Raw genomic sequence first — 42,275 nt, 5'->3', positions numbered from 1 at the left:
CCGGCAGCGTGCCCAAGCAGGAGAAGGGCGCCCGGCCCACCCGGCCGCTGCGCTACGCGCCCTTCGTCGACGGTGCCGCCGATACGGCCACCGGCAAGTACCGCCTCACCTTCAGCGGTGGCGCCGCCGCCGGGGCCCAGTTCCTGGTGACCTCCGCCAACCGCACCGACGGGCCGTGGACGTACACCACCGAAGCGGGCAAGTCCCTCGCGGACAGCTGGAACACGGCCTACTCCAAGGCGGTGACCGACCTCACCGTCCATGGCCCCAACGGCTTCCTGCGCACCTTCCGGGCCGCGGGGAAGGTCGCGGGGCCGGAAGTGACGGCTCGTCATGTCGCTGCCGGCGGGGGGCTTGAACTCACCTTCGCCAATGGCGGCTCCGCCACCGTCCGTCTGACCGTACGCAGCGCCGCCGGGTACGCGGGCGGCGTGCAGACCTTCGAGGTCCGTGCGGGCGCCACCGTCAAGCACGTGCTCGACCTGCGGGGAAGCAGGAACTGGTACGACTTCACCGTCGTCTCCGACGTGGACGCCACGTTCCTGCGGCGCTTCGCCGGACACGTCGAAACCGGCGTGGCCGGTACGAGCGACCCGGGTCTCGTCACCGGCTGAGTGGCAGCGCCTGAGGGGTGGTCGGGGGCGGGCGGTGTGCGTCTGCGGGCGTCCGCCGGCTCCTGACCGCCCGTCGGCTTGGGTGGTTCGCGTGCGTTAGAGTCTTGTACGGGTCATGAGTTCCAGTGCACAGCCCCGGCTTGCTGGACGGCACCCCGCTCCGCTGCGGGTGCTCCGGGTGACGACCTGCCCCGTGCGAAAGGCACGGGGAACAGCGGACCGCGGTGCAGGTGCTCGGGGTCCTTGTCCCGGAAGGCGAACCTCACCATGCTGCGTCATCTCACCCGGAACGACTCCGTGCGGAGCGACGACTGCTCGCGTTACGCCGCGGGCCACCGCGTGCACTGGATCCACGCGAAGAAGTGCCGGCAGGAGCCGGGGCAGGCCGTCGAGATCCTGCTCACCTCCGGGGATGTCCGCGACGACGGATGGGTCGAACTGCGGGCCGCCTTCGACTACGCGGGCGACCTCCCCGCGGTGTGGACGCATGCTCCCGCCGCACTGCGGGAGACCCTCGCCGGTCACCGCGGGCGGGTGTACTGGCTGGCGCGCTGGCATGCGCTGAAGCTGGAGTACGGCGATGGCGAGGGCGCGGTGACCGGGGGTGCCGGAGCCGGGAATGCCGGCGCGGGGGGTGCCGTCGGGCTGGTCAACGTCGCTTACGAGGGCGGGGAGTTGTGCGAGGCGGAGGCCGGGGGAGACCGTGCCGGGGGCCGTGCGCTCCTGGCGTAGGACCGTCCCGTCGTGATGCGCGGAAGGTCCGAGCGGTACATCGCGATGCTCATCAATTGTGCCGAGTTGTCGACCCGTTGTTCCGTTCAGGGTGTGGGATTGATCGCTGTTGACCGTTCCGAGGTCACACGAAATCCTTATAGTGAACATGCGTTGATCGCATGATCATGACGCGTGCAGCTGTCGCCACAGGAGTCAGGACTCATGACGCGCCCTTCTTCCACAGAGCCCGCGCCGACCTCCGCTCCTGCGCCCCCCGGCTGTCCGGCACACAGCGGAGCCGTGCCGCTCGGCGGGCCCGGGTTCCAGACCGAGCCGCAGGCCGTGTACCGCACCATGCGACGTGACCACGGTCCCGTCGTTCCCGTGGAGCTGCCGGGCGGGTTCCCCGCATGGCTGGTCATCGGGTACCGCGAAATCCATCAAGTAACCAGCGACGGTGAGCTGTTCCCGCGCGATGTCGGCCTGTGGAACCAGTGGCCCCACATCCCCGACGACTGGCCGCTGCTGCCGATGGTGGGGCGCCCCCTGCCGTCCATCTACTTCAGCGCAGGGGAAGAACACCGGCGGCACGCCCGGATGGTCGGGCCTGCCCTCGAAGGCGCCGACCCCTTCCAGATCCGCACCCACTGCGAGCAGTTGGCCGACCGGCTGATCGACGACGTGTGCAGCCGCGGCACGGCCGACCTCGTCGCCGACTTCTGCGAGCCCCTTCCCGTACTCGTCCTCGCCCGTCTGGTCGGGTTCCCCGACGACGAAGGCGCCGACATCGCCCAGGTGTTGAAGGACCTGGCCGACGGAGGGCCGGACGCGCAGAGCGCCCACCTGCGGTTCGGGGAACACATGGCCCGGCTGGTGGCCGCGAAACGGGCCGTGCCGGGGGACGACGTGACCTCACGGATGCTCGCCTTCCCCGAGGCGTTCACCGACGAGGAGTACATGCTCGACCTGATGGCCATCACGGCCGCCGGGCACCTCACCACCGCCGACTGGGTCAGTAACTCCCTGCGGCTGATGCTCACCGAGGACACGTTCGCCGACTCCATGGCCCGCGGCCGTCGCAGCATCGGCGAGGCCATGAACGAGGTGCTCTGGGAGGACACGCCCACCCAGATCCTCGCCGGGCGCTGGGCCGTGCGGGACACCCAGCTCGGCGGTCAGCGGATCAAGGCCGGGGACATGCTGCTGCTCGGGCTCGGCGCCGCCAACACCGACCCGCTGATCCGGCAGGGCATGTCCGGCGCCGGAGCACCCGCGCAGGGCGGCAACGGCGCCCATCTCGCCTTCAGCCACGGCGAGTACCGGTGTCCGTTCCCCGCCCAGGAGATCGCCGAGATCATCGCCCGTACCGGCATCGAGGTCCTGCTCGACCGGCTGCCCGATCTCCAGCTGGCCGTCCCGGTCGACGACCTCGTACGACGGCCCTCCGCGTTCCTGCGCGGCACCACCTCGCTCCCCGTTCGGTTCACCCCCGTTCGTACGACAGGAGACTTCTCGTGAACTGCCCCCATGCCGCCGCCCAGGCAGCAGCCCCGAACGGCGGGACCGTCGTCATCGACCCGATGGTCCAGGACCTGGACGGGGAGACTGCGCGGCTGCGCGACGCCGGACCGCTGGCCCGCATCGAGCTGCTCGGCGTCCCGGCCTGGGCCCTCACCCGGCACGCCGACGCCCGGCAGCTCCTGCTCGACCCGCGACTGGTGAAGGACCTCGACGCCTGGGGCCTGTGGCAGAGCGGCGAGGTGACGCACGCGTGGCCGCTCATCGGCATGATCGACGCGGGCCGGTCCATGTTCACCGTCGACGGCGACGAGCACCGCCGGCTGCGGACCAAGACCTCCCAGGCGCTCACGCCCCGCCGCCTGGAGGCGATACGCCCCGACATCGAGAAGTTCACCGAGGAGCTGCTCGACGCCCTCGCCGAGGGCGGCAGGGACGGGGCCGTCGTCGACCTCAAGTCCGTGTTCGCGCAGCCGCTGCCCATGCGGGTCGTCGGCATGCTGATGGGCGTCGACCCCGCCGAGAACGCCATGCTGACCCGTCAGTACAAGGCCTTCTTCTCGATGCTCACCCCGCAGGACGAACGCCTGGCCCTCCTCGCCGATCTCGACGTCTTCTACGCCGGGCTCGTACGCGAGAAGACCGCGCAGCCGACCGACGACCTGACCTCCGCGCTGATCCTCGCCGACGAGGGCGGCGAGCCGCTCACCGAGGAAGAGGTGGTCGGCAACCTCAAGGCGATGGTCGCCGCCGGGCACGAGACCACGATCGGGCTCATCCTCAACGCCGTACGCGCCCTGCTGGCCCACCCCGACCAGCTGCGCATGGTCCTTGACGGGGAGGTCTCCTGGGAGACCGTGATCGAGGAGACCCTGCGATGGGACACCCCGACCACCCATCTGCTGATGCGGTTCGCGACCGAGGACATCCAGGTCGGTGAGGGGGTCATCGCCAAGGGCGAGGGCGTGGTCATCTCCTACCGTGTGATCGGCCGCGACCCCGCGCAGCACGGCCCCGACGCCGACGCGTTCGACATCACCCGCGCCACCCCCATCCGGCACATGACCTTCGGCCACGGCCCGCACATCTGCCCCGGTGCGGCGCTCTCCCGCGTCGAGGCGGGCATCGCCCTGCCGGCGCTCTTCGGGCGGTTCCCGGAGCTGCGGCTCGCGGTGCCGGACGCGGACATCCGCAAACTGCCCGTGATGACACAGAACGACATGGAGGCCTTTCCCGTTCTGCTCAACGCCTGAGCCGGACCGGCAGGGGCGCGCGTAGGGTGGTCGTCATGAAGATCCGCTTCGGAGTCGGGCTCGGCGCAGGTTCGGCGCTGTCGGACTTCAGCCGGATCGTCGACCGCCTCGAAGGCGACGGTGTGGATTCGCTCTGGCTCTCCGAGCACATCTACTCGGAGGCCGTCGACCCCTTCGTCGGCATGGCCCACGCCCTGTCGAGGACGAGCAGGCTCAAGGTCGGAACCTCCGTCGCGGTGCTCCCGGGGCGGCACCCGGTCCTGGTCGCCAAACAGCTGGCGTCCCTGGCCGGGCTCTCGCCCCGGCGCGTGCTCCCGGTCTTCGGGCTCCAGCCGGCACGGCCCGGCGAACGGGAACTGTTCCCCGCGCCGGAAGGGCGGCGCGGGGCGCTGTTCGACGAGTCCCTGGAGCTGCTGCGGGCCTCCCTCGACGGGGAAGCCGCAGGTTTTGACGGGGAGTTCCTGAAGGTCGGGGGCGGGCTGATCGCGCCGCTGCCCGCGAAGCCCCTGGACGTCTGGCTCGGCGGAAGCGCCCCCGCCGGGCTCCGCAGGGTCGGGCGGTATGGGGACGGCTGGCTGGGGTCCTTCCTCACGCCCGATGCGGCGGGACGGGCCCGCGAGACGATTCTGGCCGCGGCCGAGCAGGCGGGACGGGAGATCGAGCCCGACCACTTCGGGATCAGTCTCACGGTGGCGGAGAACGGAATCCCGCAGGAGCTGGCCGGGGCCATTCACCGGCGCGCTCCGCAGAGCGACCCGCGGGATCTCGTCGCCGACGGATGGCCGGAGCTCCACCGGCTGCTGGACGGCTATGTCGAGGCCGGTCTCAGCAAGTTCGTGGTCTACTCCGCGGGCGGCCGGTCCTTCGGCGCGTTCGTGGACCGCTTCGAGGCGGAACTGCTGCCCCGGCAGAACTGAGAAGGTCCCTGGGGGAGATTCCTTCCCGGGGGTGCGCGCCCCGTTGACGCGCGAGCCGTTCGACCCTACGGCCCCGTTCGAAGTTACGAGCGTCATTCGATATATCGAACGACTTCTCTGCTGGCATGTGCATGGCAACCATCCGCCTTCCGGCGGCGACTGCTGTACGAGCCCACGCTCCTCCCGTAACCGAACGCAGGAGGTCCCCTCATGAGCCGCACCACCCGCAGAAGGACCCTCGCGGTCCTCCCCGCCGCCCTGCTCCTGGCCCTCGTGCCGGGCAGCGCGTCCGCCTACCCGAACCCCGGCACGGTCACCGGCGACATCGTCGTCCACGACCCCTCGATGGTCCGGACGTCCTCGGGGCAGTACCTGCTCTACTCGACCGGCGACAACCTCCAGCTGCGCACCTCCACCGACCGCACCGCCTTCGGCCGCTCCGGATCGGCTTTCGGTACCCCGCCGAGCTGGTGGAAGAACTACTCCCCGGCGTCCGACCCCTGGGCGCCGGACATCTCGTTCCGCGGCGGCAAGTACCTGATGTACTACGCCGTCTCCTCGTTCGGGTCGAACACCTCGGCCATCGGGCTCGCCGGTTCCACCACCGGGCAGCCGGGCAGCTGGACCGACTACGGCACCGTGTACACCTCGAACGCGTCGAGCGACTACAACGCCATCGACCCCAACCTCTTCGTCGACGACGACGGTAAGTGGTGGCTGTCCTTCGGCTCCTGGTGGACCGGGATCAAGATGATCAGGATCGATCCCTCGACCGGAAAGCAGTACGCCGGTGACACGGCACGCCGCTCGCTGGCCTCCCGCCCCACCGGGACCAAGGCGGTCGAGGCGCCGACCGTGGTGAAGCGGAACGGCTACTACTACCTCTTCGCCTCGTACGACACCTGCTGTGCGGGCACGAGCTCCACGTACAAGGTCAAGGTGGGCCGGGCGACGAGCGTGACGGGGCCGTACAAGGACCGCAACGGCGTGAGCATGCTCAGCAACGGCGGGACGCCGGTGCTGGAGTCGCACGGGCGCTACATCGGGCCCGGCGGGCAGTCGGTGCTCGCCGACTCCGACGGCGACCTGCTCGTCTACCACTACTACGACGGCCAGGACAACGGGACCCCGAAGCTCGGCGTCAACCTTCTGAACTGGAGCAGCGGATGGCCCGTCGCCTACTGACCCTGCTGAGCGCCCTCCTCCTCGCCCTGGTCCTCGCGCAGCCGGCACCCGCGTCGGCGGCCGAGGGGCGCCCGTACACCAACCCGGTCAAGGCGCAGAAGGGCGCCGACCCCTGGATCTCGTACCACGACGGCAACTACTACCTGGTGTCGACGAGCTGGACCGATGTCATCACCATGCGCAGGTCGCCCACGCTGGCCGGGCTCGCCGCCGCCCCGAGTGCGCAGGTCTGGCAGGGCGACGCGGCCTCCCGCTGCTGCAACATCTGGGCGCCCGAACTGCACTACTCGGGCGGCCGCTGGTACCTGTACTACGTCGCAGGGCAGAACATCGCCGACTACAACCCGACCCAGCGGGTCCATGTCCTGGAGAGCGCCGGTTCGGACCCGATGGGGCCGTACACGTACAAGGGCCGGCTGGGCGGCGACTGGATGCTCGACCCGAGCGTGCTCACCGTGAACGGCAAGCTGTACCTGCTCGGCAGCGCGAGCGGCGGCGGCACCCAGAACCTGGTGATCGCGCCGATGTCGAACCCGTACACGCTGAGCGGGTCCTTCTCGACGATCTCGACGCCCGGGTACGGCTGGGAGAAGTCCGGGGCCGCCGTCAACGAGGGACCGGAGGTGCTGCAGCGGGGCGGGAGGACGTACCTCGTCTACTCCGCCAGCGGCTGCTGGACCCCCGACTACAAGCTCGGGCTGCTCACGCTCACCGGTTCCGATCCGCTGTCCGCTTCCTCGTGGACGAAGAAGGCGGAACCCGTCTTCCGGCGCAAGGACTCGGCGGGGGTCTACGGGCCGGGACACAACGGGTTCTTCACCTCGCCCGACGGAACGGAGAGCTGGATCGTCTACCACGCCAACGACGCCGCCTCGGACGGCTGCGACAACGGCCGGACGGCCCGGGCGCAGAAGTTCTCCTGGAACGCCGACGGCACACCGAACCTCGGCACCCCCGTCGCGCTCGGCGCATCGGCGGCCGGGCCCGCCGGGGAGACGGCGGCCACCCCCACCGCCTACACCGTCGTCAACCGCGCAACCGGCAAGTGCATGGGCGTGGTCGACGGTTCGGACGGTGACGGGGCGGGCGTCCTCCAGGGCACCTGCGACGGCGGCAGCCGGCAGCGGTGGCGCATCGAGGACCGGGGCGACGACACCAGCCGGCTCGTCAACGCGGCAACCGGGAAGGTCCTGGACACCGCGGACTGCTCCGCGGCCGACGGAGCCGACCTGCGGCTGTGGTCCTGGCTGGACAACACCTGCCAGAGGTTCAGGTTCCTGGTCACGGACACGGGCGGCTGGGTGCGCATCGTCAACCAGGCGTCGGGGAAGGTCGCCGATGTGGCCGACTGCTCGACCGCCGACGGAGCGGACATCCGGCAGTGGTCCTGGCTGGACAACCACTGCCAGCAATGGCAGTTGAAACCCGTCTGAACAGGAGCGGGCAGCAACCTTTCGGCCGGGCGGCGGCAACCAGTACCTGAACGTCATCCTTCCTCGACGGAATGGTTCAGGTCATGACAGCGGAACGCCGAACGGCGCAGCACACCCCCCACATGCCCGCAGGCAGCAGCCACCGCAGTCGCAGAACTCGGCTGGGTGTGGCGATTGCGGTCAGCACGGCCCTGGCGGCCGGATTCGCCGCCACCACGGCGAACGGTGCGACGGAGCCGCGGAACACCCCCTACCCCGCCTCGTCGGCCGCCTCCCCGGTCCGGGCCGACGAGGCGGCCGACGGCTTCGCCTCGGTCGACGCCCTGGGGCAGGACGGAACGTACGGCGGACGGGGCGGCGAGACCGTGACCGTGCGCACCCTCGCCGACCTGGAGAAGTACGCGACGGCGACGCAGCCCTACGTCATCGTGGTCGCGGCGGCCATCACCATGGATCCCAAGGGCAAGGAGATCAAGGTCGCCTCCGACAAGACGATCATCGGCTCCGGCACCTCCGGGCACATCGTCGGCGGCGGCTTCTTCCTCGGCCAGGGCGTGCACAACGTCATCATCCGCAATCTGACGATCAGGGACTCCTACGCCGGGACCTGGAACGACAAGGAGCACGACTGGGACGCCATCCAGATGGACGGTGCCCACCACGTGTGGATCGACCACAACGACCTGCGGAACATGGCCGACGGGCTGATCGACAGCCGCAAGGACACCACCTACCTCACGGTGTCGTGGAACCGGCTCCAGCACGACAACAAGGCGTTCGGAATCGGCTGGACCGAGAACACCACCGCCGACATCACGATCCATCACAACTGGTTCCACGAGACCGAACAGCGCAACCCCTCGACCGACAACGTGGCCCACGCCCACCTCTACAACAACTTCCTCCAGGACGACCCGGGTACCGACATCACCAGCAGTTACGGCAACTACGCCCGCGGCCACACGAACATGGTCCTGGAGAACAGCTACTTCGACGGGCTGAACAACCCCGTCACCCGGGACAGCACCGCCACCCTCGTCCAGCGCGGCAGCGTCTTCGCGGGTACGAGCGGACGCAACGAGAGCGGCGGCGGGACGTCGTTCGACCCGCGCAGCTATTACGCCTACACGCTCGACGCCGCCGCGGACGTGCCCGCGCTGGTGAAGGCCGGCGCGGGGCCGCGTTCCTCCATCGCGGCGGCGACCACCACCGCCGCCGCGACCACGCTCACCGTGGCCAAGGACGGCAGCGGCCAGTACGGCAGCGTGCAGGCCGCCGTGAACGCGGTGCCCGCGGGCAACACGGCCCGGACCGTCATCGCCATCGCGCCCGGCACGTACCGGGAGCTGGTGAAGATCCCGTCGACCAAGCAGAACGTCACCCTCCAGGGCACCGGGCCCAGCCGCAAGAGCACGGTCATCGTCTACGACAACGCCTCCGGCACCCAGAAGCCGGATGGATCGGGGCCGTACGGGACGGGCGGCAGCGCGACCGTCGCCGCCGAGGGGGACGGCTTCCAGGCCCGCAACCTCACCATCGCCAACGACTTCGACGAAGCCGCCCACCAGGACATGAGCGGTCTCCAGGCAGTCGCCCTGCGCACCGCGGCGGACAAGGTGTTCCTCGACTCGATCATCACCGAGGGTGATCAGGACACCCTGCTGCTCGACACCGCCGCCAAGGACAGGCTCGGCCGTGTCTACATGAAGAACTCCTATGTCGTCGGCAACGTCGACTTCATCTTCGGCCGGGCGAGCGCCGTCATCGACGCCTCGATCATCACCCTGAAGAAGCGGTGGAACGGCAGCTCCGCCGGCTACGTCACCGCTCCGAGCACGGCGGCCGGCCGCAAGGGCTTCCTCATCAACAACTCCACGGTCAACGGCGACGTCTCCGCTGCCACCTTCTACCTCGGGCGCCCCTGGCACGCCGGCGGCGACGCCACGCTCGACCCGATGACGACCGTCCGCGACAGCACCCTGAGTGCGGCGATCCGGCCCGCGCCGTGGACCGACATGAGCGGCTTCTCCTGGAAGGACGACCGGTTCGCGGAGTACCGCAACGACGGGCCGGGCGCCGGAACGGCGAGCGGCGACCGGCCCCAGCTCAGCGACACCGGGGCGGCAGGGCAGGAGGTGGCCGACTGGCTGGAGGGGTGGACCCCGTCGGCGTCCTGATCCGGCGGCACTCCCGGTCCCCCTGATGTTCCGTTCCGGGGCCGGGCATATCGTGGCGGTAGCCGACCCGGCTGCCGCCACGCTCCGTTCCGGGCCGGGCCACTGGAATCAGCGAGTCGAAGCGCTTCGACAGGGCTATGGACACGCTGTGCGGGCAGGTCTAGGCTCGCATCATCCGGGCATGTCGCAGGCGGAGCAGGCGAAGTCGAAGCGCTTCGCCTCATCCGGCCGAAGCTGCCGGTGCAGGCCGGTCTCCGTGCCGGTGTCCGACGACGTTCCTTGATGGAGAGCTGAATGGTCACCCTTGCCGAGGTCGCGCAGCACGCCGGAGTCTCCGCGAGCACGGTGAGTTACGTCCTCAGCGGGAAGCGGTCCATCTCGGTGTCCACCCGGGAGCGGGTGGAGCTGAGCATCCAGCAGCTCGGCTACCACCCCAACGCCGGAGCGCGGGCTCTCGCCAGCAGCCGGTCGAACATCATCGCGCTCATGGTGCCGCTGCGCACCGACATGTACGTCCCCGTCATGATGGAGATCGCCATCGCGGTCGCCACCACGGCCCGCACCCACGGTTACGACGTCCTTCTCCTCACCGGGGAGGAGGGGCCCGCAGCGGTGCGGCGCATCGCCGGGAGTTCGCTCGCCGACGCGATGATCCTCATGGACGTCGAACTCCACGACGAGCGGCTGCCGTTGCTCCGCGAAACCGACCGGGCCGCCGTCCTCATCGGGCTGCCGGCCGACGCGGACGGGCTGACCTGTGTGGACCTCGACTTCGAGGCGACGGGAGCGCTCTGCGTGGAACACCTGGCCGGCCTCGGCCACCGTGAGGTCGCCGTGATCGGTGAGGCGGCCGCGGTGTACGAACGGCACACCGGATTCGCGGAGCGCACGGTCGACGGCATACGCGCCAAGGCGCAGGAGGCCGGCGTGCGTGTGCTGCACCGCCCCTGCGAGGGCGGATATCCGGCGATGGCGCAGACCCTGTCGCGGATCTTCGACGAGCGCCCCGGCACCACCGGATTCATCGTGCAGAACGAGTCGGCGGTGGAGCCGCTGCTCAACCTCCTGCGGCAGCAGGGCAGAGCGGTGCCCGAGGACGTGTCGGTGGTCGCGATCTGCCCCGAGCAGGTGGCCTCCCAGGCCTCGGTGCGGCTCACGTCCGTGGCCATTCCCGCGCAGGAGATGGGGCGCCGCTCGGTCGAGCAGGTCGTCGCCAAGCTCACCGGCCGCGGCACGGACGAAGTGGAACTGCTCGCACCCGAGTTGACGGTACGGGAGAGCACCGGGCCCGCCCCGAGGTAGCGACCGGCACGGAAGCGCGCACGAGCCGGCCCCCGCGCGGGGGCCGGCTCCTTGTGCGTACGGACCAGCCGGACGAGGCACGGATCAGCTGGACGAGACGCCGAATCCGTTCGTCGTGAAGTCCAGTCCGCCCGCCGACGAGGTGACCTCGTAGCCGAACTGGACGTCACCGATGGTCTCGTTGCCCCACCAGCCCTTGGTGTCCTTGATCCACTTCAGGATCGGCAGGATGTTCACCGTGCCTGCCGAGGAGTCCGAGGTGCGCAGGAACGAGAAGACCTGGTTGGCCCCGTTGTCGCCCTTGTAGACGGTCCAGGTGTGGCCGCCGAGCGTCACGTTTCCCTGCGAGGTGCCCAGCGGGCCCACGGCGCCGGTGTAGTTGACCCAGAGCATGACCTCGTAGTCGTAGTCGCTGTCCCAGATGTCGTACGAGGTGTTGTACGCCCCCGACGACGGGACGGTGACGTTGTAGGTGCTGGTGAGCGACTGCAGCGAGGTGATCGACTTGTTGACGACCTTCTTCGCGTTCGGGTACGACTTGATGCCGCCCGTGTTCGGGTGGTCGGCCCGGACGCCCCAGTTGCTGGAGGAGTTGGCCCAGATGGACTGCGAACCTGCGCCGGATCCCCAGATGTTGTTGTAGAGGATGTATCCGTCGGAGGTGGTGTAGTTGCCCCACTGGTCCGATGAGGACCAGATCGCGGCCTGGGCGGGGGCTGCGGCGAAGCCGATGAGGGCTGCCACTGCCGTGGCCGGGGCCAGTACGAACCTGCTGAGGGTGCGGGTGCGTGGTGCCATGGTTGTCCTTCCATGGTGGGGGGATGGGGTGGGGGGAGCGCTACCGCGGCCCCAGTTCGAGGACGCGGTCCACGCCGGCCTTCAGCCCCAGCGGGGCCGAGGGGATTCCGGCGGAGGAATGGGTGAGGGTGCTGCCGTGGCCCGTACGGACGTCGATCCGGGCGTCACGGGTGGGATGGAGTACCGCGGTCGCGGTGCCGTCGGCGGACCAGCGCAGATCCAGACCCGCGCCGAACCTGGTTCGCACACCGCGCAGTTCGCCGCTCGGGCAGCCTGCCAGGGGTGCGGGCAGCAGGACCAGCCGGTCGGGAGTCGACTGGACGAGCGACTCGATGACCGCTGCCGGCAGCGCATGGGCGGCATCCGCGTTGTACACGTTGCGGGACGGATAGTGGGCGCTCATCAGCGAGTCGTGGAAGAAGTCGCCCGCCAGTACTGCCTCCAGAGCCGCTGAGACCCGCACCCCGTCCCGCAGCCGTGCGGCGATCAGCGCATGGTGCAGATGCCCGTGCGCGGAGTCGTTCTCCGATCCGCGCAGCTCCAGTGCGCGGTGTGCGGCAGTCGCGAGCTCGGGGGTGTCGTACGGATTGATCGCGTCCAGCGGCCACACCGGATAGAGGTGGCTGAGGTGGCGGTGGTCGTACGTCTCCTCCAGCCCCGGCCACGCCCACTCGGCGAGCGCGCCGTCCTCGTTGACCCGGTACGCGGGAAGCCGGTCCGCGAGCGCCCGCCGCCGGGCGGAGGACGGAGCGGTGGGGGAGCGGTCGGCCGACGCGGTGAGGGCGTGGCGGGCCGCCGCGAGGTCCATCGTCGCGTTCACCGTGCCCCAGCTCGCGTTGGCCGGACGGTTCTCCGGGGAGTACGAGGGCACGACCGCAAGCGTGCCGTCGGGGGCGGTGCGGGTCAGGAAGTCCTCGTAGAAAAGCGCGACTTCGTGGAGCGCGTCGACCAGCCGGGGATCCGTCGCCCCGCTCGTCTCGGCGTGCTCGATCAGCGGTTCCAGGAGCCAGTCGGCGCCGGCCGTCCACAGATGCAACGGGTAGGCACGCTGGTAGTGGCGGGTGAGTCCGGACTCGCCGTCGGTGTGGGACGGGGCGACGATGCCCCGCGCCCCGAAGATCGCCCGGGCGTTGTCCCGCCAGTCGGCCAACTGGCCGTAGACCAGAGCGGCATGGGCCTCGGAAACCTCCGGCAGCGCGCCGGCCGCCGCCGAGGCGATCTGGAGGTTGAGGTTGGCGTTGGTGGTGAACGCCCCGGACCAGGCAGTCTCCCAGTCGCCCGTCCACAGACCGGTCAGCCGGGGCGGCAGGACGCCGGACGACGAGAACAGGTGGTAGCGCCCCGCCGCGAACAGCCGTTCCAGCAGGGCGGGGCTGTCCGGCCTCCCGGTCAACTCGCTTCCCGGCAGTGCGCGTTCAGCCGGATCTGCGTCCAGCGTCAGGGAAGCACGCTCGAAAGCGGGGCGGTGCAGGGCGCGGTGCCGGTCGAGCAGGGACGGGTACCCGTCGCCGGGCAGGGCGGCGCACTCGGCCATGAGGTCCAGGCTGCCCGTGTGGCGTCGCACGCGGGTGACCAGCAGCAGGCTGCGGGCACCCTCGATCCGGATGCCCTCGCCGAAGACGGACACCTTGCCGCCGTCCGCCCGGACCACGGTGATCCCGGTGTAGGCGGCGTCGCTGTCCGGGTAGCCCACGCGCAGGGTCAGCCGGCCGCCGTCGGGCGTCAGCACGGTGCTGCGGCCGATGGCCAGGTTCGGCGGGGCGCCGGGCAGCGCGTGGTCCAGGGCCAGGTCCACCGCGAGCCCGGGGCCGGTGACGTACTGGACGATCACGTCGTCGGCGCGGGAGACGAACACCTGGCTGCGCCGGCCCTCGCCCTCGGCCGTGATCTCGCCGGTGGCGAAGTCGACCGTGCGCCGGTAGCCCGGGGGCGGCTCCGTGCCGTCGGAGGCGGGCGACGCGTCCGGGGTGGGCCGGATCCGCGTCTGGAACGCGGGATGGAAGGGCTGCACCCATGCCAGCGGCCGGCCCTCCCCGAACCGCTCGGCGGCCGTGGTGTCCCCGGCGAGCAGCGCGCTCTGCAACCGGTGCAGCCGGTCCGCGAGCTCCGGCGGACGCAGCTGCTCGGAGCCGTTGGGCCGGACCAGGGTGTGGTGGTTGACGATGACCCGGTCGTCGGCCGGGTCCCCGTACACCATCGCCCCGTGCCGGCCGTTGCCGCCGAGGAAGGCGTCCTCCCAGCGGGTGGCGGGGCGGGGTTCCCACGTGCCGTCGACGGGGGTGCGGGCGGTCATGGGGCGGCGCTCCGCAGCACGGCGACCCCGTGGCGGCCCAGCTCCACGCGGTCCTCGACCGCGCGGCCGGTCAGCAGGTCCTCGTACGAGCCGGGAACCGGCACAGTGACGGTGTCCCGGCCGTGCTGGAGGAGGAAGAGCAGGCCGCCGCGGCGGACCGCCTCCACACCGTCGGGCAGTCCGGCCAGGACCGGTGTCACGCCGGCCTCCCGCACCACGTCTCCGAGCAGTCCGCGCAGCGCCGCCGGCTGAGGCAGCGTCGACAGATACCGGGCCCGGCCCCTGCGCAGCACTGCGGGCAGCCCGGCCAGCTCGCCGTCGCGGTACGCGGCCACGACCTCGGTGCCCTCCGCGGCCTCCAGTTCCTCCGACCACAGGGTGCCGTCGAAGCCGTCGCACGCCACGGCCTCGCCCGCTTCCAGCGGCCACCACTCGTGCAGCGTGCGGATGCCGAACAGGGTGCGCAGCCGCTCGTCCATGCCACCCGGCCGGATGCGGTCGTCCACGTCGGCGACCCCGCTGAAGAAGCCGCAGACGAGGGTCCCGCCACCCTGCGCGTACGCCACGAGATTGTCGATCGAGGCGTCGTCCAGCAGATACAGATGCGGTACGGCGACCGCCTTGAACCGGCTCAGATCGGCGTCGGGGCGGGCGAAGTCCGTGACGACACCGTTCTCCCACAGCGCGCGGTGCCAGCGTTGCACGACCTCGGTGTAGTCCAGCAGCGAGGACGGCCTGCCCTCCTGGCTTCCCGCCCACCAGGAGTCCCAGTCGTGCAGGATCGCCACCTCGGCCGGCACGTCACCGCCCCCGACGGCCGGACCGATCATGGCGAGTTCCGCGCCCAGCCGCTTGATCTCGCGGAACGTGCGGCCCTGTTCACCGGCGTGCGTGAGCATCCCCGAGTGGAACTTCTCCGACCCCTGCCGGGACTGCCGCCACTGGAAGTAGCAGACGGCGTCGGCGCCACGCGCCACGGCCTGCAGCGACCAGAGCCGGTTCAGGCCCTCGGGCTTGGGGTGGTTGACGCCCCGCCAGTTGACCGGGCCCGCCGCCTGCTCCATCAGCATCCACGGGCCGGCGGCCTGCGAACGCGTCATGTCGGCGAGCATCGCGTTGTACTGGCCGCCCTGCGGGTCCCGGGGGTCCGGATAGATGTCGACGGAGACGATGTCCTCCTGCGCCGACCAGGCCCAGGCGTCCTGGCCCGACCACAGCGGCATGAAGTTCGTCGTCACCGGAACGCGCGGGGAGTGCCGGGCGACGATGTCGCGCTCGGCGACATAGCACTCCATCAGTGCGTCGGAGGTGAACCGCTTGAAGTCCAGCACCTGTGCCGGGTTCTTCATGTACTGCGCCTTGCGCGGCGGCAGGATCTCCGTCCAGGAGTCGTAGCGCTGGCTCCAGAACGCGGTACCCCAAGCCTCGTTGAGCGCGTCGACCGTGACGTACCGGCTGCGCAGCCACCTGCGGAAGTGGGCCGCCGTCTCATCGCACCAGCAGTGGGTGCAGTACTCGTTGTTGATGTGCCAGACGGTGAGCGCGGGGTGGTCCGCGTACCGCGCGGCGAGGTCCTCGGTGAGGGCCGCGGCATAGCGCCGGTAGACGGGGGAGCTGGCGCAGAACTGCTGGCGCGAGCCGTACCAGACGACCGAGCCGTCCTCCGCGCGCGGCAGGGTCTCCGGATGCCGCGCCCCCATCCAGGGCGGCGGGGACGCGGTCGGGGTGGCGAGCACGACGCCGATGCCGTGGGCGTGCATCAGGTCCATCAGCCGGTCCAGCCAGCCGAACTCCCTGGCACCTGGGCGTGGTTCGATCTTCGCCCAGGAGAAGACGCCGAGGGTGACGGAGTTGACCCCGGCCTCCTTCATGAGCCGGGCGTCGTCCTCCCACACCTCCTCGGGCCACTGCTCGGGGTTGTAGTCGCCTCCGAAGAGGATGCGGCCACGGGCTGCGTCGCGCAGGGACGGCATGGCGTCTCTCGTTCCTTCTGCTTATGCGGGTTCTGCGTACTGGATGCCGCGGCCGTTGGTGCCCAGATGGACACGGCCGTGGACACGGGGGTCGCCGGTGATCACTTCGCCGGTCCAGCCCCACTGGTGGGAGTCGTCGTTGATCCGGACCCAGGTGGCGCCCGCGTCGTCCGAGCGCAGCACCGCCACGCCGTCGTGCGTCGCGGAGACCCGGCCCGTCTGGAAGATCGCCGGGTAGCCCGCGCCGGGGCGCTTGCGGCCCCTGACCGGCGCGGCCTTGCCGAAGCCCAGGGCGTGCGAGGCCTGGCAGCCGGCCACCGCGGCGAACGTCAGCCCGCCGTCCGTCGAGCGGAACAGTCCGTTGTCCTTCGCGGAGAGCCACAGATCGCCGCTGCGGCCGGGCGCCGCCACCACCTTGAACTGCACGTCACCGGACGGGAGTCCGGCCGCACCACGGGTGAACGTCGCGCCGCCGTCCGCGGAGTGGTAGACCGCTCCGGTGTCGGTGTCGTAGACGTAGAAGCGCCGCGGGTCCAGCGGATCGGCGACCGGGGCGCCGCCCTTGGGGAACGTGGCGACCTCCGCCCAGCTCGCCCCGCCGTCGGTGGAGCGGTGCGCCGGGTACTTGGTGCCGTCCCAGTGGACGAACGACCAGAGCAGGACCGACCCGTCGGCGGAGACCGCGACCGGCCCGGGAGCGGATGCGGCCATCTCCGGCTGGGCGGCGAACGGCTGCCAGGTCCTGCCGCCGTCGTCCGAGGACGCCCCGGCGGAGGCGGAGCCCGACGGCCAGCCCGTCCGCACGACGTACGAGGGCTTGAGCGCGGCCAGGGCGAGGCCGGTGGCCGTGCCGAAGACCGGGTTCGACGCCATGCCGCGCGACGGGGAGGCGGTGAGCGAGTCGTGGTACATGACCCCGATGTCGCCGAGGCCGCTGAGGAGGCGGGCGCCCTTGCCGGGCGGGGCGAGCAGGAACCGTACGGACGACTCCTCCAGACCCCGGATCTCCGGGGCCCAGTGGACGAGGTCGCGGGTGCCGAAGAGCGTCGCTCCGGTCCCGTACACGATGTGCCGGGAGTCGAACGGGTCGACGGCCACGGCCTGGATCCACCAGCCGAACTTGGCCTCCCCGCCCCACCGCAGGTACGGGGTCTCCGCGACATCGAGGACCGCGGTGTCCTTCAGCGAGGTCCAGGTGGCGCCGGCGTCGGTGGAGCGGAAGACCGTGTCGATCTGCGACCAGCGGTTGTTGGTCGTGACGACGAGCGTCCCGGCGCGGCGTGCGTCGACCGCGACACCGCCGTAGCCGAAGCCGTCACCGGCTGCCGCGTCGGGCTGGACCGGCGTCACCTCGCTCCATGCGCCCGTCACCGTGTCGAGCCGGTGCACCGATCCGGCGGACTGCCCGTTGGGGCCGGGGGCGTCCGCGTAGGTGACGTACAGGGCACGGCCGCGCGCGTCGTACGCGGCGCGGACCGGAACCTTCGTCGCCGCGCTCCCGGACGGCTGCCCGGGCACGGCCTCCCAGCCGCCGGAGCCGTCCGTGCGGTAGAGCGCGCTGCCGCCGTCGCCCCAGCCCGCATAGACCACCCGGCCCGCGGCGGCGAGGAACATCACGCCCTGGCCGCTCGCCGTAGCGGTGGCGGGGAAGTCGACGGGCGCCCAGGTGACGCCCCGGTCCGTGGACCGCAGCAGCCCGTCGTGGCGGGTGCCGAGCCACAGCGTGTCGCTGTCCCGCGGGTCCACGAGCAGCCGCTCGCCGGCCCCGCGCCCGTCCTCGTTGGCCCCCAGACGCACCGTCAGGTCGGCCCGCTGCCAGGTCGCCCCGCGGTCCTCGGAGCGGAGCACCGCGCCGGGGCTCGCCCAGGACTGGGCGTACGTGCCGCAGGCCAGGTAGAGGCGGTCCGGGTGCGCCGGGTCGACGGCCAGGGCCTCGATGCCGAGCAGGTTCCAGTCGTCCCAGCCGAGGTGGTCGGTGAGCGGGAACCAGCGGGCCCGGTGCCCGTCCCAGCGGTAGGCGCCGCCGATGTCGGTACGGGCGTAGGCGAGGCCCTTGACCGCCGGGTGGAACAGGACCCCGGTGACGAACCCCGTCCCGCCGATCGCGGCTGTCCGCCAGCGATGGGGTTCGGCGGCGCCGTCCGAGTGGTGCTTCGACGCGGCCGCGGCGGGGCCCGCGGCCGGGATGGCCACGGATGCCGCGGCGACGGCGGCTCCGGCGAGCACGGTTCTGCGACTGGGCGTGGGCGCGGAGGAAGCGCGCATGGCGAGAACACCTTCCGGACAAGGGGGAGGGGACGAAGGAGCGGAGGCGGTGCGGTGATCAGCCCTTCACGGCGCCGGTGAGCATGCCCTTCTGGAAGTGTTTCTGGACGAACGGCGACAGGATCGCGACCGGGATCAGCGCGAGGATCATGACCGCCATCTGCACGGCGAGGCTGTTGATCGACCCGTTGCTGACCGCCGCGCCCATGGCCCCCGGGGGCACCTGGTGCTGGAGGACCAGCTGGCGCAGGATCATCTGCAGCGGGTACTTGTCGCTGTCCTGGATGTACAGCATCGCGTTGAACCACTGGCTCCAGTAGCCGACCGCGTAGAACAGCGAGATCACGGCGATCACGGCGCGCGACAGCGGCATGATGATCTGGAGCAGGATGCGCCACTCGCCGGCGCCGTCGATGCGGGCCGCGTCGATGAGTTCGGGCGCGGTGTCCATGAAGAAGCCGCGCAGGACCAGCACGTTGAAGACGCTGATCGCACTGGGCAGGATCATCGACCAGTAGCTGTCGCTCAGCCCGATGCCCGTGACCAGCAGGTACGTCGGGATGAGGCCGGCACCGAAGAACATCGTCGCCATCAGGGTCATCAGCAGCGGACGGTGGGCGTACGAGTCGCGGTGGCTGAGCCCGTACGCGCAGAGGATCGAGACCACCATGCTGACCACCGTGCCGACGACCGTGAGGCCGACGCTCACGGCGGCCGCGCGGGTCACCGCGCCGCCGCTGAGGAGCTCCTTGTACGCGACGAAGGTGATGCTCTTCGGCCAGACGACCAGACCGCCCGCGTCGTTGATCGCCTTGGTGTCGGAGAGGCTGGTGACGAGCACCACCCAGATCGGGATGATCACGATCGCGCAGATCGCGACGAGCCCGACCCCCTTGAAGGCGAGACCCGCCTTGGTCGGTTCCTCCTCCCACACCGGGCGGGGTTCCATGCGCAGGGCGCGCTGGAGCGGAGTCTCCGCGCGCGGCGCGGGCTCTGCCGGGTCCTTCTCAAGTTCCAGGAGAGTTGTCATTTCTTGGAGTACACCCCCTGCTCGCCCAGCATGTGGGCGACCTTGTTGGCACCCAGCACCATGGCGACGCTGAACAGTCCCTTGAAGACGCCGGCGGCGGCCGCGTAGCCGAAGTCGCCGGTTTTGATGCCTGTCCACCAGATGTAGGTGTCCAGGATTTCCGAAGCCCCGGAGCCGACCTGATCGCGCTGGAGCAGGATCTGCTCGAAGTCGAGGTTGAGCGCGCTGCCGACCCGCAGGACGAGCAGGAGCGCGATGACCGGACGCAGGGCGGGCAGCGTGACGTGCCACATCCGGCGCCAGCGGCCCGCGCCGTCGACGGCGGCGGCCTCGTACAGATCGGTGTTGACGGCGGCGAGCGCGGCGAGGAAGACGATGACACCCCAGCCGGCGTCCTTCCACACGGCCTGGGCGGAGACCAGGAACTTGAAGAAGCCCGGGTTGGTCATCAGGTCGAAGCCGTCGTGACCGTGGTCGCGCAGCCACTGGGCGACGAGTCCCGCCCCGCCGAACATCTGCTGGAACACGGTGACGACGAGCACCCACGAGAAGAAGTGGGGCAGATAGACGACTGCCTGGACCCAGGCCCGGATCCGCGCGCTCATGATCGTGTTGAGGAGCAGCGCGATGGCGATCGGGATGGGGAAGAAGAGGACGAGCTGGGTGACGAAGATGACCAGGGTGTTGATGAGGACTTCCCAGAAGCGGTAGTCCTCGAAGATCCGGGTGAAGTTGTCGAAGCCGACGAACGGGCTGCCGGTGATGCCCAGGTCGTACACGTCGTAGTCCTGGAAGGCCACGATGTTCCCGAGCAACGGGATGTAGTTGAAGATCAGCAACAACGCGATGGCCGGTACCGTCATGAGCACCAGGGTGCGGTCGCGGTACAGCCGCTGGCGCCAGGTGATGCCGCCCAGCTGCGGTCCGGTGCCCGCCGGCCCGCTCTTCGCCGGCCGCTTCGCCGAGCCCTTCTTCGCCGTACGGGATCCGCGCTTGCCGATCGCGCGGGACCTCTCCGTCCGTGTGCCGCTTCCGTCCCGCCCGTCACCGCCGCCGCCGGCCGGGGCGCCGGCCCCGTCGGCGGTGCGGTCCGGGTCGGTCGTGACCGTCGCCCGTGGCTTCACCGTGTGCTCCCCATGTCGTGCTCTCCGCCCCGGCCGCCGGACTTCGTGCGCCCGGCGGCCCTTGTGCTGTGCTGCGTACGGTCGGTGCGCGTCGTACGCGTCAGACGCCGGAGCCGTTCTTGTCGAGAATGTCCTGGTACCAGGCGCGGAGCTTGTCGCCGCCGCTCTTCTTCCAGGTGTTCACGGCCTCGTCGACGTCGCTGACCTTCTTGCGGCCGCGGCGGATGTCCTTCTGGAGGTCGTCGAACGGCGTGTAGAGCGAGGCGTACCGCTGCGGCTCGACGACCTGCATGCCGAAGAACAGGGGCTTCTTGATGTTCGGGGCCTGGCGCGCCATCCAGCCGGCGTAGTCCTTGGCCAGCTGCGGCTGGTCCGGGTAGGCGATCGAGGTGGGCGGCGAGGCGACGAACAGGAAGGTGGAGGGCTGCGCCTCCTGGACACCCTGCGGTGTGTAGGTGGGGGCCCCGTCCTTGATCGTGTAATGGGTGCCCTTGACGCCGTAGTTGGTGAGCATGAACTCCTCGGTGCCGTACGGCGCGGCCGCGTAGTCGGCTATCGCGAGGAACTCCTCGATCTTCTCCTTGGAGAGCTTCTTGCTGAGGAAGGTGAAGATGCCCGCCGGGTCGGACTGCCACAGGGTCGGCTTGCCGCCGTCGGCGCCGAAGAAGTCGAGCGCCTGCATGTCGAACTCGGGGTTCGCGGACGCCTGCTCGGTCACCATGCCCTTCCAGCCACCGGTGCCGTCGTTGTACATCACGGTGTGACCGCTGGTGAAGCGGATCTTGGCGTCGGCGTCCTTGCCGGCCTCGGCGTCCGGGTGGACGTACCCGCCGTCGTGGAGCTTGCGGGCGAAGGCCAGCGCCTCGCGGTACTCCTTCGTCTCGATCTTGTGGACCAGCTTGCCGTTCTCCAGTTGCCAGTAGTGCGGCGCGTCGGGGAGCACACCGAAGATCATCTGGATGCAGGTCCAGAGGTCGTCGAACGCCCAGACCTTCTGCTTGGGGGCGGTGTGTTCCTTGCCGAAGGCCAGCAGGTCGTCCGAGCTTGCCGGAACGGCGCCCGAGCCGATGAGGTCCTTGCGGTAGAAGATCGCGTTGCCGATGATCGGCGTCGGCATGGGCAGGCCGCGCAGCTTGCCGCCGAAGACGGAGTACTGCCAGGCACCCGTCGGGATGTTCGCCAGGTTCGGGTACTTCTTGGCTGCGTCGCCCGCCAGGAAGGGGGACAGGTCCGCGAACTTGGCGGTGATCGCGTTGCGGATCTGCCCCTGCATGTTCCAGCCGGGGATCGTCATGACGTCCGGGATGTCCGAACCGGCGAGGACCGCGCCGATCTTGTCCTGGTACGTGTTGCCGTCCTGCGGGTCGAAGTTGAGCGTGGCGCCGACCGCCTTGTTGACCGCCGTGTAGTACGGGTTGTTCTTTTTCGGGACGGTGCCCCACAGCGGCGTCATGACCCGGAACGAAGAGCCCTTGCCCGGTACCGACTTCACCGAGACGACCAGGGGATCGGGCAGCTTGGTGAAGCCGGGGCTCGAACCGTTGACGCTCGGGACGTCGGGCTGGACCAGGTTCAGCGGGGCGTAGGACGGCACAACCTTCTTGAGGGCCTTGCCCGTTGTCGTGCCTTCCTTGCTCCCTGAGCCTGAACCGGAGCCGCCGCACGCGGCGAGCAGCGGTACCCCGCCGGCCACGGCGACAGCGGCGACCGCGCCCGTGGCGAGGAAGCTTCTCCGGCTCGGAGCCGTGGAGGAGGGGGTGGAATTCGGCGTCATTGCGTCAACCCTTCGAGGCGCACCAGGACGACACGTGGCGGGCGACCGCCGTTCGGTTCCTGTGTCTGAGGTGGAGCGTTGCTGACTGGGCCGGTGTGACCGGCCGCAGGTGAAGCGGTTCAACAGGGAAGCGGCAGAACCTGTCGCCGTCCCGGGGAGATCAAGGGCGCCGGGCGCCCCATCGAAGCTCTGTCGAAGCGCTTCGATGTTGCAGCGAGGTTAAGTGAAGGGTCCCGGCCGCACAAGAGTCCGTTTCCAGATTCCTCCGACCTGTTTCCGAACCGTTTCCTGGCGCATTGGGGGGTTGTCGCAGACGGAGGTCGCCGACGGGGCCTTGACAGGCGCGGGGTTGGCCGCAGAGCATCGAAGCGCTTCGAAAGATCTTCCGAGGTTCCTTGTGTGCTCGTGCGAGCCACCGGAACCGGAATACCTCCCACCTCTCCAAGGGGACCCGCACGTGACGGAACAACCGCAGCCCTTCCGCGACCCGCAGCTGCCCTTCGCCAAGCGCGTCGACGACCTGCTTCAGCGGCTCACGCTCGACGAGCGGATCGCGATGCTGCACCAGTTCGCACCGGCGGTGGACCGGCTCGGCCTCGGTGCGTTCCGGACCGGCCAGGAGGCCTTGCACGGAGTGGCCTGGATGGGCCCGGCCACGGTGTTCCCGCAGGCCGTGGGCCTCGGCGCCACCTGGAACGGTGAACTGGTGCGCCGGGTCGGCGAGGCCGTCGGCAACGAGGTCCGCGCCAAGCGTGCCGAGGACGACCGCATCGGCCTCAACGTCTGGGCCCCGACCGTGAATCTGCTGCGCAACCCGCTGTGGGGGCGCGGCGAGGAGGGGTACTCCGAGGACGCCGGGCTGACGTCCGCCATCGCGGTCGCGTACACCCGGGGACTGCGCGGCGACCACCCGCTCTACTGGCGGACGGCCCCCGTCCTCAAGCACTGGCTCGCCCACAACAACGAGACCGGCCGCGACATCACCTCGTCGTCGGTCAGCCCGCGGGTTCTGCACGAGTACGACCTCAAGGCCTTCCGCGACGCCGTGCAGGCGGGCGCGGTGGCCGGAGTCATGCCGGCGTACAACCTGGTCAACGGACGCCCCAACCACGTCTCGCCGCTGCTGTCCCAGCAGTTGCGCGCCTGGACCGACCGGTCCCTGGTCGTCTGCTCCGATGCCGGGGCGCCGTCCAACCTCGTCGACTCCGAGCACTACTTCGACACCCACGAGGAGGCGACGGCCGCCTCCCTGCGCGCCGGTGTCGACAGCTTCACGGACCACGGCCAGGACTCCGCACGCATGACCGGCCGTATCCGCGGCGCGCTGGAGCGCGGACTCCTCGACGAGCACGACATCGACACCGCCGTCCGAAGGCTCCTCGAACTCCGCTTCTCCCTCGGCGAGTTCGACCCCGAGCTCGACCCGTACGCGGACACGGCCGCCTTCGACACCGAGGACCACCGGGCGCTGGCACTCGAAGCCGCCGAGCAGGCCGTCGTGCTGCTCAAGAACGACGGACTGCTGCCGCTCGACCCCGCCGCAGGCAGGACGGTCGCCGTCGTCGGCCTCCTCGCGGACGCCTGCAAGCTCGACTGGTACAGCGGCACCCTCATCCACCGCTCCACCCCGCTCGACGGACTGCGGGAACGCTTCGGCGCGGAGCACATCGTCCACGCGGAAGGCGTCGACCTGGTCCGGCTGAAGTGCGCGGAAGGCTGGCTCCACATCCCCGCGGCGGACGAGAGCCGGGAACCGGTACGCGGCGCGGAAGGCGCCCTCGACCCGGCACTGCTCGCAGGCCGCACCGACCTGCCTCCGCTGACCTGCGGCGACACCCCGTCCGACCTGGCGCTCGTGGACTGGGGCAACGGCGTGATCACCCTGCGGGAGCCGGCCGGCCGCTACCTGTCGGTGGCCGAGGACGGCTTCGTACGCGCCTCCGCGGACGAGCCGGGCGGCTGGATCGTCCAGGAGACCTTCCGGTGGGAAGCGGTGGAGGGTCACGCCGGCGGTCACCGCCTTCTGCACGTGGGAACGGGTAGGTATGTCTCTGTTGCCGCCGACGGCGTAAAGGTTGCCGCCCGGGGCGAAGAAATCTCCGGCACCGCCGACGCCCCCGGAACGGTCTTCGAGATGGAGGTGACCGAGCGCGGGGAGGACGCCGTCGCCCGTGCGGCGGCAGCCGCCGACACGGTGATCGTCGTGGCCGGGAACGACGCCCACATCAACGGCCGCGAGACCGAGGACCGCACCACACTCGACCTCCCCGCCCAGCAGGAACGCCTGTGGCGCGCCGCCCACGCCGCCAACCCGCGCACCGTGCTCGCGGTCACCTCCGCCTACCCGTACGCCCTGACCGACGCGGCGGCCACGCTCCCCGCACTGCTGTGGACCGCGCACGGCGGACAGGCCGCCGGAACGGCGCTCGCCCGCGTCCTCGCCGGCGACGTCTCCCCGGCCGGCCGGCTGCCGCAGACCTGGTACACCTCCGACGCGGAGCTGCCCGGGCTGCTGGACTACGACATCGTCGGCTCCCGCCAGACCTACCTCTACTACGAGGGCGCCCCGCTGTACCCGTTCGGCCACGGCCTCTCGTACAGCGAGTTCACCTACGGCGCCCTGCACGCCGAGCGGGACGGCGACCTGGTGCGGGTCTCGCTGACCGTCACCAACACCGGGTCCGTCGCCGCGGACGAGGTCCCGCAGCTGTACGTGCGCGCGGTGGCGCCGTCCGTCGTGCGGCCGCTGCGCCAGCTGGCCGGGCACCACCGGCTGCACCTGGCACCGGGCGCCGCCGAGCGCGTCGACTTCCTCGTCCCCGTCACCGAGCTCGGCCACTGGGACGTCGCACACGGCCGCTGGACCGTCGAGCCGGGCACGTACGAGATCCAGGCGGGAGCCTCCAGCACGGACATCCGGCTCATCGCCGTCGTCACCGTCGACGGGGAACCGTCCGGACCGCGTCCCGTCCTGACCCGCGGTCTGGAGGCGGCCGACTACGACGAGCAGCTGGGCACCGAGATCGTCGACCGGACGAAGGTGGAAGGTGACGCTGTCACCGCCGTCACCGGGAGCAACGAACTCCTCTACCGCCGCTGCGACTTCGCATCCGGAACGAGCGGCGTCGAGGTCTCCGCGGCGGGCGAGGGGGCCGTACTGATCTCGGTCGCGGACACCACGGTCACCGTGCCGGTCGCCGCTACCGACGGACCGTACGACTACCGCACCGTGCGGGCCGCTCTGAACGCCTCCGGCACCGCCGATCTGCGCGTCACCCTGAGCGGCTCGGTGCGCCTGGCCCGGATCGCCTTCACCGGCGACGACGCATGAGCCACACCGTCCGTAACCCCGTCCCCGTCCCTCCAGTTGCCCCCGGCAAGGAGTCCGCATGAAGTTCACCGACGGCTTCTGGCTCATGCGTGAGGGCGTACGCGCCTCCTACGCGACCGAGATCCGTGATCTGCACGTCGGCGACGACCAGTTCACCGCCTACGCCTCGGTCAAGCGTGTCGCCGAGCGCGGCGACACGCTCAACACCCCTCTCATCACGGTCGACTGCTTCTCCCCGGCCGAGGGCGTCATCGGCGTGCGCGCCACCCACCACGCCGGAAGGGTGCACCGCGGACCCGACTTCGCCTTCCCCGGCCTCGATCCGGCAGCCGCCGGAGCCCGCACCCGCCGTGAGGGGGCGGTCACCGAACTGACCAGCGGGCCGCTGACCCTGCGCATGGACGGTGACGGGCCCTGGGGAATCACCTTCCTCGACGCCGGCGGCCGGCGTCTCACCGGCGTCGACACCAAAGGCACCGCCTTCGCCACCACCCCGGACGGCGCCCACCACATGGTCGCCCAACTCGCCCTGGACGTAGGTGAGAACGTCTACGGTCTCGGCGAACGCTTCACCCCGTACGTCAAGAACGGCCAGACCGTCGACATCTGGCAGGCGGACGGCGGCACCAGCAGCGAACTGGCCTACAAGAACATCCCGTTCTACCTCTCGTCGCGCGGCTACGGCGTCTTCGTCAACCACCCCGGCAAGGTCTCCTTCGAGGTCGGCTCGGAGTCCGTCGGCCAGGTGCAGTTCAGCGTCGAGGACCAGTCGCTGGAGTACTACATCGTCGCCGGACCGACGCCCAGGGAGGTCCTGGCCCGCTACACCGCGCTCACCGGCCGCCCCGCCCTGCCGCCGGCCTGGTCGTTCGGCCTCTGGCTCACCACGTCCTTCTGCACCTCGTACGACGAGGAGACCGTCACCTCGTTCGTCGACGGCATGGCCGAGCGCGACATCCCGCTCTCCGTCTTCCACTTCGACTGCTTCTGGATGCGCGAGTACCAGTGGTCGGACTTCCTCTGGGACCCGGACGTCTTCCCCGACCCGGAGGGCATGCTGGCCCGGCTCAAGGAACGCGGGCTGCGCATCAGCATGTGGATCAACCCTTACATCGCGCAGAAGTCCGCACTCTTCGCGGAGGGCGCCGAACTCGGCTACCTGGTGCGCCGCCCGGGCGGCGACATCTGGCAGTGGGACCTGTGGCAGCCCGGCATGGCCCTGGTCGACTTCACCAACCCCGCCGCGCGCGAGTGGTACAACAGCAAACTCCGCCTCCTGCTCGACCAGGGAGTGGACTGCTTCAAGACCGACTTCGGCGAGCGCATTCCCACCGACGTCGTCTGGCACGACGGCTCTGACCCGGAGCGCATGCACAACTACTACGCGCAGATCTACAACCGCACGGTCTTCGAACTCCTGGAGAAGGAGCGCGGCCACGGCGAAGCGGTCCTCTTCGCCCGGTCCGCCACCGCGGGCGGCCAGCAGTTCCCCGTGCACTGGGGCGGCGACTGCTTCGCCTCGTTCACGGCGATGGCCGAGTCGCTGCGCGGCGGCCTCTCGCTCTCGCTGTCCGGCTTCGGCTTCTGGAGCCACGACATCGGCGGCTTCGAGGGCACACCCGACCCGGCGGTCTTCAAACGCTGGCTCGCCTTCGGCCTGATGTCCTCGCACAGCCGGCTGCACGGCAACGTGTCCTACCGGGTGCCGTGGGCGTTCGGCGAGGAGGCGGTGGACGTGGCCCGGAAGTTCACCCTGCTCAAGCACCGGCTGATGCCGTACCTGTACGGAGCGGCCGTCACCGCCCACCGCACCGGCCTCCCGATGATGCGCCCCATGCTGCTGGAGTTCCCCGGAGACCCGACGACCCGGACGCTGGACCGCCAATACATGCTCGGACCGGACCTGCTGGTCGCGCCGGTCTTCACGGAGGACGGGCAGGTCGAGTACTACGTCCCCGAGGGCACCTGGACCGTACTGCTGACCGGCGAGACCGTCACCGGGCCGGTCTGGCGCCACGAGACCCACGGCTTCGACAGTCTGCCGATCCTGGTGCGCCCCGGCGCGGTGCTTCCGTGGGGGGCCGACGACCAGCGGCCCGACAGCGACTGGCTCGACGGGCTCACCCTGAGGGTCTTCGGCGGGGCGTCCACGGAGTCCGCCGCCGACGGCACGTCCGTCAGCGTGCCGGACCTGACGGGCGCGACCGCCGCCGAGTTCCGGGTGGTGCGGGACGGGGAGACCCTGACCGTCACCTCCGAGGGCACGGAGCGCCTCTACCGCGTCGTCGCGGAGGCGACGGGGGCCACGGCGGAGGGGATGGGGACGGTCACGCTGTAGTACGTCCGCGGGGCGGGGACGACGGCCTCTACGGCTGTCGTCCCCGCCCCGCTCGTACGTGGCTCAGCGCGTCGCCGCGGCCAGGGCCCGGTCCGCAGCGCCGCGCGAGGTGTGCCAGAGCGTGGTCACCGGCTCCCACACCCGGATCCCGCGGTCCATACCCACGGTGGCCGCGCCGAAGGTGACTCCGTAGTGCGCGGGGTCCGCCGCCACGGACAGGCTGCGGACGACATGCCCCTGGCGGGTGCCGCGCTCCGCCGTGCGCACGGCCGCGTAGCCGCGCTCACCCGGCGAGAGCACGTACGAACCGCTGGTCGCGGGCGGGACGGGCTGGGCCGAGCCGTCGAGGCCCCGGAACGTGACCGTCGGGATGCGGTCCACGACGCAGGTGCGGCCGCCCCGGTTGGTGACGGCGATCCGCGCCACGTGGCGCCGGTCGCCGGGGGAGGCGGAGATCCTGAGGGCCTTCTCCTGGCAGTGGGCCGGGCGGGCCGACGCCCCGGGGGTGGCCGCGCCGGCCGTGGCCGACGCCCCGGTGGCCGTCAGGGCCAGGGCGGCCGCGGCGGTGAGCGCGGCGGTGAGAGCGGAACTCGGACGCATGATGTTTCTCCCCTTGGATCGACAGCCTGCGATCGTGGCCACAGGGCCCCGGTGGCCGACCGGTACGGCCGACAGGGACATTCTGAACGGTATGCCCGGTTCATGGTGATAGATCGGACATATCGGTTCAGTATCTGTCGCTGTCAGCCGTTGCCCTGCCCCGCTCCGAAGATGGTCTGCCCTGCCCTGCGCTGTTCCGCTCCGCGGGTGACCTTCTCCGCCCCGCCCGCACTGTCCCGCCCTGCCCCGCGCCGTCCCGGGCTGTCCTGGGTCGAGGAATCCGCTACCGCGCGCGGACCGTGGCCATCACCTCGCGGTCCGGCTGCAACGTCAGTGTCGGCACCGGGTTGACCGTGCCCGGGTCGACGTCCAGCTCGAAGCGCCGCGCGAGCACCGCCAGGATCAGCACCGCCTCGACCATCGCGAACCGGGTGCCCAGGCAGACCCTCGGCCCCCCGCCGAACGGGAACCAGGCGTACTCCGCGATCTCGTCGCCCGTCTCCGCGTCCCACCGCTCCGGACGGAACTCCTCCGGCTCGGGGAACCACCGCTCGTCCCGATGGGTGGCCCACTGGCTGCTCCACACCCTGGTCCCCTCCGGAATCGGCAGACCGCCGATCCGTGCCCCCTCCTTCGCGACCCCGGTGACCAGCCAGATCGTCGGGTACAGCCGCAGGGTCTCCTTGACCACCGCCTGGGTGTACGTGAGCTGCGCGTAGTCGTCGAACCCCGGCTCGCGGTCACCGAGCACCCGGTCCAGCTCCTCGGCCAGGGCGGCCCGGGCCCCCGGATTGCGGGACAGGAGGTACCAGGCCCACACGAGCGTCGAACTCGTCGTCTCGTGGCCGCCGATGTACAGCGTGACCGTCTCGTCGCGGATCTCCCGGTCGTCGAGCTTCGCGCCCGTCTCGTCGACGGCGGTGAGCAGCCGGCTGAGCAGGTCGGGACGCTCGTCCCCGCCATCGCGGTGCCGGGCGACGACCCGGCCCACCTCGGCGTCGATGACCGCGGCGGCCTTCTTGATCCTGGCCCGGCCCGGGGTCGGTACCCAGTCCGGGAGCAGTGCGCCGATGCCCGCGAACTCCTTGCCGATCTCCGCCTGCGCCACGTCCATCGCCCGGCCCATCGCCTCGGCGTCGGCGGGGGTGTCGACGCCGAAGATCGTGCGGACCGCGATCTTCTGTGTCAGCGCCGCCATCTCCCGCTTGATGTCGATGCGTTCGCCGCCCGACCAGCTGTCCGCGAGCTCCACCGTGCTGCCCGCCATGGTCGTCGCGTACGACCTGACCTGCTTCGGCCGTACGGACGGCTGCACGAGCGACCGCTTGCGCCGCCACTCGGTGCCGCGCGCCACCACGACGCCGTTGCCCATCACGGTACGGAAGGCGATGCCGAGCGCCGGCTGGTCGAAGGTGCGCTCCGTCTCGGTGAGCAGTTCGCCTATGCACTCCGGATCGGCTACGAACACACAGGAGTTGGGGCCGAAGCGCCACTGGACCAGGTCTCCGTGGCTGCGCAGCCGCTCGAAGAACGCGAGAGGGTTCTTTCCGAACTGCGGCATGTTCCCGAGGAAGGGCAGGCCCTTCGGGCCCGGCACGATCCTGTGGCCGCGCGGTCCGGCATCGACGGCCGGGCCGGTCTCCGTGGACATGAAGAGTCTCCGCTCTGAGGGTCCGGCCGGTCGGTCAGGCGCCACCGGCCTTGTGGAGTACGTGAGTTGTCGAGAGTAGTCGGGACGTGGCACGGGCGGGCGGCCGGTCGGACGCCGTGATCAGCCACGCCTATATCGAGTAACTATTTGCCTAAAGGTTTTAGGCAGATGCATGATGGGTGTAGTCGGAACAGAGGAGCGGCTCATGGTGCGTGCGGGACTGACCCTGGAACGTCTGACCCGTGCGGGGGCGGAGCTGGCCGACGAGGTCGGCTTCGATCAGGTGACCGTTTCGGCTCTTGCCCGGCGGTTCGACGTCAAGGTCGCCAGCCTGTACTCACATCTGAAGAACTCCCACGACCTCAGGACCAGGATCGCCCTGCTCGCCCTGGAGGAGCTCGCCGACCGGGGGGCGGCCGCCCTGGCCGGCCGGGCCGGCAAGGACGCCCTGGGCGCCTTCGCCGACGTGTACCGCGACTACGCCCGCGAGCATCCCGGCCGCTACGCCGCGGCGCAGTACAGGCTCGACCCGGAGGCGGCCGCCGCCAGTGCCGGGGGCCGGCACTCGCGGATGACCCGGGCGATCCTGCGCGGCTACGACTTGACCGAACCGGACGAGACACACGCTGTCCGGCTGCTGGGCAGCGTCTTCCACGGCTACGTCAGCCTGGAGGCGCAGGGCGGGTTCAGTCACAGCGCGCCCGACTCGCAGGAGTCCTGGTCGCGGATCGTGGACGCCCTGGACGCCCTGCTGCGCAACTGGCCCGCGCCCTGACCACGAACTCAGCGGGCCCGCGCGGCCGCCGGCCCGCCGGTCCCGCGCTGACCACGATCCCTGCGGGCCGGCGGCCGCCGGCCCGCTGACGCCGACTCCCACCCCCAGACGTTTCGAGCAACAGGCGGAGAGACATGCACACCACCCCCATCACCGCCGCCCTCCTGCGCGGCGCGCTCGACATCGAGCACACCGCACACGGGCTGCGCCCGCACCGGCTGCCCGCATGGGCCCGCGCGCAGTGCGCCGACGACCAGTTGGCCATGGCGGAGGCCCAGCCCTCCGGCGTACGGCTGGTGTTCCGCACCCGTGCCACCACCATCGAACTGGACGCCCTGCGCACCAGTACGGCCTACGTGGGCGCGCCGCCCCGGCCGGACGGTGTGTACGACCTGCTCGTCGACGGCCGTCCCGCCGGACAGGCGGGCGCCACCGGCGGGAACGTCCGCGTGGTGGACATGACGACCGGATCCGTGGAGACCCGGCCCGGCCCGGTCGGCACCATCCGGTTCGCCGGGCTGTCCGAGGGCCCCAAGGACATCGAGATCTGGCTGCCGTACAACGAGGCCACCGAACTCGTCGCCCTGCGCACCGACGCCGCCGTCGAACCCGCACCGGACAGCGGCCGCAAGGTATGGCTGCACCACGGCAGTTCGATCAGTCACGGCTCCGACGCCGCGAGCCCGACGTCCACCTGGCCCGCACGCGCCGCCTCGCTCGGCGGGGTGGAACTCATCAACCTGGGCCTGGGCGGCAGCGCCCTGCTCGACCCGTTCACGGCCCGTACGATGCGCGACACCCCCGCGGACCTGATCAGCGTCAAGATCGGCATCAACATCGTCAACGCCGACCTGATGCGGCTGCGCGCCTTCGCCCCGGCGGTGCACGGATTCCTCGACACCATCAGGGAGGGGCACCCGGCCACACCGCTCCTGGTCGTCTCGCCCCTTCTGTGCCCGATTCACGAGGACACCCCCGGCCCCAGCGCCCCCGACTTCAGCAACCTCGCCGAGGGCAGGCTCCGGTTCGTGGCGATGGGCGATCCGGCGGAACGTGCCGCCGGGAAACTGACGCTCAACATCATCCGGGACGAACTGAGCCGCCTCGTGACGCAGCGCTCGGCCGACGACCCGAACCTCCACTACCTCGACGGCCGCGGCCTCTACGGCGAGCAGGACTTCGCCGAACTGCCGCTGCCGGACCAGCTCCACCCGGACGCCGCCACCCATCGCCGTATCGGCGACCGTTTCGCCGGGCTGGTGTTCGACGGCGACGGCCCGTTCGCCGCCTCGCGGCAGCCGGCCGGCTGAGCGTCCGCGGGACTCAGAGCCCGACGATCAGCTGGATGCAGACGATCTTGACGAGGATGGCGAGCGCGAACAGCGTCGAGTACCCGTTGTTGACGCGGCTGTCGGTGACCCGGCTGTTGGCGTACGCGGTGATCGCCGGGTTGCCGACGTACCCCGACAGCAGGCCCATCGTCCGCTCCCGGCTCTGCCCGAGCGCCTTGGCGATCAGCACCATGAGCGTTTGACTTCCGCTCCCTACCCTATGGAAAGGGTGGGGATTCCTGCCACGGTCGGTTGGCCGTCTCGGTGGGTTCCTGCTTCTTCGCGCTGTGCCGGGATCAGGGATCCCGGTCTTACCTGCGCTCGACAGGCTGATACCGCCAGTCCGGCGGCCAGTGCGACGTTGACCGCCGCGTTGATGTCCCGGTCCAGGACCGCCCCGCATGCCTGGCACTGCCACACTCGGATGTGCAGGGGCTTGGGGCCGTCCTTGACGCGACAGACGGAACAGACCTGGCTGGTCGGCTCGAAACGACCGATCCGGACGAAGATCCGCCCGTACAGAGCGGCCTTGTACTCCAGCATCGCCACGAACGATGCCCACCCCGCATCATGCACGGACTTAGCGAGACGTGTGCGGGCGAGCCCGTTCACCGCCAGGTCCTCCACAGCCACCGCTTGGTTCTCGCGGATGATCCGTGTGGAGAGCTGGTGGTGGAACTCGCGCCGCGCATCAGCCACCTGCGCATGAGCACGGGCGACTTTCACCCGCGCCTTCTCCCGGTTCTTCGAACCCTTGGCCTTGCGGGACAGGCTGCGCTGCTCCCGCTTCAGCTTCTTCTCCGCCCGCCGCAGAAACCGCGGGCTGCTGATCTTCGTTCCGTCGGACAGGACCGCGAAGTGCCCAAGGCCGAGGTCGATACCGACCACCGGGTCGACAGCGGGAAGCGTCTCGGGTTCGGTCGCGACGACGAAGGAGGCGAAGTACCGTCCGGCCGCGTCCTTGATCACGGTCACCGTGGAGGGGGCCGAGGGTAGGGGGCGGGACCACTTCACGCGCAGCGCACCGATCTTCGGCAGCACCAGATCCCCGCCCGGGGTGATCTTCCACCGGGCGTTCTTCGTGAAGCGGACCGACTGCCGGCTGTCCTTGCGGGACTTGAACCGCGGCTCCGCGACCTTCGGCCCCTTGCGGATGCCCTTCAACGAGGCGAAGAAGTTCGTGAACGCCGTGTCCAGATCCCGCAGCGACTGCTGCAACACCACCGCCGACACCTCACCCAGCCACGCCCGAGCTCCGGTCCTCTTCGCCTCGGTGATGACCTGCCTCGACAGCTCCCCGGACTTCAGGAATGGGAACTTTTGCTCATGGGCGTCCTTGCGGGCGCGCAACGCGTCGTTGAACACGACACGGGCGCACCCGAACGCCCTCGACAACGCCGCACGTTGAGGACCGTTCGGGTACAGGCGGAAGGTGTACCGAAGCTGCATGACGATCAACTTAAGACCGTCGGGTTATAGCCGTACATCGGAACATTCGTACGGGCCGTCACTGCCTCGCCTCTTCGCACGCATGTTTTATGTCGAGCAGCAGAACCGCCCGCCCTGTCCTGCCACTCGGAGCAGTGGTTGGAAGCACACCACTGGGCTGAAGCTCGATGCACTGCCATTGGTTCCCGTAGCGAAGAGCGGGCCGATCCTGACCGGGCCATGATCTTCGAGCTGACGGGAGGCCGCCACTCAGGGATGTCTGACCGCGCGTCGGGCAGACCGGTCGTCCGGCCTGCCCGACTGCGGGACGTCAGACGCCCGGCGGGACCCTGGACGGGCGGCCGCTGCCGCGCGTCAGCGAGTAGCCGAAGACGGCCGCGATCGCACCGAGCACGCCGCCGCCGACCGTCCACAGCCAGCGGTCGGTCCACCAGCCGGAGGCCCAGCCGTCCTCCGGCTCGCCCGCGAGGGCGACCGGGGCGGCCGACGCCCCGTCGGCGGCCTGCCCGACCGAGGACACGCCGGGAACCAGCGGCTCGGAGAGCGTGCCGTCGACATCCCCGGCGCCGCCCCTGCCGTCGGCCGCGACCTCGACCTCGGTCCGCACCGGCAGCCCGAGGTCCGCCGAGGGCAGGTCGACGACCGTGAGGCGGACGTAGTAGCTGCCGGGCAGCGGGTCGTTGGCCCACGGTTCGGACCAGGCCCTGACCGTACGCAGCACGCAGGTGAGCTCGACCGTGGCGGCATCGGCCGCGGCCTTGCCGGTCTGCTTCCCGTACATGCAGGCCTGACGGCGCCGCAGCCCGTCGTACACGTCGACCTGCCAGGTCGAGTCGCCGTGCCGGGTGGCGGTCTCGGGAAGGGTGATCTTCGCCTTGACCGTGGCCCGCTGTCCGGCGTCCGCCGGGAACACCCAGTACAGGTAGTCGCCGGTGGAGGCGCCCGCGGTGGCGAGCTGGTCCGGCTGGATCGCCGTGGCGGTGCGGAAGGTGGTGCCCGCCTCCGTGGGGCCCGACCCGTCACCGGAGGCGCTCGGGCTCGGCGACGGGTCGTCCGCGACGGCGGCACCCGCCCCGGTCAGCAGGGCGAGGCCGGTCAGCAGCGCGCCCGCGAGCGCGCGTCTCGTACGGAACATCAGTGGGTCCTCCATACGGCGAAGCGCCAGCGCGAGATCCAGCCGGTCAGCAGACCCGCGATCAGTCCGGTCAGGACGAGCACGCCCAGCAGCCACCAGCCGCGACCGAGACCGAACGCCGCGGCGTCGTCCGCCGCGTCGGGGGCGTCCACCAGGTCGATCGTCAGCTCCACCGGCATGCCGGGAGCGGTCTTCACCGAGGCGGGCGCGGAGAACGAGTTGGAGACCTGCAGACAGACGGTCTCCGCGGCCGGCTTGACGTCACCGTCCGTGTCCAGCTCGGGTTTCGGGTAGCGCAGCCCGGACGAGATCGCGTCGGTACGTCCGGTACCGGACTCCGCACCTCTGACGATCTCCCGGCCGTGCACGGTCACCGCACGCAGCAGCATGCCGTAGTCGTTGTTGACGGCGCGGTCGGCGAACACGCTGACCGAGGCGCGGAGTTCCTGGCCGGGCAGCACGTCGACGCGGTACCAGCGGTGCTCGGCGAACTTCTCGCGGTCGGTGTAGAGGCCGGGCTTGAGCTGCGGGGCGTCGGTGCAGCTGCCGGCGCCCTCGGTCGCGACCGGGGTGACGACGGGTGCGGCCGCCCGGTCCACCAACTGCTTGACGCGGCCGGAGAGTTCATCGGTGTGCTGGACGGCGGTGTACGTGCCGCCGGTGGCCTCCGCGATGCAGGTGAGCTGCTGGCGGATCTTCGCGTTCGGCACCAGGCCGAGGGTGTCGATGACCAGGTGGATGCCGCGCGCCGCGATGTCACGGGCGACTTCGCATGGGTCGAGCGGACCGCAGGTGTCCTCGCCGTCGCTGATCAGCACGATCCGGCGGGTGGAGTCGCCGCCCTCCAGGTCGTCGGCGGCGCCCAGCAGGGCCGGGCCGATCGGGGTCCAGCCGGTGGGGGCGAGGGTGGCTACCGCGGTCTTGGCCTCGGTACGGTCCAGCGGGCCGACCGGGTACAGCTGCTTGGTGTCCTTGCAGCCGACCTTCCGGTCGTCGCCCGGGTAGTCGGCGCCGAGGGTGCGGATGCCGAGCTGTACCTGCTCGGGCACCGCGTCCAGGACCTCGTTGAACGCCTGCTTCGCCGCGGTCATCCGGGACTGGCCGTCGATGTCGCGGGTCCGCATGGAGCCACTGACGTCGAGCACCAGCTCGACCTTGGGGGAGGCGTTGGCGGGGGTTTCATCGGCCGAGGCGGGCAGCACCGAGCCGAGCCCGGCGGTCAGGGTGGCGAGCAGAATGCCCACCCCGACCGTCAGCCTTCTTCTTATGATCATCGCCGGATAGTAGTGAACATCAGTTCGCTATCCAAAACGGCCGGTGGCCGTCGCACGCGCTTGTGTGCGGCGTGCGACGGGACATGACAGACGGTCAGCTGAACGGTCCGCTGAACCGGCTGGGCGAACGGCCCGCTGAACCGGCTGGGCGAACGGTCCGCTGAACCAGTCGGCTGATTCGGCCGGCTGGGCAGGTTCGGGTCGGCCGGTCCGCTCCTTCCGTCAGATCGGCCGGTCCGCTCCCAGCAGAGGGGCGGCCGCCCGTTCCAGTACCGACCCGACCCGCTCCCAGGCGGCGAGGTCCCTTTCGACGGCCTCCAGGCACGTCTCTTCGCCGGTGTCCCAGCCGGTGGCGATCGCGACCGGGTCCGCACCCGTGGCCGCGGCGGCGGCGAGCGCGGCCGCGCCCAGCGCGACCAGTTCCCCGCTGGAGGGCACGGTCACCGGCCGCCCGGAGAGGCGGCGTACGGTCTCCACCCACACACGACCCTGGGCGCCGCCGCCGATCAGCCGGAGCGGACGGTTCGCCACCTCGGGGTCGTCCGGGTCGAGTCCGCAGGCCCGCAGGAGTTCGTCGAGTGCGCGCAGCACGGTGACGACCGCGCCCTCGTAGGCGGCTCCCAGCAGTTGCTGCGGGGTGGTGTCGTGGCGCAGGCCGGTGAGGAGGCCGGCCGAGGTGGGCAGGTCGGGGGTGCGTTCGCCGTCCAGGTAGGGCAGGAGTACGGCTTCGCCGCCAGGCGTCGCGTCATTGCGGTCCAAACCCAGCAGCGCGGCCACCTTGTCCACGGCGAGCGTGCAGTTGAGGGTGCAGGCCAGCGGCAGGTACGTACCGTCCGCCGCGGCGAACCCGGCGAGTGCCGGGGAGGCCGGCCGGGCCCGGGACGCGGTGAAGACCGTGCCCGAGGTGCCCAGGCTGAGGACGGGGTGGTCCAGGAGCCCCGCGCCGCCGAGCCCGAGGCCGACGGCGGCACTCATGTTGTCCCCGGTGCCCGCGGCGACGGCGATCCCGGCGGGCAGTCCGAGGGCCTCCGCGGCCTCGGCCGTCAGCGACCCGGCGCGCGCCGCTCCGCTCGCCGCCACCTCGGGCAGCAGCGCCGGGTCGATGGCGAGCAGGGCGAGGAGCTCCGGGTCGTAGGAACCGGTCGCGGTCGAGTACCAGCAGGTGCCGGACGCGTCGCCCGGATCCGTGACGGCGCGGCCCGAGAGGCGCTCGGTCAGGAAGTCGTGGGGGAGCCGGATCGCGGCGGTCGCGGCGGCGGTCTCCGGTTCGTTCTCCCGCAGCCACTGCCACTTCGACGCGGTCATCGAGGCGACGGGAACCGAGCCGGTGCGCGCGGTCCAGGCGTCGGCGCCGCCCAGGGCCGCGGTGAGTGCGGTGGCCTGCGGGGCGGAGCGGGTGTCGTTCCAGAGGAGTGCGGGACGCAGCGGGCGCCCCGCACCGTCGAGGACGACCAGTCCGTGCTGCTGTCCGGCGACAGCGATCCCGGTGATGGCGGTGGCGGCGACGCCGGACTCCTTCAGCCCGGCGGTGACCGCGTCACGCAGCGCCTGCCACCACACCTCGGGATCCGTCTCGCGCGCTCCGCCCTCGCCGGTGACGACATGCGGGGCACGGCCGACGGCGAGCAGCCGGCCGGTGGCGGCGTCGACGAACGCGGCCTTGGTGGACTGGGTGGAACTGTCCACACCGATGACGACCTCATGCGGCGGCATGGCTGACCTCGATCTCTGGTTCAGGTGGTTCCCGGCCGTGGACCCTCGCACTGCGGGCTCTCATCCCGCCGGGATTTGATCGTGCGGTGAACAAATTACGCGACGGAACCCGTCCCGAACAGGGGCCGCTCCGGATTTTCCGGGACGGGGGGTTACGCCGCAGGGGTGGTCCGTGCATGATTAGTCATGACAGTGAACAAATTGAGGTTCGGCCGTTCGACCGGCTGCGGACCCACGGCACCGAAGGCGGCAGGACCATGACGGATCGCTTCACGCCCACCCCGCAGGACAAGTTCACCTTCGGTCTGTGGACCGTGGGCTGGCAGGGTCGCGACCCGTTCGGGGACGCGACCCGGGAGGCGATCGACCCGGTCGACTCCGTCCAGCGCCTCGCGGAGCTCGGCGCGTACGGCGTCACCTTCCACGACGACGACCTGATCCCGTTCGGCTCGACGGACTCCGAGCGCGAAGGCATCGTGAAGCGGTTCCGGCAGTCGCTGGACGCGGCCGGACTCGTCGTTCCGATGGCGACGACGAACCTCTTCACCCACCCCGTCTTCAAGGACGGCGCCTTCACCGCCAACGACCGCGACGTCCGCCGCTACGCCCTGCGCAAGACGCTCCGCAACATCGACCTCGCCGTCGAGCTCGGCGCCACCACCTACGTCGCCTGGGGCGGCCGCGAGGGTTCCGAGTCGGGCGCCGCCAAGGACATCCGCGTCGCACTCGACCGCATGAAGGAGGCCTTCGACCTGCTGGGCGACTACGTCACCGAGCAGGGCTACGACCTGAAGTTCGCGATCGAGCCCAAGCCGAACGAGCCGCGCGGCGACATCCTGCTCCCCACCATCGGCCACGCCCTCGCCTTCATCGAGCGCCTGGAGCGCCCCGAGATGGTGGGCGTGAACCCCGAGGTCGGCCACGAGCAGATGGCCGGGCTGAACTTCGCGCACGGCATCGCGCAGGCCCTGTGGGCGGGCAAGCTCTTCCACATCGACCTCAACGGCCAGTCCGGCATCAAGTACGACCAGGACCTCCGCTTCGGCGCCGGCGACCTGCGCCAGGCCTTCTGGCTCGTCGACCTGCTGGAGAACTCGGACTACGCGGGCCCGCGCCACTTCGACTTCAAGCCGCCGCGGACCGAGGACTACGACGGCGTCTGGGCCTCGGCCGCGGGCTGCATGCGCAACTACCTGATCCTCAAGGAGCGCGCCGCCGCCTTCCGCGCGGACCCGGCGGTCCAGGAGGCGCTGCGCGCGTCCCGTCTGGACGAGCTGGCGCAGCGCACCGCCGAGGACGGCGTGGCGGGCCTGCTGGCCGACCGTTCCGCCTTCGAGGACTTCGACGTGACCGCGGCGGCGGAGCGCGGCATGGCGTTCGAGGCGCTGGACCAGCTGGCGATGGACCACCTGCTCGGCGTCCGCTGACCGCACGGGAACGGGGGAGGGGGAGGAACGCACCGGCGTCCCTCCCCTCCCTCATCCGTTCAGGCGCTCGGCCGCCCCGCGTACGCCACCGGGTCGGCCAGCACGTCCGTCATCACCAGCGCCGCCGCACCCCGCGCCGCGTCACCCGCCACGGACGAGGCCCGCAGCCGGCCGCTCCCCGGGGTCCACAGCCCCGACACCACCCGGTCCGTCAGCTCCTCGTCGGCGGGCGGCGCCAGCCACGGCATCAGGTTCCGGTAGACCCCGCCGAGCACCACCGCGTCCGGGTCCAGCAGGTTCACCGCCCCCGACAGCACCCGCCCCAGCATCCGGCCCGCATCCGCGACCGCGGCCACCGCCCGCTCGTCCCCGGCCCGGGTACGCCGCTCCAGTTCGGCGACCCCGATCCCGCTGCCGCTCTCCTCGATCCCCGCCGACCGCAGGAGCGCCGCCTGTCCCGCGTACTGCTCCAGGCAGCCGCGCGACCCGCACCGGCACTGCGGCCCCTCCGAGTCCACCACCACGTGCCCGATCTCCCCGGCGAACCCGTGCGCACCGCGCAGCAGCTCGCCGTTGATCACCAGGGCGCCGCCGACGCCGATCTCACCGGTCAGGTAGAGGAACGTCCGGATCCGGCCCAGCCCGCCGAACCACAGCTCGGCCAGCGCCGCCAGATTGGCCTCGTTCTCCGAACTCACCGTCAGCGCCTCGTGATCGGGGCGCTCGGCTGCCAGGGCGGCGGCGAACAGCTCCTCGGCGGGCACCTGGTTCCAGCCCAGGTTCGGCGCCTGACGCACCGAGCCACCGGAGACCAGGCCGGGCAGCGCCAGTGCCACGCCGACCGGGAACAGCTCCTGCTCGCGCGCCGAGTCCAGGGTGCGCGCGGCGATCCCGGCCGCGCGCGCCAGCACCTCGGCGGGCGGCGCGCCCCGGTTGTCGAGATGCTCGGTGAGCCGGACCCGGCCGGTCCCGGCCAGATCGACGACCACCACCGACACGTAGTCGATGTTGACCTCGACGCCGAGCCCGGCCGGCCCGGTGCGGGCCGTCTTGAGTGCGGTTCCGGGCCGGCCGGCCTGGCCGCTGAACGTCTTGCCCGACTCCGTGAGGAACCCGCTGTCGAGCAGCTGCTCGACGAGCGAGGACACGGCGGCCCGGGTCAGTCCCACCCGCGCGGCGACCCCGGCCCGGGTCGCCTCACCCTCGGCCTCGTCACGGACGGCCCGGAGCACGAGGCTGAGGTTGCTGCGCCGGACGGTGTCCTTGTCGGCCTTGGGCCCCAGAGGCGTGAGGTTGCTCTTCATATCGGTGCCGAGCCTATGCGATCCCGTACGTCAGTACGGTCGCGATGTCCCGGTCCGGCCACTCGCGGGAGCGGCCTGACCGGGACGGTGCTCAGGCCGTGGCCCCGCGGTCCCGGAGCATGTCGGCCATGAGCGCGATCTCCGACCGCTGCCCCAGGACCATGCCCGAGGCCAGGTTCCGGATCTCGTCGGTCCCCGCCGCGGTGGCGGCCGCCTGAGCCATTTCGGCCCCGGCCCGGTGATGCGCGGTCATCAGCTTCAGGAAGCGCACCTCGGCGTCCCGGCCCTTGGCCGCGCGGAGCGCGTCGAGCTCGGTGTCGGTCGCCATGCCGGGCATCAGCGCGCCGTCCCGCGGCGTGACGGTATGCCCCATCCACGCCATGGGCGGCCCGGGAGAGCTCTTCGCACGGCCCCACGTCTCCAGCCAGCCCAGCATCATCCCCCGCTGGTTGGCCTGGGTGTTGATGATGTCGTACGCGAGCCGGCGCACCGCCACGTCCGAGGTGCGGTCCCGGACGATGAACGACATCTCGACGGCCTGCTGGTGGTGGACCGCCATGTCGCGCGCGAATCCGACATCGGCCGAGGTCTCGGCGGGAGCCGCGGCGGCCGCGGTGGCGGAGGGGGCCGAGGAGGAGGGACGTACGAGCGTCAGCGCGACCAGGCAGAGCGCGAGCAGCAGCACCGCCCCGCCGGCCAGCGCCATCGGCCGTGACACCCGGGCCGGGGACGTCACTTGGCGATCCCGCCGGAGCAGGCGGCACCAGGCTCCGGGGTCTGCGGGCCCTGGACGTACTTCGTGAAGAACTGCGCGACGCGGGCGTCGGAGGCGCTCTTCACGGCCAGCTGCTTGCCCCAGGCGCTGAGCATCAGCGGGGACCCCTGGTCCTCCACCGGGCTCATCAGGGAGTACGGCGTGGCCTCGACCTTCTCTTCGAGCTTCTTGACGTCGGCCGGACTCGCCTTGCTGGTGTACGTGACCCAGACGGCGCCGTGCTCCAGCGAGTGGACGGCGTTCTCCTTCGGTATCTCCTTGGTGTAGACGTCGGCGTCGCAGTTCATCCACACCGGGTTGTGGTCGCCGCCGACCGGCGGGTTCATCGGGTAGTCGACCTTCTTCTCGACATGCTCCTGAGTGAGCTTCTCCCAGCTCTTCTCGCCCTCGACGGGAGAGGACTTGGCTGCCGTCTCGGCCTTGTCCTGCTCGTCGGCCTCGTTCATCAGGTAGCCGCCTCCGGCGACCAGACCGGCCACGACGACGACCGCCGCGGTGATCGTGATGATGCGGCTGCGACGCTCGCGGGCCCGCTCCTTGCGGCGGGCCTCCTCCAGCTTGGCGCGGCGGGCGGCGGCAGGGGTGTTCTGCTTCTTGGCGGAGGCCATGGTGGGTCCTTCGGTTCGTGACACGGATGGGCTGCGGGCACGCGGGACCGTTCCCGGGACGTCCGGGAACGGTCGGTGGCCGGGGCTAGATCCGTTGAACCTGGAGGCGTAGACGGTCCACATCGCCCACGGCGTCGTTCGACGGGCCGCGGATGGCGGCGGCACCGGTGAGCGGGGCCGGGGGGAGGAGGGGC

General features: G+C 70.9%; 31 protein-coding genes and 1 riboswitch. Of the genes, 14 read left to right on the top strand and 17 right to left on the bottom strand.

Annotated elements, in window-relative coordinates:
- From JGS39_RS10480 to JGS39_RS10440, 9 genes are all read left to right on the top strand, one after another.
- On the top strand, positions 1–614 hold a 614-nt coding region (locus JGS39_RS10480; RefSeq protein WP_219568495.1), incomplete at its 5' end, for a phospholipase domain-containing protein.
- Positions 615–725: 111 nt separating this feature from the next.
- Positions 726–835: riboswitch (SAM riboswitch) on the top strand.
- A gap of 22 nt (positions 836–857) precedes the next feature.
- Complete coding sequence (locus tag JGS39_RS10475) at positions 858–1,346, top strand: hypothetical protein (protein ID WP_219568494.1); 489 nt, start codon at positions 858–860, stop codon at positions 1,344–1,346.
- Between the two features lie 204 nt (positions 1,347–1,550).
- Positions 1,551–2,846 carry a cytochrome P450 gene (locus tag JGS39_RS10470; protein ID WP_219568493.1) on the top strand — a complete coding sequence of 432 codons (1,296 nt, stop codon included), beginning with the start codon at positions 1,551–1,553 and terminating at the stop codon, positions 2,844–2,846.
- Positions 2,843–4,099 (top strand): cytochrome P450 family protein, encoded by a 1,257-nt coding sequence (locus JGS39_RS10465; protein WP_219568492.1) that lies wholly within the window; start codon positions 2,843–2,845, stop codon positions 4,097–4,099. The genes JGS39_RS10470 and JGS39_RS10465 overlap by 4 nt, the downstream gene beginning before the upstream one ends.
- A gap of 35 nt (positions 4,100–4,134) precedes the next feature.
- Positions 4,135–5,016 (top strand): TIGR03854 family LLM class F420-dependent oxidoreductase, encoded by an 882-nt coding sequence (locus JGS39_RS10460; protein WP_219568491.1) that lies wholly within the window; start codon positions 4,135–4,137, stop codon positions 5,014–5,016.
- Positions 5,017–5,226: 210 nt separating this feature from the next.
- Positions 5,227–6,201 carry an arabinan endo-1,5-alpha-L-arabinosidase gene (locus tag JGS39_RS10455; protein ID WP_219568490.1) on the top strand — a complete coding sequence of 325 codons (975 nt, stop codon included), beginning with the start codon at positions 5,227–5,229 and terminating at the stop codon, positions 6,199–6,201.
- Complete coding sequence (locus JGS39_RS10450) at positions 6,183–7,634, top strand: family 43 glycosylhydrolase (RefSeq protein ID WP_219568489.1); 1,452 nt, start codon at positions 6,183–6,185, stop codon at positions 7,632–7,634. Before JGS39_RS10455 ends, JGS39_RS10450 begins: the two co-directional genes overlap by 19 nt.
- A gap of 122 nt (positions 7,635–7,756) precedes the next feature.
- A complete protein-coding gene (locus JGS39_RS10445) occupies positions 7,757–9,811 on the top strand; it encodes a pectinesterase family protein (protein WP_219568488.1) in 2,055 nt (684 codons plus the stop codon).
- Between the two features lie 294 nt (positions 9,812–10,105).
- Complete coding sequence (locus JGS39_RS10440) at positions 10,106–11,113, top strand: LacI family DNA-binding transcriptional regulator (RefSeq protein ID WP_219568487.1); 1,008 nt, start codon at positions 10,106–10,108, stop codon at positions 11,111–11,113.
- Positions 11,114–11,197: 84 nt separating this feature from the next.
- Here JGS39_RS10440 and JGS39_RS10435 read toward each other — a convergent pair whose 3' ends face one another.
- From JGS39_RS10435 to JGS39_RS10405, 7 genes are all read right to left on the bottom strand, one after another.
- Positions 11,198–11,911 (bottom strand): glycoside hydrolase family 12 protein, encoded by a 714-nt coding sequence (locus JGS39_RS10435; RefSeq protein ID WP_219568486.1) that lies wholly within the window; start codon positions 11,909–11,911, stop codon positions 11,198–11,200.
- A gap of 40 nt (positions 11,912–11,951) precedes the next feature.
- A complete protein-coding gene (locus JGS39_RS10430) occupies positions 11,952–14,204 on the bottom strand; it encodes a glycosyl hydrolase family 95 catalytic domain-containing protein (protein WP_219568485.1) in 2,253 nt (750 codons plus the stop codon).
- A complete protein-coding gene (locus JGS39_RS10425; RefSeq protein WP_219568484.1) occupies positions 14,201–16,177 on the bottom strand; it encodes a beta-galactosidase in 1,977 nt (658 codons plus the stop codon). Before JGS39_RS10425 ends, JGS39_RS10430 begins: the two co-directional genes overlap by 4 nt.
- Before the next feature lie 21 nt (positions 16,178–16,198).
- Positions 16,199–18,442 (bottom strand): WD40/YVTN/BNR-like repeat-containing protein, encoded by a 2,244-nt coding sequence (locus JGS39_RS10420; protein ID WP_219568483.1) that lies wholly within the window; start codon positions 18,440–18,442, stop codon positions 16,199–16,201.
- A 58-nt stretch (positions 18,443–18,500) separates the two neighbouring features.
- Positions 18,501–19,472 carry a carbohydrate ABC transporter permease gene (locus tag JGS39_RS10415; protein ID WP_219568482.1) on the bottom strand — a complete coding sequence of 324 codons (972 nt, stop codon included), beginning with the start codon at positions 19,470–19,472 and terminating at the stop codon, positions 18,501–18,503.
- Positions 19,469–20,596: an ABC transporter permease gene (locus JGS39_RS10410; protein WP_219568481.1), complete on the bottom strand. Its 1,128-nt coding sequence runs from the start codon at positions 20,594–20,596 to the stop codon at positions 19,469–19,471. Before JGS39_RS10410 ends, JGS39_RS10415 begins: the two co-directional genes overlap by 4 nt.
- A 100-nt stretch (positions 20,597–20,696) precedes the next feature.
- Complete coding sequence (locus JGS39_RS10405; RefSeq protein WP_236063125.1) at positions 20,697–22,370, bottom strand: extracellular solute-binding protein; 1,674 nt, start codon at positions 22,368–22,370, stop codon at positions 20,697–20,699.
- Between the two features lie 457 nt (positions 22,371–22,827).
- Here JGS39_RS10405 and JGS39_RS10400 point away from each other — a divergent pair, with 457 nt between their 5' ends.
- The gene (locus tag JGS39_RS10400; RefSeq protein WP_219568480.1) at positions 22,828–25,701 is read left to right on the top strand and encodes a glycoside hydrolase family 3 C-terminal domain-containing protein; all 2,874 of its coding nucleotides are present in this window, start codon (positions 22,828–22,830) and stop codon (positions 25,699–25,701) included.
- Positions 25,702–25,759: 58 nt separating this feature from the next.
- Positions 25,760–28,039 (top strand): alpha-xylosidase, encoded by a 2,280-nt coding sequence (yicI, locus tag JGS39_RS10395; RefSeq protein WP_219568479.1) that lies wholly within the window; start codon positions 25,760–25,762, stop codon positions 28,037–28,039.
- A gap of 63 nt (positions 28,040–28,102) precedes the next feature.
- Here yicI and JGS39_RS10390 read toward each other — a convergent pair whose 3' ends face one another.
- The gene (locus JGS39_RS10390) at positions 28,103–28,639 is read right to left on the bottom strand and encodes a DUF4232 domain-containing protein (RefSeq protein WP_219568478.1); all 537 of its coding nucleotides are present in this window, start codon (positions 28,637–28,639) and stop codon (positions 28,103–28,105) included.
- Positions 28,640–28,922: 283 nt separating this feature from the next.
- Complete coding sequence (locus JGS39_RS10385; protein ID WP_219568477.1) at positions 28,923–30,290, bottom strand: cytochrome P450; 1,368 nt, start codon at positions 30,288–30,290, stop codon at positions 28,923–28,925.
- A 205-nt stretch (positions 30,291–30,495) separates the two neighbouring features.
- Here JGS39_RS10385 and JGS39_RS10380 point away from each other — a divergent pair, with 205 nt between their 5' ends.
- Both JGS39_RS10380 and JGS39_RS10375 read left to right on the top strand, forming a co-directional pair.
- On the top strand, positions 30,496–31,065 hold the full coding sequence (locus JGS39_RS10380; protein WP_219568476.1) for a TetR/AcrR family transcriptional regulator: 570 nt from the start codon (positions 30,496–30,498) through the stop codon (positions 31,063–31,065).
- Between the two features lie 134 nt (positions 31,066–31,199).
- The gene (locus JGS39_RS10375; protein ID WP_219568475.1) at positions 31,200–32,375 is read left to right on the top strand and encodes a GDSL-type esterase/lipase family protein; all 1,176 of its coding nucleotides are present in this window, start codon (positions 31,200–31,202) and stop codon (positions 32,373–32,375) included.
- 13 nt (positions 32,376–32,388) lie between these two features.
- Here JGS39_RS10375 and JGS39_RS10370 read toward each other — a convergent pair whose 3' ends face one another.
- The 5 genes from JGS39_RS10370 to xylB form a co-directional block, all read right to left on the bottom strand.
- Positions 32,389–32,589, bottom strand: a complete 201-nt coding sequence (locus tag JGS39_RS10370) for a hypothetical protein (protein WP_236063126.1) — start codon at positions 32,587–32,589, stop codon at positions 32,389–32,391.
- A gap of 20 nt (positions 32,590–32,609) precedes the next feature.
- Positions 32,610–33,845: an RNA-guided endonuclease InsQ/TnpB family protein gene (locus tag JGS39_RS10365; protein ID WP_219568474.1), complete on the bottom strand. Its 1,236-nt coding sequence runs from the start codon at positions 33,843–33,845 to the stop codon at positions 32,610–32,612.
- 310 nt (positions 33,846–34,155) lie between these two features.
- On the bottom strand, positions 34,156–34,980 hold the full coding sequence (locus JGS39_RS10360; RefSeq protein WP_219568473.1) for a hypothetical protein: 825 nt from the start codon (positions 34,978–34,980) through the stop codon (positions 34,156–34,158).
- The gene (locus tag JGS39_RS10355) at positions 34,980–36,254 is read right to left on the bottom strand and encodes a VWA domain-containing protein (protein WP_219568472.1); all 1,275 of its coding nucleotides are present in this window, start codon (positions 36,252–36,254) and stop codon (positions 34,980–34,982) included. The genes JGS39_RS10360 and JGS39_RS10355 overlap by 1 nt, the downstream gene beginning before the upstream one ends.
- 222 nt (positions 36,255–36,476) lie before the next feature.
- Complete coding sequence (gene xylB / locus JGS39_RS10350; protein ID WP_219568471.1) at positions 36,477–37,967, bottom strand: xylulokinase; 1,491 nt, start codon at positions 37,965–37,967, stop codon at positions 36,477–36,479.
- Between the two features lie 257 nt (positions 37,968–38,224).
- Here xylB and xylA point away from each other — a divergent pair, with 257 nt between their 5' ends.
- On the top strand, positions 38,225–39,394 hold the full coding sequence (xylA, locus tag JGS39_RS10345) for a xylose isomerase (protein WP_219568470.1): 1,170 nt from the start codon (positions 38,225–38,227) through the stop codon (positions 39,392–39,394).
- Between the two features lie 59 nt (positions 39,395–39,453).
- On the opposite strand, the gene JGS39_RS10340 is transcribed toward xylA, so the two are convergent.
- From JGS39_RS10340 to JGS39_RS10330, 3 genes are all read right to left on the bottom strand, one after another.
- A complete protein-coding gene (locus JGS39_RS10340; RefSeq protein ID WP_219568469.1) occupies positions 39,454–40,698 on the bottom strand; it encodes an ROK family protein in 1,245 nt (414 codons plus the stop codon).
- A 91-nt stretch (positions 40,699–40,789) separates the two neighbouring features.
- Positions 40,790–41,404 (bottom strand): DUF305 domain-containing protein, encoded by a 615-nt coding sequence (locus JGS39_RS10335; RefSeq protein ID WP_236063129.1) that lies wholly within the window; start codon positions 41,402–41,404, stop codon positions 40,790–40,792.
- Between the two features lie 26 nt (positions 41,405–41,430).
- Positions 41,431–42,081 carry a thioredoxin-like domain-containing protein gene (locus tag JGS39_RS10330; RefSeq protein WP_219568467.1) on the bottom strand — a complete coding sequence of 217 codons (651 nt, stop codon included), beginning with the start codon at positions 42,079–42,081 and terminating at the stop codon, positions 41,431–41,433.
- Positions 42,082–42,275 lie beyond the last annotated feature (194 nt).

Origin of the sequence: Streptomyces poriferorum (assembly GCF_019399235.1) — a bacterium.
Classification (GTDB): Bacteria; Actinomycetota; Actinomycetes; order Streptomycetales; family Streptomycetaceae; genus Streptomyces; species Streptomyces poriferorum.
This window is presented reverse-complemented; position numbering and strand designations above follow the sequence as displayed.

Excerpts from the sequence above, each read along its gene's own strand:
- JGS39_RS10470 (WP_219568493.1), top strand. The coding sequence starts at position 1,551 with ATGACGCGCCCTTCTTCCACAGAGCCCGCGCCGACCTCCGCTCCTGCG.
- JGS39_RS10460 (WP_219568491.1), top strand. The coding sequence starts at position 4,135 with ATGAAGATCCGCTTCGGAGTCGGGCTCGGCGCAGGTTCGGCGCTGTCG.
- JGS39_RS10455 (WP_219568490.1), top strand. The coding sequence starts at position 5,227 with ATGAGCCGCACCACCCGCAGAAGGACCCTCGCGGTCCTCCCCGCCGCC.
- JGS39_RS10450 (WP_219568489.1), top strand. The coding sequence starts at position 6,183 with ATGGCCCGTCGCCTACTGACCCTGCTGAGCGCCCTCCTCCTCGCCCTG.
- JGS39_RS10445 (WP_219568488.1), top strand. The coding sequence starts at position 7,757 with ATGCCCGCAGGCAGCAGCCACCGCAGTCGCAGAACTCGGCTGGGTGTG.
- JGS39_RS10440 (WP_219568487.1), top strand. The coding sequence starts at position 10,106 with ATGGTCACCCTTGCCGAGGTCGCGCAGCACGCCGGAGTCTCCGCGAGC.
- JGS39_RS10435 (WP_219568486.1), bottom strand. The coding sequence starts at position 11,911 with ATGGCACCACGCACCCGCACCCTCAGCAGGTTCGTACTGGCCCCGGCC.
- JGS39_RS10430 (WP_219568485.1), bottom strand. The coding sequence starts at position 14,204 with ATGACCGCCCGCACCCCCGTCGACGGCACGTGGGAACCCCGCCCCGCC.
- JGS39_RS10425 (WP_219568484.1), bottom strand. The coding sequence starts at position 16,177 with ATGCCGTCCCTGCGCGACGCAGCCCGTGGCCGCATCCTCTTCGGAGGC.
- JGS39_RS10420 (WP_219568483.1), bottom strand. The coding sequence starts at position 18,442 with ATGCGCGCTTCCTCCGCGCCCACGCCCAGTCGCAGAACCGTGCTCGCC.
- JGS39_RS10415 (WP_219568482.1), bottom strand. The coding sequence starts at position 19,472 with ATGACAACTCTCCTGGAACTTGAGAAGGACCCGGCAGAGCCCGCGCCG.
- JGS39_RS10405 (WP_236063125.1), bottom strand. The coding sequence starts at position 22,370 with ATGACGCCGAATTCCACCCCCTCCTCCACGGCTCCGAGCCGGAGAAGC.
- yicI (WP_219568479.1), top strand. The coding sequence starts at position 25,760 with ATGAAGTTCACCGACGGCTTCTGGCTCATGCGTGAGGGCGTACGCGCC.
- JGS39_RS10390 (WP_219568478.1), bottom strand. The coding sequence starts at position 28,639 with ATGCGTCCGAGTTCCGCTCTCACCGCCGCGCTCACCGCCGCGGCCGCC.
- JGS39_RS10385 (WP_219568477.1), bottom strand. The coding sequence starts at position 30,290 with ATGTCCACGGAGACCGGCCCGGCCGTCGATGCCGGACCGCGCGGCCAC.
- JGS39_RS10380 (WP_219568476.1), top strand. The coding sequence starts at position 30,496 with ATGGTGCGTGCGGGACTGACCCTGGAACGTCTGACCCGTGCGGGGGCG.
- JGS39_RS10375 (WP_219568475.1), top strand. The coding sequence starts at position 31,200 with ATGCACACCACCCCCATCACCGCCGCCCTCCTGCGCGGCGCGCTCGAC.
- JGS39_RS10370 (WP_236063126.1), bottom strand. The coding sequence starts at position 32,589 with ATGGTGCTGATCGCCAAGGCGCTCGGGCAGAGCCGGGAGCGGACGATG.
- JGS39_RS10365 (WP_219568474.1), bottom strand. The coding sequence starts at position 33,845 with ATGCAGCTTCGGTACACCTTCCGCCTGTACCCGAACGGTCCTCAACGT.
- JGS39_RS10360 (WP_219568473.1), bottom strand. The coding sequence starts at position 34,980 with ATGTTCCGTACGAGACGCGCGCTCGCGGGCGCGCTGCTGACCGGCCTC.
- JGS39_RS10355 (WP_219568472.1), bottom strand. The coding sequence starts at position 36,254 with ATGATCATAAGAAGAAGGCTGACGGTCGGGGTGGGCATTCTGCTCGCC.
- xylB (WP_219568471.1), bottom strand. The coding sequence starts at position 37,967 with ATGCCGCCGCATGAGGTCGTCATCGGTGTGGACAGTTCCACCCAGTCC.
- xylA (WP_219568470.1), top strand. The coding sequence starts at position 38,225 with ATGACGGATCGCTTCACGCCCACCCCGCAGGACAAGTTCACCTTCGGT.
- JGS39_RS10340 (WP_219568469.1), bottom strand. The coding sequence starts at position 40,698 with ATGAAGAGCAACCTCACGCCTCTGGGGCCCAAGGCCGACAAGGACACC.
- JGS39_RS10335 (WP_236063129.1), bottom strand. The coding sequence starts at position 41,404 with ATGGCGCTGGCCGGCGGGGCGGTGCTGCTGCTCGCGCTCTGCCTGGTC.
- JGS39_RS10330 (WP_219568467.1), bottom strand. The coding sequence starts at position 42,081 with ATGGCCTCCGCCAAGAAGCAGAACACCCCTGCCGCCGCCCGCCGCGCC.